The organism is Paenirhodobacter sp. (assembly GCF_047600745.1).
Classification (GTDB): domain Bacteria; phylum Pseudomonadota; class Alphaproteobacteria; order Rhodobacterales; family Rhodobacteraceae; genus Rhodobacter.
The window spans coordinates 1,234,046-1,289,384 of record NZ_JASGKI010000004.1 but is presented as its reverse complement, the minus strand read 5'-3'; the positions used below and the strand labels follow the sequence as shown (position 1 = coordinate 1,289,384).

Sequence of the window (55,339 nt, the reverse complement as noted above, 5' to 3'; positions counted from 1 at the left end):
CGCCGTGCCGGTTGCCGCGAAGGCGAGGGCACCGGCCATGACGATCAGCCCGACACGGGCGGTTACGGAAGGGCCGAACCGGCGGGTGATCGGGGCTGCCGCGAGCGTCAGGAGCAGCGGCGGCAGGCCAACCAGCCGCAAAGTTTGAAGGTCGAGGTCCAATCCACCGTTCAATGCCTGCGCGCCACTGTGGAAGGCCACGAAGCCGAACAGCACCGTGATGGCCGCCAGCCAGCCGGACAGGATCGCCGGATTGCCCAGAAGTGCCCGAAGGCCTGCCTTCGGGGCCGGGTTGCTGCCGGGCATTGCGGCGCTTCGCCGGTCGGCCTGCGCGGTGAACAGCAATCCGGCGGCGCCGACCAGATAGAGGGGCGTCACGGCGAACATGATCGCGGGCAGGGCACTCACCTCTCCGGCAAAGAACTGCGCGACGGGCGCTGCCCCGAGGAAGGCGAAGCTCATCAGCGAAATCCCGAGCGGCCGGTGCGCGGGTGGTAAATCCTCGGCAACGAGCGAGAGCGCAGCGGGCGGAAAGGTGGAGGCGGCCAGCCCCTGCGCGGCGCGGGCCACCAGCAGCAGGCCAAAGCTCTGCGCCATTCCGACAAGCACCGTGATGAGGGTCGTTGCGACCAACCCGATCACGATCACGCGCTTTCGGCCGTAGCGGTCGGAAAGCGGCCCGAAAATCAGAAACCCTGCTGCATAGGCCAAGCCGAAGGCCGATCCGGCGAGGGCAGCACTGCCTGGGGCGACATTGAACCGCGCGGCGATGTCGGCCACCAGCGGGATGGTAGCATAGAGCTGCCCCACGACAGCAAAGCCGCAAAGCATGAGAAAACCCAGAAGAAGGGTGCTGCGTCGTGCCATGGTTGGCGTTCCTTCCTATACCTGACGGCAAGTGTAGATTGTGGACAAGTGAAGACTACATTCCTCCCTCGTCATGCTTCGCGTGCGGATTGGATCAGGCCCTTCATCCGCGCGATATTCGCTTCAAGATCGGTCTTGAAGGCGGTGAGTTCGCCGAGCTGCGTGTTGGTCTTGGCCAGTTGCGCCTCAAAGATCTGGAGAACCTTCTCCTTGCCCTTGATGCCGCTCGCATCGGAAAAATACAGGTCGATGACGCTGGCGATCTCGTCGAGGCTGAGGCCGAGCTGCTTCAGCACAGCGATCTTTTCCAGTCGCCTCACCGACTGCTCGTCATAGTAGCGGTAGCCCGCGCCTTCCCGTTCTGCGGGCGCCATCAGCCCGATACGCTCGTAATAATGGATGGTCCGGTGACTGACGCCCGTGCGCTCTGCCAACTCGCCGATCTGCATTCTGTTTGCGTGGCTGCTCATGCTGCACTTCAATCTCTATCTGACGTTCGGTTACATCTAGGCGCGATCACGCAGTTCGTCAATCGGCAAGGCGTTTGCCGGGTCCTGTGGGCTCGCCTTCAAGCTGACGATTGCCGACAAAGCTGATCGACAACGCGCCCACGATCAGCAGCGTCATATGCACCTGCTGGATGGCGCCCTGCTTGATCCAGTAGCCAAACCAGAAGCCGCCGATCATGAAGCAGAGCCAGAGCGCCATGAAACAGGTGAGCGCCCGAATGGCGGTCGCGCGTGTGGCTTCGGGGAGCACGGGGCCGCCACGCAAGGCCGTGGCCGCGCAGCCCCAGGCCGCTTTCCAGAGGTAGGCGGTGATCCCGGTCTGGACTGCGACCACCAGCCACAGGATGACTGGCGTGACGGCACCCGGCAGCGCACGCCAGCGCAGGTTCTGGCCGAGCCCGTTCGGCTCTTCGGCCAGCAAAGCCATCTCGAACATCGCCCCGAGATGGAAGTGATTGGTTCCGGGGTCGGTGACATTGTTCAGCACGGCAACGGTCATCCATCCCGCGAGGCCAAGCATCAGCACTGATTTGGCTGCGACGACCGCATTCATGCGGCAGTTCCTTCCATCCTGAGCGTTTCAATACCGGGAAGCACCGGCCAGCCGCGCTTGCGCGCGGTTTCGGCCAACTCGCCTTCGGCGCCGATCACGGCCGGATGGCCGACAATTTCCAGCAGCGGTAGATCGCTCGGATGATCGCCATATCCATGGCAATCTGCGAGGCCGATCTCGAGCGACTGCGCAAGTTGCCGGGCTGCGGTCTGTTTTCCTTCGCCGATCATCACCGGCGGAAGGATCGCCCCAGTATAGCGTCCGTTTTGCTCAACCAACCGCGTCGCAAGAACATGGTCGGCGCCCAGATGCCGGGCCACCGGATCAAGGATATCGCGGGCCGAGCCGGACACGAAGGCGATGGTGTCTCCTCTGGCGCGATGGAAGTTCAGTCTCTCCACCCCGGACGGGATGAAGAGGCTGCTGTTCGTCTCGCGGCGCATCGTGAACCAGTCGGCAGCACGGGCGCGCGTGGCCTCGGCATCGAGACCAGCGAAATGCTCCCAGAAGCGCAGATTGATCGACGCCCGGTCCTCTCCATCCGCGCTGCGCCGCCGCATCTCGTCGGTGATCGCCCGGGCATCAATCGAGGCTTCCCGCTCGCCGAGGAAACCGAGGAAGTCGAACATGCTTTTGGTGGCGATGAGGGTTTCATCGACATCGAAAAAGGCAATGCGCCGGGTGCTGGAAGACATGATCGTCACTCCGCTGCCGAACGAAAATGCTCCTCGGCCGCCGCGCCGAAGAACCCTGCATAGGCATTGACCGCCTCGATCCCCATCGCGACCTCCTTCTGCCGGAGACGTTCGGCATGGAAGAGCGTATAGTCCACGGTCAGCGTCGTCGTAGTCTTGTCGTTCTGGACCACATTCAGCTCGGCCGTGATGCTGAGCCGATCCGGGCGGGGAGAGGTGCGGGAAAGCGCCCGATACTCGACCACCGCCGGCAGCGGGAAGGTGAATGCCTTGAAGGCGGCCTCCATCCTGTTGAACACCACATAGCTGCGGCGGCCGTCCTCGTGGTCCATGTGGCAAAGCTCGCTGACCGCGATGAACATCTGGCGGCAGGCTTCGATCAGGACCATGCCCTGCACATGCTGGCCGGTCACATGATCCGAGATCAGCTCGTTACCGGAGCAGATCAGCAGCTCGGCGCGATAGACGCCATCGGCCTGCGCCTGCGGCACCGAAATCATGCTGTTATGCGCCTGGTGCTTATGGGTCAGCGAGCGAGGTGCCCGCGGTGCGGCGAGGAAAGTCCGCCAGAAGCGGAAGGCATCGCTATAGCCATTGTGCCTGGCCAGCGCCTCGATCTCGGCATGGTCCGCTTCGCTCAATCCTTGTCCGGGCAGAAAAGTATCGTCCGGGGCGATGGTTTCAGCTTGCAGCCGCTTGCGAACCTCGGAGGCATCCAGCGCACCGCATTCGCGCGAGAAATCCGAGAAGACGTCCGCGCTCACGATCCAGTTAGGCATCTCTATCTCCAGTTGGCTTACGTGATGGGCTGGGGACCTGATTCCATTCTAAATCTGCACCGTGCTGGAGGTTACATTTGAGCCTGTGAAACATTACGTCAAGTGTAGTTTCGCTTCGTAGCACATTTTTCGTGCAATGAAGAAACTTGGATCTCCGAGCGTACCACCACCGCCATTGTCGGCTCGTCCGATGCGGGCATCCGGCAGATGCGGATGTTGTCGCGACCGATGGGTCGGGAACCCGGAGGTGCCCCCGGGTTCCGGTCATCCTCAGAACCGGGATCGTCCAGAAATTCGGGGTCGCGGAAGCCCTGTGTGACGAGGGACAAGCCCTGCGACCGGAAGCGCTTTGCCACGCCCATCCGCCATCATCTGGCGCAGGTCGCCGCAGAGAAGACAGAGGGATAGATCGGCCGTTTGCTTCTGCTTGGAAAAGCAAAACCCCGGCGGTATGCAGAGCAGGGACCAGCCGGGGGATACGCTGTCTATATGGAGTCTCTCGCGGCAAAACCAAGAGAGCGCCCTCGCAACGTGCCGACCTTCAGCGATGCCCTGTCCGCCGACCGCTTCAGCACCTACCTCGCCTGGGCCGGGGGAGATGCCGCGCTGGCCGAACGGCTCTATACCTACAATGTCCGGCTCTCGGCCGCTTCTCTACGGGCCGCTTCACATGCTGGAAGTGGCCATGCGCAACAAGATCAATGCGCGCCTTGAGCAGGTCCATGGCGCAGGCTGGCGACCCGGCCGTATTGGCGACAGCCTATCAGGCCGGGTGTGTCCGGCAGGCTGAACAGACGTTGCGGCAGAGCAACAAGCCGGTCACGGTCTCCAGACTGGTGGCAGAGCTGAACTTCGGGTTCTGGTCATCCTTGTTCGGACGTCAGTCGCATGACCTGTGGCAGGTGCTGCGTCCGATGTTCCTGGCGAAGGGGATGCAGCGATCGGCCATCGCCCATGAACTGCGCGAAACCCGTGTCATGCGCAATCGGGTCGCGCATTACGAGCCGATCCTCGGGATGGCGCCGGCGCAGCGCTACGCGGCTGTCACCACGCTGACGGGTTGGATCTCGCCGGGTGCGGCCGCATGGATCGTCAAATACTCCGCCTAGATCGTTTTTCCGCCAATCGCGCCCCTCTCCCTCCGGGCTAAAGCAGTTTGCGCATTCCTTTTCGGAGAAGAGATCACATACCTTGCCGCCAGCGCGTCACAACTCGTCATAGGTTTGGGCTGCGGCTTTGCGGATCAAGGCGTTGAGCTTTGCAAATGCCATCTCGATCGGGTTCAGGTCGGGGTTGGAGAGAAAAGCGCCCGCTGGGCGGTTTTTCCCGAACAACGGAACAGGAACCATGGCCCTGCGGCTCGTATGGTTCCTGCTGCTTTCGGGCTTTTGGGATTGGACAGATTGTCGAGGATGATCACATCACCGCGCCGCAGGGTCGGGGCCAACCGGGTCTCGACATGAAGATCATCTCCCCGTTCATCGCGCCAGCGATGACGCAGGGCGCGTCGCGCCGGTCATGACGCAGGGCTGCGATGAAGGTCTGGGCTCCAGAGCGGGGCATGGCTGGTCAGGCGCGCGCCTGTGAGAGCCCGGCCGGTGGTCTTGACCATGTTGGTCTTCAGGGAGGGTTCATCCATGAAGCCGATGCGCGGCAACAGGTTGCGCATGAAGGGTTGGCGGCGTGGTGGCGGGCCTGCCGGACCTCAGTTGTTTCCGTTCCGTCGCTTGCAGGTCAGCCCGAGGTTGCGCAGGGCGCGCCAGGCTGAGACGCGGTGGACGGTGATGCCGTGCTGCCCGGACAACTCTCCTGGATCATCCGGCGCCAGATCCGGGTTCTCCCTCATCCGCGAAGCATGCCAGCCCCGCACGGCTGCAAGCTTGCCGCCGCCATTGCCTTGACGGAGCCGCTCCAACCCGCCCGTCCATTTGACAAACCTGACCGAAACCCGGAACCGGCCAGCCGCCGCGCAGCGGGAGCCCCCCTCCTCTACGAAAGCGCCCACCCGCTCCCGCATGCCATGGGATGCGCCGTGCCCATCCGCCCCCCCCCAAATCTGCTTCACAGACAGGGAAGCACGGAGCAGGCGGAGCAGGAAACATGTAGCGGGATGAGAGAAATACGATCTAGGGGCAGGCCCCATAAATCCCCTCGAAAGCAGGCAGTTGTCATGTTCCACGCTCCCGACCTGGAGAGGGATCATGGGCGAGGTTTTCTGGCTGACCGATGCACAGATGGAGCGGCTGCGGCCGTTCTTTCCGAAGTCTCGCGGCAGGTCGCGGATTGACGACCGGCGTGTGCTGAGCGGCATAATCTTCATTCAACGCAATGGGTTGATGTGGAGTGAGGCCGCGAACGCCATTGGTTCGAGCGCGCGGGCCGAACGCGCCCTTGGCTTGTGGTCCGCCGACATGAGGGAAACCGTGGCCCCAATGGGGCCGCGTAAGTTCCCGAAAGGCTTTGCAAACGCTTGAGGCGATGGAGGTGAGCGGTCAGCGCGCCATTGGTTCGAGCGCGACCGCGAACAGGGCGTCTCCGCCTGGATAATAGATGGCCTGGCTGCCGAAGCTGTGGTTCCGAAGACCGTGATGATCGACGCGACACATCTGAAAGCGCATCGGACGGCGCGGACGCGCTGATCGGGCGCACGAAAGGCGGGCTGAACTCAAAGCTGCACGTCCTAGGCGATCCGGATGTTCCTGTCGGCGGGCCGGACCTCGGATCACATCGGGGCGCGGGCGCTCCTGGCCTCCATCCCTCCGGCTGTGGTGCTGCTTGCCGACCTGGGTTATGATGCCGGCTGGTTCCGCAACGTACTGATCGAGATGGGCATTTCGCCCTGCATACCCTCACGCATCGGACGGAAGGTCCCGATCCCGTACGACGCGCACCTCTACCGCCAGCGCCACAGGATCGAGAACATGTTCGCCCGCCTCAAGGATTGGCGGCAGATCGCAACCCGCTACGACCGCTGCCCCATCCTGTTTCTCTCAGCCTGCGCCTTGGCGGCTACTGTCACCTATTGGTTAGGAGGCCTGACCTAGACTGAGTTTCGCTCAATCGCGCCCCTCTCCCTCCGGGCTGAAGCAGTTTGCGCATTCCTTTTCGGAGAAGAGATCACATGCCCTGCCGCCAGCGCGCCACAATTCGTCATAGGTTTGGGCTGCGGTTCTGCGGATCAGGGCGCTGAGCTTTGCAAATGCCATCTCGATCGGGTTCAGGTCGGGGCTGTAGGGAAAAGAAAAGCGCCCGGTGGGCGGTTTCCCCGAACAACAGGAACCATGCCCCTGCGGCTCGCATGGTTCCTGCTGCTTTCGGGCTTTTGGGACTGGACAGTTGTCGAGGATGATCACATCGCCGGGACGCCGTATCGGCGCCAACCGGGTTACGATATAACGGGCAACATCTCGGCGTGCAGCGCTCCGTAGATGACCCAAGGGGCATCGGTCATGGCGCAGGCCGCGACAAAGGTGTGGGGCCAGTGGCCGGACGGAGCGCGATCGACAAGGCGTTGGCCGCAGGGCGCCCAACGGACGGGCTTGGCTAGGTGGGTCTTGACGGAGATCTCGTCTGTAAATGGCAATCTTTCCAATGGTATGGATATGCATGGCTGACGTTCCGCGATCCCGATGCGCCGTGGATCGGCCACATCCTTGCGCTTCTGCTCAAGCGCTTGCAGGTCGTTTGTGCATCAGCCCGAGGCCGCGCAGGACCGGCCAGACGGGGCTGCCATAGGTCTCGGAGAACTCTGCTGCCAACTTATCAAGCGTGATCCCGCTCGTCACATCGCCAGCCCGCAGCCGTTGCCTGGCCCCCCGCGGCGCCAGCGATCCGGTTTCACGCCGCAACTTGAACAGATCGTTGACGAATTTCGGTGAAACACAGAAGTGCGATGCCCGGGCCCCTCGTCAAAAGATGCAACGACCCGCGTCCGAAATTCCATCGGATGCGGCCAGCCCATCTCGAACCCCCATAGTTGCCTCAACAGCCCGGAAGCACAGCATGACAAATCCCGGAACCCTCAAGCCGATTGACGGAAAGGGATCTAGCGGGCGTCTTCATTTCTGTGATCCATACCATTACGCATGCGATATTGGGTAAACGTTGCATCTGGCCCCCGCCGTCATGGCTAAAAACTGCGCTGAAGGCATGATATATTCCTCTCAACCCGCGAGGATTATATGTCAGAAACGAAAAATCCGCCTCTTCACGCCTTCGGTTTCGCCATCCCAGTCACTCCGGCTGGACGACGTATCTGGCCACCGCAGTTCAAGCGCTTCGTTCTGGAAAAGATAGATGCCGGATAGCTTACCTCAGGCCAGATCATAAAAACATGTGGTGTATTGAGGTCCTATATATACCAGTGGCGCATGCAGGCCAAAGGCAAGCCCGCAACTGCGGCGGAATGGCGCGCAAAGGCTCAGTTTGCAGAAATTGCCATCCATGAAGATGAGGAACCTTCTTTTCCTGAGATCGCCCTGCCCGCGCATATCACCATTTCCGGACTGATTGCCGAAATTACGCTTCCTCGTGATTACTCTGTCGCCGATCTCGTTTAGATCCTTCGGGCGATGAAAGCCATGAACACAACTGGGGATGTCTCGTGATTTCGCCTTCAGGGAACCTTAGGATCTATCTGGCCACCCGGCCCGTGGACTTTCGTAAGGGAATGGATGGTTTGGCCGCCATCGTGCAAGCGGAATGCGATCTCGATCCGTTTTCTGGAGCCATTTTTGTTTTTCGGGCCAAGCGCACAGATCGTTTGAAGATTGTCGTCTGGGATGGAACTGGGCTGGTACTGGTTTGCAAACGCATCGAGGGAACGAGTTTTTCTTGGCCGAGGGCCCGTGATGGAGTGATTTCCCTCACCCGATCGCAATTCGAAGCGCTCTTCGAGGGATTGGACTGGACCCGGATAAGAGCCCGCGTGCAACCGGGACCTGTGCAGGCCTAGATGTTCAATCTCGGATTCTGGTGGATCGGATTTAGGATGGATCTGCCCAGATCTTGCAGACGTATTCGTATGACGCGAGATTCCGCCGGTCTTGATCCCTCGTTCGGAGTTTTGGCCGCCATGTGCGCCGAGCTGGTCGTGGCTGTCATAATGGAAGCGCTTGACAGTCGCGTTCTCGAGTCAGGTCTGAACAACGCGTTTATGCCGCGCAGGGTTTGCAAAGAGAGCTGTCAGCAACCACGATGATGGAGAGTATGAGTCGGATGACGAGGGACGCAATGGCCCTGAGATGGGTCAGGATTTTGCGGATGTTGTGGCCGCAGGCACAGAGAACGGCGAAGACCGCATCGCCGATACGGCCTTTCAGGGGGCATCTGGCAAGGCGTCCGTCCATCTTCATGTGACCGATCTCGGGCTCGATGGCGCTGCGCCGTTTCAGGAGTTTGGCCAGTAATGGCGTTAGGCCGCGCCGCTGGCCGCTGATCAGGACCTTGGTGCTGTTCACGCCGTGGCCGCGATAGCCGCGGTCGACGACGACGAGATCGGGCACCTGGTCGGTCAGGATGGCGACCTGTTCCAGCGCCGGCGCCAGGGTGTGACCATCATAGGGATTGCCCGCGAAGCTGCGGGCGCCGACGGCGAACCCACTGTCGAGGGTGGTGGCGAGGCTGACCTTGGTGCCGAATTCGTAGCGCACACGGGCCTTGCCCTTTGAGATGCAGTCGACCTCGGGCTCATGCAGGGAATAGAGCTTGTCGCGGCTCTTCGGCCCCTGTTCCAGCAGGCGCCCGACCAGCCAGAGCGCGTCCAGAACCTTCTCGTGCAGGGGGCCTTGCGGGATGTCCTGCAGGTGACGGCGCAGATCGCGGCGCACCCGGCCGACATACCCCCTGAGCCGGCGCAGCGCCTTGCGCATGCGTTTGAACTGGCGGGCATGGGCGTAGCGCCCGACCTGGATGGCCAGCCGCGGTGCAAGACGGGCATAGCTCTGGCGCAGATCGATCCCGGCCTTCTTCGCCAAGCCGACCAGCAGGGCCCGGGCCCGCTCGTAAAGCCGGGCATCCGTAGGATGGGCGATGTTCTTTTCCATCACGGTGGTATCGACCGCCACCCGCTTCAGCGCCTTGTCCGTGATCGTCCCAGAATTGCGGCCTGCTTCGATCGTCTTGGTCAGCAGCCATTCGACGCCTTCTTCACCGATCCTCTTGCGCCAGCGCACCAGTGATGAGGGATCGATCGGCGGGCGGTGCTGAAAGAAGGTCTCACCGGTGAAATGCTGATAGTAGGGGTTCTCCACCCAACGGGCGACCACCGCCTCGTCCGACAGCTTGAAGGCGTGCTGCAGATACATCAGCCCGGCGATCAGGCGTGGCGAGGTCGCCGGACGGCCTGTCTTCGAGGGGAAGAACCCGGCCCATTCCCGCTCGAAGAACTCCCAGTCGATCAGGGCGGCGAGCTTCACCAATTCGTGGCGGGCATCGATTATGTCCACCAGCCTGGGGCGCAGGAGATCATTCTGTTCGGGGGCGCGGGAATGGGGCTTCATGGGCGATCGGAATTTGCAGGGTTTCTGGGGCCAGATTACGAAACCTTGCAATCTGATGCCAACAAAACAGCAATATAACAACGCAAAATCAATGTGTTCCGCGTTGTTCAGAGCCGACTCTTGAGCGTGCGGTTCATCCGCTCAACTCGACCATTGGTTCGGGGATGGTCGGCCTGTGCCAGATCTCATTTGCCTCTCAGATCATGCCGAAGCAAATTGTTCGGGTGTAAATGGTGTTCCGCTTTTGTGGCATGAAACAAGCGGGTAGCCGCGCAGCTGCCCGCTTGTTCTGTTCAGGTGAATATGAAATCCGAAGCCGTCAGATCCGCCACCTTGAGGGCCGTACTTTCCAGAAGGATGGTATCCGTCGCCGATCCATAGTCCACGAGGACCCCAGTTTTGCCTCCACTGTTGTATTGCGAGATGTGGAGATCAGAAAATTTCACTCCAGCCGTCGAGAACTTGATCTTGTCATATCCATCGGTGTAATCACCGATGGTGTCCTTCCCGCTGCCGGTTTGGAAGACGAAGGTGTCAACGCCTTTCCCTCCGAGATAATAGTCACTTCCCTTCCCACCGTCGAAAATGTCGTTTCCATCGCCTCCCTTCAATTGATCGTCACCATCTCCGCCATAAAGGCTGTCGTTCCCTGCGAGCCCATCGAGAAGATCATTTCCGGATTTTCCGAACAGGATATTGCCTGCCGCATCGCCTCGTAGAACATCATGGTAATTCGATCCCGAAACACCCTCAATGCTGACATAAGTGTCGCCCGCGGAATCTCCCCGGTTGTTGGTGGCGTTACCCAGGTCAACGGTGAGCACCTTCGCGGCATTGCCGTAGTACACCAAATCTATTCTGGCGCCACCGTCCAGCTTATCAGCCCCGGTCCCTCCTTGAAGGCTGTCATTTCCATCTCCACCATACAGCGTATCGTTGCCAGCCTCACCGTAAAGCTGATCATTACCGCCGCGACCATTCAGTATTTTATTACCGGAATCGCCCCGCAGAATGTCATTGTAATTCGATCCCAGAATATTTTCGATGTTTGCGAAGGTGTCTCCGGTCGCATCGCCCGTATTGTTCGCAGCCTTGGTCAGGTCAACCAGAACCCTGGCCGCCGCATTGCCATAATCGACCTGATCTGTTCCGGCGCCACCGTCGAGATAGTCGGCTCCGGCTCCGCCCTGGAGCGTATCATTGCCATCTCCTCCATAGAGCTTATCGTTTCCAAACTCGCCAAAAAGCTGGTCATTTCCGCCATAGCCGTCCAGACGATCATCTCCAGAACCACCAAACAAGCTGTTACTCCGGGCGTCACCCCGCAGAGTATCATTGTACTTCGATCCGGAAATGACTTCGATACTGACGAATATATCGCCCACAGCATCTCCGGAGTTATTCGAAGCCTTGGTCAAGTCAATCAGAACACCGGAAGCTGCATTGCCGTAGTCAGCCCGATCGGTTCCTCCGCCACCCTCCAGCCTGTCAGCTCCACCCCGAAGAATATCGTCTCCATCACCGCCATAAAGTGTGTCGTTCCCCGAGTAGCCATCCAAAAAGTCATTTCCAGCGCTGCCAAGAAGCGTGTTGGCGGATGCATTCCCGCGAAGGGTATCATTATGATTCGAGCCAGAGATCTTTTCTATGCTTGTATAGGTATCTCCTGCGGCATCACCGGTATTGTTCGCGACTTTGGTCAGATCGACCAATACCCCAGATGCAGCGTTGCCATAATCCGCCTGATCGACACCCTTGCCGCCATCCAATTGATCAGCGCCGCTGCCGCCCTGGAGGAGGTCATCTCCGTCACCACCGTAAAGCTGATCGTTTCCTGCGCCACCTTCCAGTCGATCGGTCCCCGCACTTCCTAGAAGCCTGTCATTCCCCTTTCCTCCATCGAGAGTGTCGTTGCCATTCTGGCCATCAAGCGTATCGTTACCGTCATCTCCGCTCAATAGGTCGGAACCATCTCCTCCCGCCATACTATCGTGTCCTGCGCGGCCAATGAGGATATCATCAAGCGCAGAACCGAGCATGGTGTCGTTATAGTTCGTTGCCTCATAGGCCTCGATATCCATTGATCTCGGCTGAGTGTGGTTGTAACGCACATCATCCGCAACGACTGCGCTACTGGCTGCCCAGTTTGCGAGGTTGATCACGATACCCGAGCTGAGGTTTCGGTAGCTCATAGTGTCGAAACCAAATCCACCCCTGATGCTATCTGCACCCAGCCCAGCCACCAAAATATCATCTCCGGCATTTCCGGAGAGATAGTTGCTTCCATTGTCACCGATCAGGATATCGTCGAAGTTGCTCCCTTCGAATGCCTCGATACTGATATAGGTATCGCCCGCGGCATCGCCGGTATTTATCGACGGCTTGGCAAGAGAAGCGGTGACCCCCGCCGTGGCATAAAAGTAAGATGCGTAATCCGGAGAGCCTGACGGATTCTTGCCTCCATCGAGAGTGTCAGCCCCTGCACCGCCCTCCAGCCAGTTGGGAAGATCGTCTCCCACGAGAGTGTCGTTATAGTCAGAGCCGACCAACTTGATGATGAAGCTGAGCTTGTCGCCTGTAGCATGTCCGCCGGTTGCCTTCCCGGTTTTCAGATTGATGTTAACCGCTGCATTGGAAGTCTTATATCCTGCGATTGCGTAATCCGTAGCATTCGTTTCTGGAGGCAGATTCTGATTTGGCGAAATTCCGCAGATTGTATCCGCTCCTGCGCCACCTTCCAGATAGTCCATCTGATTTCCGCCGTAAATCAGATCGTTACCGGATCCTCCGAAAATCGTATCATCCTGATCACCTCCGAAGAGCGTATCGTTACCGGCGCCGCCTGAAATCCAGTCCCAGCCCGTTCCCCCCTGAATACTATCGGCTCCGCCGCCCGCGAAAATGATATCATCGCTGCTCTCTATTTCCGCATCGCCAACATGGATCGTATGGCTGCCTGTATCCTTGAAGTCATAGTTCTTGTTATCCGGCGCAATCCATATATCACGCCCATCGCTTTCCCCATTAACGGCATATCGCGTGGAAGTGCCGACTTGTGTCGAAGTCGTCAGGTTCTTGTAACCCACCCCGGCCATGTTAGAATCAAAAGAGAAGCGTATGCTGGCACCGTCCTTAAGGGATGTAATTTTTGCTCCGTTCGCAAACAAGTTAAGATAATTCGGAATACTGGCAGAATCTTCAACAATGACATCGACAAAAATTTTGCCACCCGTGCCCCGCGATACTGTCACCTGCGAAAAATCAACCGCGACACCCGCATCAATCAGAGAGGCGACGAACCCGCCGAGACCACCGTTAAAGTCGCTCTGATTGGTTTGCGCGAGCTTCAATCCCTCAGCTCCCGCCAGAACATAAGCCCAGCTTCCCGCAAAAGCGGTGTCCGCCGCGCTTGCGATGAGGGCATTGATAACTTCCCGATTTTCGTGATAGCGCAGGTATTCCGCCGCGGTCGCCATTGCACTCGCGATGGTGAATGATGAGTTCCCGGTAGAGTTCGCAACAGCACGCTTCAGGAAAATATCACCACCGATAGGCTGGGCGTCACGCAGGAAGTCGATCACGGCGCCGTCAACCATCGCTTCGGCAGAGGCAGCCTTGCGGCCGTTGACGAAAAACTTAAGAGATCCATTTCCAGCAGAATCAATGTTCATTCGCTGAAGAACCCGGATCAGCGGATTACTTCCAAGATTATACGGGTCGTTACTCTGAAAGATCGCGGGCAACTTGAAATTGTCGATATGCGCATTCGCCATGTCGAAGGCGCCGATATTGCTCATATAGTCCTTCGACAGGTCGAGAACGGCCTGCCCAAGGTCACGCGTCGTTCCGGTCGGGAAACCGTCACGCGCGCTGGCGTATAGGTAATAGTTGAACACGCCCGGAACGATGACTTCGCCTTGTTTCTCCGCGAACATCCAGAAATCTGCCCCCGGGTCAGGGTCATCCCCAAACAGATTCCCCAGGTAAGTTCCAAGGAGAGATCCGACAAAGGCGCCGACCCCGGGAACAAGAAGATTGCCCAACAGCCCCATGGATTGCATCCCTGCGGCACCGCCGCCGATCTGTCCTATTGCCCATGAGGTTCCAATGATCGAGCCGAACGAACCGCCGATAGAGCCTTCGAGAGCATCCGCCGGCAGGATCTTCCTCGCCAATGCTGAACCGAAAAAGCTTCCAAGCAACAGCCCTGAAGACGCCTCCTGCCAAGCCTCACCCCATTTGAGTGCGTTCAGATTATAGCTGCTGTTCGCGAGTTGTTTGTAGAGAGAGCCAGCATAGGCCGTACCGACGGTGCCGAACATGTCCGCACCAAAACCTTCCAGGCCAAGCTTCTCACCGAGCTCGGCAACCATCAGCGAAGCCATGGACGCTTGAAGGCTTCTCGACGAATTCAGGCTTGATGTTATTCACCTGCGCCTTCAACGCATCGGCAAAAGACTCCTTAAAGCTGAAGTTGTGCGCGTTAAAGCTGAAGTTGTGCGCGTCAAACATGTGATAGCTGGTGCTCGTGATCACTTCTGCCAGATTCTCGGTGACCGCTCCCAGAACGGTTCCGCCAAGCAGCTTGGTGAACTGGCTCTCGCCGTTCAGAATGACGTTCGCCATCTGGGCGCCAAAAACGCGACCGAGGTTCTCGGCAAGGTCTATAGTCTTCTGACTGTCGTTGTGCACCCGCACGCCGCCTGCAACGTAAGTATGCAGATCCTCGACCTCGAAGTTGTAGCTGCGCCAGGCACCGCCCGTGCGATGCGCCAGTCCGTCGCCCGCAGCCATCGCTACGGTTTCGACCTCCTCGAACAGATGTCGGGTTGCTTCGGACCAGACGATCCGCTCAGCCCGGACCTGCGCGAGCGCGCCATCGGCCAGCACCACGGTCGGCGCGGCGTCCTCGATGATCTCGTCAATCCGCCGGAAACGCCCCTCCGTGTCGAGGAACCGATGCCCCGGCGTCACCGTCAGCTCCCGATCCTCGCCGCCCTCGCGCCAGCTCAGCCGCAGCCATTCCTCCGTTTCGTTCTGAAACAGACGCACCACCCGCTTTGGCACCAAGGCCCCCCGACCGAGATCGGCCGAAGGGTCGAAGGCGAGCACAAGGTCGCCGGGAAGGAGGGAATTAATCTCGGCTGTGCCAGTTGGCGTAGAAATCAACGTTCCGGGAATAAAACAGAAATCTTTACCGAGCACTTCAGCTATCGAGTCGGGATTGCGCTCGATATGCCCAGAATCGTTCACATAAAAGCGCTCCGTTGGGCTAATCGTTGCACTTTCAGTCGCGGTAGTTACACGAACAGATCCGTTTGCAAGTAGTTCAATTTCAAATGAAATTGATCCATTTCGGCTTGTCACCAAAACTGGTTGTCCAGTCGCGAAATCGGTGAGCCACGCATATTGTTCGGTCACTTGGGAAATTTGCGCGAGGGAGCTTCCTTCTGGCAGGCCAGAAGCTTCGATTAACGCGCGACCAAAATCAAAAACCGAGAGACCTCCGGAGAAAAACATATCTTGCAAAAAGAAAACGGTCAGCGATGCAGTGGTAGGGGCATTTCCAAAATCGCCAAGCAGTAACGGGTCGTTGATTACCCGAGCATCATCGGTCACGACGACAAAGTTTATGTTCGGGTGGCTCGTCACATAGTCTCGAATTGAAATTTCGCCCAAATCGCTATTTGGTGGCACTTGGCTCGGCGCTGCCCCAACCACATGGATGTTGCCGCTATCGTAATTTTCCAATATCCAGCGCACGGCGCGAGCACTGCCGGTGGCACTCGGTGGGGCAGCAAGAAGCTCCCTCAGAATTGTTCCAGTTACGTAAATCTCGCGATTTGACGCGAAGATAGAGTTGAGGAATCCAAATTCATCGGTACCCATGCGCCCAAGTTTTGCGAGGGTACTGGCATCGATAATCACAGCAAAGTTGTCAGGAGCCAAGTCGAGCGCAGTTGTCATTCATTTTCTCCAGCGCATGAAGCCGTTTCGAATGCCAGGTACAAAAAATCTCTTAGAAGTGAAAAGTCTGTTGCCAGCTTCGGCTCTTGCTTTATGCCGGCCTCTTGCATTCGCGCGTTAAGCATGTGGAGTTTGCCGACAGGGCCGTCGAAATCCTTCTCCGGGAAGTCGGCATCAAGTCCTTCCGCTGCCTTGACCGCATGCACATAGGTCCTCCAAAAATCGTGATCAGCCTTGACTGCCTTCAGGACGCGCTGGACCAATTCAGGATCTTGCTTTGTCATTGTTTTTCTCGCGTTGCAGTGCGAAGGTGGTTATTGGCCTCAAAGCTTGATCCGAACTTCCGCCATATTCCTGAGCCGAAAAAATGCTGACTTCTACCGGCTGCAGCGTCGTCGCTCCCGGTCGACGCATATCCGCCACCTGCGCGTATTTGATGTGGAACCGCCGCGCCAGGATCGCGGGTATGACCAGCGCCTCGATCTCAGCCACCTTCATTTCGCAGCCCACGGGGTCTTGCGTCATCAGCCAGGTGATCTCGCCCAGGATCTCCGCAACTGTTTTTCCGCCCACAGGATTGTTGGGGGGATTTGGTGCCGCATCGGGTGATTCGTGGGTCATGCAGGGCGTTCGAAAAGGGGCGTGTTGCGTTTTGTAGGCCATCCGCAATCGAAACTGTAAAGCGGGGAAATGGCGTCTGAAGTTCGCGTCTGCCATCGAGCGGCGTCGGCCGCCCCGGTGCGCAACGCGGCACTACGGTCGAACGTTCTGGAAGCGATGGACGGGATACCGCACCCGAAGCAGAGCCGAGGCCAGGATGCGCTGCCTCAGGCCCTTCGGCGAGCGCATCATCGCAAGAGACCCGGACCGCCAGATCGCCGCAATCCACATCCGCTTCGCCCTCATGAACCGCTTCAATGCCCTCGGCACCGCCGGGATCGTCCGCGTGGACTGAAACCGAAGGGGAAAGGGACAGTCACGCCTCAGGCCGCCTTTCTGCAACACCGCCGCGTGCAAGCGTGCTCAGGCATGGCTGGCGATGGCCTTGGCCACGACACGCGTCCCTTCGGGATCTCGAGAGCCTGCGGCCAGGCAAGCGAAGCGGTTTGAATCATGCGGTCGGCGAGGCTTCCATCCCGAAGGTCGCTCCAAGATAAGCAGGGAGCCTGGCCCGTTCAGGCTTTGTAATTCCATGGCATAAGGGCGTCGATATTGGCGCTCTGCCATTGGTTTGCGATGCGGGTGAGGGTCTGGCTGAGCCAGGCGGTCGGATCGGCGCTGTTCATCCGGCAGGTCTGCAAGAGAGTTGCGATGGTAGCCAGAACATTGCCAACGTAACGGGCCGGCCGCGATCACGGGCCCCGGAAAATCAGGTAAAGCGCCGGGTGCGTGTCGGAGGGAGGGCGTAGCCCGGCCGGAGGCATGCCTTCGGCGTTCCGTCTCATCCTGTTTGTCACGCGGCACCTTTGTGGTTGGATGAGGCGGTTGTGCGTTTTGGGGGCGTCTTTTGCGGTATTTTTGTCTTCGCGACCCGAGATTGCCGTGGACAGGGGCGCAGTGAATGTGCAGATCTTGCGCGTGGCTGGCCGGTTCGCAGACAGGGTTCGTTTTCCCATCTCCCGATACGGCGGGTCCAAGGCAACTTGATCTTCCTTTGCATCCCCGCCCTGGCGGTTTTCTTGTGGTGTGATTTGGCAAAACGAATTTCTCCGGGAACGGGTGAATTGACCGCAGCGTGCCGGGAGAGCGGATGGCTGTTTCTGTCGGTCGCGATCTTCTGTGTCTTCGTCAATCTCCTGATGCTGACCGGGCCGCTGTTCATGTTGCAGGTCTATGACCGGGTTCTGGGGTCGGGGTCCGAAGCGACGCTGGTGGCGCTGTTCGGCATCGTGGTGTTCCTGTTCGTCATGCTGGGTCTTCTGGACCTGGCGCGGTCGCGGGTCATGGCCCGGATCGGCGCGCGGCTTCAGGCGCGGCTGGAAGCGCGGGTCTTCGGCGCGATGCTGCGGCGGCAGGCGCAGCTGCCCGGCGATCCCGCGGCCGCGGCCGGGTTGCGCGATCTGGAGGCGATCCGGAAGCTGGCGGCCTCGCCGGTACTTCTGGCGGTGTTCGATGCGCCGCTGGCGCCGATTTTCCTGGTGGCGATCTTCGTGCTGCATCCGTGGCTGGGCTGGCTGGCCGTTGCCGGGGGCGGTGTGCTGATGGTGGTGACGCTGATGAACCAGTCCCTGACGCGGGGGCCGCTGACGTCCGCCTCGGCCTCCGGCATGGCCGCGGAGCGGCTGTCGGATCAGATGCGCGACGAGGCCGAGCTGATCCAGGCGCTCGGCATGCGGGCGCGGGCGTTTCGCCGCTGGCAGGCGGCCCGGGTCAGGGCGCTGCGCGACGGGCTGACGGCGACGGACCGGGGCGGCGCGTTCTCGGTCCTCACCAAGACGTTCCGGCTGTTCCTGCAATCGGCGATGCTGGCGCTCGGGGCCTGGCTGGTGCTGCGCGGCGAGATGACGGCGGGCGGGATCATCGCCTCCTCGATCCTGATGGGGCGGGCGCTGGCGCCGGTGGAACAGGCGATCGCGGGCTGGCCGATGGTGCAGCGGGCGCGGGAGGGCTGGACCCGTCTCGGGCAACTGCTGTCCGGGGTGCCGCGCGAACCGGCCCGGACCGCCCTGCCCAGACCGCGGGCGCTGCTGGAGGTGCATCAGCTGACGGTGGCCCCGCCGGGGGAGAAGCTGGCCACCGTGCGGATGGTGTCCTTCCGGGTGGAGCCCGGACAGGCGGTCGGCGTGATCGGGCCCTCGGGGTCGGGCAAATCCACCCTGGCCCGGGCGATCTGCGGGCTCTGGCCGGTGGGCGGCGGGCAGGTCCGGCTGGATGGGGCGACGCTGGATCACTACGATCCGGACGTTCTGGGCAGCTATATCGGCTATCTGCCGCAGCGGGTGGCGCTGTTCGATGGCACCGTGGCGGAGAACATCTCGCGGCTGTCGGGGGCTGTGGAGGACCGGGCGATCGTCGAGGCGGCGGAGCGCGCGGCGGCGCACCGGATGATCCTGGAGCTTCCGGACGGCTACGACACCCGCGTCACCCAGGCGGGGGGCCGGCTTTCCGGCGGGCAGATCCAGCGTATCGGCCTGGCGCGGGCGCTGTTCGGCGATCCGCTGCTGCTGGTGCTGGATGAACCCAACGCCAATCTGGACAATGACGGCGCCGTGGCGCTGAACCAGGCGATCCGGGCGATGAAGGCCCGGGGCGGGGCGGTGATCGTCATGGCGCACCGGCCATCGGGGATCGCGGAATGCGAGAGGTTGCTGGTGCTGGAGGACGGGATCCGCCGGGCCTTCGGTCCACGCGACGAGGTGCTGCGGGCGGTGGCGCAGAACGCGGGGCAGCTCGTGCGGGCGCCGGGCCCGGGAGGCGTGGCATGACGGGGGCGCAGCACCGGGCCGACGCCGGGCCGGAGACGCCCCCCTGTCCGGCGGGCGGGTCGCTCGCGCTCGGCTATGCCGCGGTGGCGGTGCTGGTGGCGGGCTTCGGCGGCTGGTCGGTGCTTTCCTCGATCTCGGGGGCGGTTGTCGCGGGCGGGCAGGTCGAAGTGGAGCAAAGCCGCCAGGTGGTGGAGCATCCCGATGGCGGTGTCGTCGCGGAAATCCTCGTCCATGACGGCGATCTGGTTACGGCGGGTCAGCCGCTGATCCGGCTGGATGGGGTGATGCCCGGGGCGGAGCTGTCGGTCACGGAGGGGCAGCTGTTCGAGCACCTCGCGCGGACCGGGCGGCTGGAGGCGGAACGCTCCGGGGCGGAGCGGGTGGTGTTTCCGGCGGACCTTCTGGCGGAGCCATCCGATGGCCGGGTGAGCGCGCTGATGGCGGGGCAGGACCGGCTGTTCACGGCGCGGCTGGACACCCTGGCGCGGACGCTCGAACAGCTGGACGAGCGCAGCGCCCAGACCGTGAGCCAGATCGCCGGGGTCGATGCCCAGCTGGCCGCGCTGGTCGAGCAGCACCGGCTGATCGGGCTGGAACTGACGGACCAGCGTTCGCTTCTGGCGAAGGGGTTAGCGCAGGCCAGCCGCGTGCTGGCGCTGGAGCGCGAGGCGGCGTCGCTGTCGGGCCGGGTGGGGGAATTGCAGGCCCTGCGGGCGCAGCACGCAGGCCGGATCACCGAGATCGCGCTGGAGCGGCTGCGGCTGGAAAGCGTCCGCCGGGAGGAAGCCGAGACCGCCTTGCGCGACATCGGCCCGAAGGTGCTGGAACTGACGGAGCGGCGGCGCGCCCTGCGGGAGCAGATCGCGCGGCTCGACCTGCGGGCGCCGGTTTCGGGGATCGTGCATGCGATGGAGGTCAAGGCGCCGCGCTCCGTGCTGCAACCGGCGGAGCCGGTGCTGTATCTGGTCCCGCAGGACCGCGCGCTGGTCGTGAGCGCGCGGATCGCGCCGGGCGACATCGACGAGGTGACGATCGGCCAGGACGTGACGCTGCGCCTTCCGGCCTTTTCCAGCCGGCTGATCCCGGACCTGTCGGCGCGGGTGACGAAGGTGTCGCCCGATGTGCTGACGGAGCAGGCGACCGGCGCGACCTATTACGCCGCGGAGGTGACCCTGCTGGCGGGCGAAAAAGAGAAGCTGGCCGACAAGACCCTGATCCCCGGAATGCCCGTGGAGGTCTATATCCAGACCGGCGCCCGAAGCCCCATCGCCTATCTCCTCAAGCCGATCACGGATTACTTCAATAAAGCCATGAGAGAAGGGTAAAGAGGTAAGCGAGATTTTCAGATGGCACGGGCTCTGGCGCGACCTCGCGGGCGCGGGCAGAAGGGGCGTTTGGCGGCGGCGAGCCTGCTGATTGTTCCATCCATGGTTACCAATTTTTGGCAGCTGCTGGCGGGGCTGATCGCCGGGGTGATTGCAGGGGCGACCGACGTTTTCGTCATCCCCGCCGTTCCTTACATGCAGGCGCCCAAGCTGGAGAAGGACGATCTGGCCTAGGCGTCGACCATTGCCCTGATAGTTGCCTTGGCATCGCACCAAGCCTGGCTGGTCGACCAGATTTGGCCAAGGCTCCGGCGCTGATCGGCATGTGGGCGGGGCAGATCCTGCGCTGCACCGTCAGTCCGCGCCGTTCTGGTGCAGGTTCCTCATCATGCTCGCCCTGCTCCGAGGGAAGATCCTGGTGCGTGGGATGGCGTGTGTCTGCAAAAAGATCGGTCACCGCGACCTGTTCAGCGCGGGGGATGCTGCGGCGGGCACGAATGACCGGTTTCGGGTGCTGCGCCGCAATAACCAACCGGTAGCTTTGGGCTGAGACTGACGCCCATAGTATTTCCGGCACGGCTAAACGCGTTATGTGTTGAAGCATCGCGCCTCGTATGTGGCAAATTGTCGCATTGTGGCGCATGGTATTGAATATCTTGCCTCTACGTTTGAAAAATACGTTTTTTCAATACGTTATATCTAATCTGTCGCCAATCCATCATTTTGATTTTCCTGCCTTTCTCTGCGAATAGCAAAAAGCAATAATTCCAAAAAGCGTTCCATAAATCCTTAGCAGAATCAAAGGCTTTGACAGCTCCCTCCTATCCGCCACATGATTCCCACAAGGTTTCAAAGGTGGACCACTGATGTTCATAAACATCGAGCAGCATGAATATCGGAAAGCACGACTGAGGGTCGCGGGCAGCTCACTGTCGGCGATCGCGCGTGAGCTGGGGCTATCCCATACATCGGTGACTATCGTTTCTCAGGGTTACCGGCGTTCGGCGCGGATAGAAGCTGCCATAGCTAAAGCGCTTGGCGAAAAGCCTTCGGTTACTTTTCCTGATCGCCACCAGTCGGCACAGGGAGGCGGCGATGCCCTGATCTAGAAACCGGGCCCTGAAAAGGTTGAGCCCGGGAGGCTGGCGCCTACCCGAGCCCATAAAATCGCTGCCTGCGATATCCTGATCATCCCCCCGCATAGGAATGAAGTCAACACCCATGTGCCTTGGAGGTGCGTGGCGGGTTTCGGCTTTTCGTTTGGCAACGCCGCAAGTCGGCGGGTGACGGGCTATGTCTAATAGCATCGAAAGTATTTGCAACGACGTTGAGGTTCTGCTGGACGGGCAGACGGGGGCGGAATTATCGCGTCGCCTCAAGGACTTGTGGCGACAGGTTGAAGGGGATCTACTCAAGGCATCCGCCCGTGTTACCCATCTTACTGCCGAAGTGAAATCGCTCCGAAAAGCGCTGAAGAAGGCAAATCACAGGCTTTACAGCCCTACGGCGGACCGTCCTCCCCAGAAAACCGACATTGCTGAAGTGCCCCAGGATACCCCCGTCGCAGATGAGGCGCCTCACGCGGAACCCACGCAGACCACCGCCATCGCGAAAGCGGCCAGAAGGGCTAATGCCTATCGCGGCGGCCGAGCGCCCAAAACCTTCGGCCCCGGTGTGGAAGAGCGCGAAATCCTGATCGAAACGCCAGACCGAACCTGCCCCTGTGGCTGCGGTGGAGGTATTCGCGGCTATGACATTGACCGCACTGTTGAGTGCATTCCCGCTCAATACTACGTCGCCGTACGAAAATACGCCCGGTATCGCTGCCGCAAGGAGGATCGGCTCATCGGCACCCGCTTTGAAGCGAGGGTTCTTGCGCAAACGGGCATGAGCACCAGTTTTCTCGCCCAAATCATCTGCCTGCGTTATGCGTGGTATCTGCCATGGTTCCGCCAGGAACAGATCATGGCAGCGCAGGGTTTCCGTTTCCAGCGCTCGACCATGGTGCGTTGGGCCGGCCGAGTGGCGCTTGAGGCCTTCAAGCCGATCTATGATCTCATGCTGGAAAATCTTCTGGCGCAATCGGCGCGTCTTTTTATGGATGAAACAACCGTCAAACAGCTGTCGCCCGGAGACGGCAAAACGCGAACCAGCTACATGTATGCTCTCCACCGCGATGATCGTTCCTTTGGCGGAAATCTCCCGCCAGGAACTGTCTATTTGTCGCGCAGGACGCGAGCGATGTACAATATCAATCAGTTGCTCGCCGACAGGAGCCTGATCGTTCATCATGATGGTTATCGGGGATATGGCCATCTGGGCCGTCTGGATACACCCTATGTCAATATCATGTCTGTTGATTGTTGGGCGCACGTCCGGCGATTATTCATGGACGAACTCAAGGCGGAGAAATCTCCGCACGCGGTGGAAATCGTTGATTTGATCGCGGAACTTTATTCAATCGAGAAACCGATCAACGGTAAAGCGCCTGATGTTCGCGCCGAGATCAGGCGACGACAATCAGTGCCAATCCTGAATCGTATCGACTCCCGGCTCAAAGAGCTCGAAAGCAACTATCTGGGGAAAACCGACATGGGTAAAGCCATTCGCTATGTCCAGGACCGTTGGACCGGCCTTACCCGTTTCGTCGAGAACGGCTATGTCGACCTCGACAACAACCCCGTCGAGCGGCAGTTCAAGCAAACGATCCTGCTGCGCAACAATGCCTTGTTCATCGGGAGTGACGAAGGTGGCGAAGCATGGGCAATTACCTCGTCCCTGCTTCAGACCTGCAAACTGAACCGGGTCGATCCACACCGCTATCTCGTCTGGGTGCTGGAACAGGTGCGTGCCAGGAAGCCGCGCGCTGAATATGCCGAGCTTCTGCCGTGGAAAGCGCCGCTGAGCTGCCGGATTGACGTACCGAGAACCCGATAAGAGCTGGGCCAGGCGACACTTGGTCCCTGCCTCCGGAAATTCTCGACACGTCGCCAGTGTGGTTCGGGCGCGAAGCGCCTGTTGCTGTGGGTGCCGCCAGCGCCCATGTCAACGTGGCGCCCAGCACCCATAATTCGCTTCAAAGCTCTCGGTCTGCACTGGCGTGATGGTCGCCGAAGTGCTGGACGATGCGTGCCGTGTGAAAGGTGTTCGCCCCTTGGCGGCTCCGTTGCGTTCGACGAAACCGCTGAAGCGGCGGTCATTCGCGCGTTTCACGAAAAGCTCGGGATCGCGGTGACGATCCTCGGACCTCCTGTTTTCATGGAGAATATCTAAACCCATGAAGGCTCCCGGGGCATGAAATTCTGGCGATCTTCGACGTGGCATTTCCCAACGAAGCCCTTTCAGGCGCAACCCACGCCGAGTTTCACGAGAGCGATGGCACCAGATGCTTTGCGAAGTGGTGCGATCTCGACGCGTTGGATCTGCCTGACGGCCCGCAACTCTACCCGGAAGGGCTGAAGGCGCCCCGGCTAAGGTTTCGATGAGCGTTGCTATCCGGTCTGCGGTATCAGATACCGACGCGACCCAAATGGCATGGCGAGGGTGTGCATGAAGCCCTCCGCCGAAAAAGTCAGTAAAAACAGCGCCTCGTATTGGCGCGTAGCGCCAATATACACCCTAGAGGCAATCCCAAAAAGAAGTGAAAGCGGGGGCCAGATGCAACGCTTACGATATTGGTGAATGCCTTGGACGAGATGGCGGTTTGCTCACTTTTCAGGGTGAAACGGTGGAAACGTTTGATTTTGTTTAGGAAAAATTAGACCAAATGGCGTTCGCCGTAAACTTCCCGATGCAGTGGCTGGCTTCCGGCTCGGCTGCGATTGCGTTTGATCCGGGCGGTACGCAGGTCATGGGCGATGAAACGGCGCAACGCCTCGGTGTCTTATCTGGCGTGGGCCACGACATGACCGGCGCCAACAAGACCCGCGATCAGCCCCTCTGCGGGCGGTCGGCCCAGTGTGATCACGAACCGGATCGGCAGGCCGAGCGCGTCCATGACCGCGTGGATCCTGGTCGTCGGCCCACTGCGGGAGAGGCCGATGGCGCGCGCTTCGATCCCCCCATTGCTCGTCTGTCAGGGGCGTCTGTTCAAGATCGCCGCCGTTGCGATCTTGAACAGAACTCCAAAGGTCTGGGAACCCTCACATGAAGACACACTCTAGGGCCACGCGTGCTCGTAGCGGGATTGAGGGGGCTGTGTCCGGGCGTCTTGTCGCAATCCGCTCAGCCCCGACGGATCGTTTCGACCATCAGTGCGACGTTTTCGGGATCCGCGTCCGGGGTGATGCCGTGGCCGAGGTTGAAGATATGCGGCCCGCCGGAAAAGGCCCGCACCACATCGCGCGTGGCCTTCACCAAGGCTTCGCCGCCGGTGACCATGTGGCGCGGGTCGAGGTTGCCCTGTACGCAGCCATCCACCTGCACATGCCGCGCCGCCCAATCCGCCGAAACCGAATTGTCGATCGCCACGCAATCGGCGCCGGTCTTGCGGGCGAAACCGATGTAGCCCTCGCCCGCCTCGCGCGGGAAGGCGATGATGGGAAGGCCGGGATGGCGGGCCCTCAGCGCGGCGATGATCCGGGCGGCGGGGGCCACGGCGAAATCCTCGAAATCCTGGCCTTTCAGGCTACCGGCCCAACTGTCGAACAGCTTGATCACCTCGGCCCCGGCATCGACCTGTGCCGACAGATATTCGATCGTGGCCTCGGTCAGCAGGTCGATGATCCCGGCGAAGGTCGCGCGGTCGGTGGATTTCAAGGCATGGGCCGGGCCCTGATCGCGGGTGCCGCGTCCGGCGATCATATAGGTCGCCACGGTCCAAGGCGCCCCGGCAAAGCCGATCAGCGTGGTTTCGCGCGGCAATTCGCGCGACAGGATCCGCACGGTTTCATAGATCGGCGCCAGCCGGTCATGCACGTCCCCCGCCGCCTTCAGCGCGGCGAGCCCGGCGGGTGTGGTGACGGTGGAGAGCCGCGGCCCTTCGCCGGTTTCAAACCACAGATCCATCCCCAATGCCTGCGGCAGCAGCAGGATGTCCGCGAACAGGATCGCCGCATCGAAACCGTAACGCCGGATCGGTTGCAGCGTCACTTCGGCGGCCAGATCCGGGTTGTAGCACAGCGACAGGAAATCCCCCGCCTGTGCCCGCGTCGCGCGATATTCCGGCAGGTAGCGCCCGGCCTGGCGCATCATCCAGACGGGCGGCGTGGGCAGGGCCTCGCCGCGAAGGGCGCGCAGGATCGTCTTGTCGGTCATCGGGGGCCTCCTTTGCTCCTTCATCGCGGGGTGCGGCGGAATGTCAAGGCGCCTTGCACGGGCCATTTGACGCGGCTATGCCAAGGCCATGGAACAGATGCCCCCCCTGAAGATCGGCACGCGCGGCAGCCCTTTGGCGCTGGCGCAGGCTTATGAGACGCGCGACCGGCTGATGGCGGCGCATGACCTGCCCGAGACGGCGTTCGAGATCGTGGTGATCAAGACCACGGGTGACGATGCGGCGCTGATCGCGGCGGACAGGGCGCTGAAGGAGTTGGGCGGCAAGGGGCTGTTCACCAAGGAGATCGAAGAGGCGCTGAGCGCCGGGCGGATCGACATCGCGGTCCATTCGATGAAGGATATGCCGACGGCGCAGCCCGCGGGGTTGGTGCTGGACTGCTACCTGCCGCGCGAGGATGTGCGCGATGCGTTTGTTTCGCTGCATCATGCGGGGATCGCGGATCTGCCGGCGGGCGCGGTGGTGGGATCGTCGAGCCTGCGGCGGCGGGCGCAACTGGCGAACCGGCGGCCGGATCTGAAGCTGGTCGAGTTCCGGGGCAATGTGCAGACCCGGTTGCAGAAGCTGCAAGACGGCGTGGCGGAGGCGACCTTTCTGGCGATGGCGGGGCTGAACCGGCTGGGCCGGGCTGGGGTGGCGCGTGGCGCGATCGAGCCCGAGGAGATGCTGCCCGCCGTGGCGCAAGGCGCAATCGGCATCGAGCGGCGCATGGCCGATCGTCGCGTGGCTGCGCTGCTGGAGCCGATCCACCATGCAGATACCGCGCAGCGGCTGGCGGCGGAGCGGGCGTTTCTGGCGACGCTGGACGGGTCCTGCGAGACGCCGATCGCGGGGCTGGCGCTGCTGGAGGGGGGCGAGGTCTGGCTGCGCGGCGAGATCCTGCGCCCCGACGGGTCCGAGGCGATCCGGGGCGCGCTGCGTGGCCCGGTGGCCGACGCCGTCGAAATCGGCGCCGCTCTGGCGCGGGAATTGTTGGCCGAGGCGCCGGGAGATTTCTTCGCATGGAAGCGCTGATCGACAGGCTGCGGGGGATCGTTGGCGCCTCCCATGTGCTGACCGGGGCGGAGACGGAGGGGTTCGGTCGCGAATGGACCGGGCATTACCACTGGACGCCGCTCGCCGTTGTGCGGCCCGGCAACGTGGATGAGGTCGCGGCGGTGCTGCGGCTGGCGAACGAGACCGAAACGCCCGTGGTGCCGCTGGGCGGCAATACCGGGCTGAACGGCGGGACGATGGCGGAGGGCGCGCTGATGCTGTCGCTCGCGCGGCTCAACCGGGTGCGGGAATTCAACACGGCTGCGCGCACCGTCACCGCCGAGGCGGGCGTGGTGCTGCAATCGCTGCGCGAGATGGCGGCGGATCACGGGCTGATGTTCCCGCTCACCTTCGGGGCGCAGGGGTCGGCGATGGTGGGGGGCTTCCTGTCCACCAATGCGGGCGGGTCGAACGTGGTGCGCTATGGCGTGACGCGGGCGCTGTGCCTGGGGATCGAGGCGGTGCTGGCCGATGGCCGGGTGCTGAACCTGCTGACCGGGCTGCACAAGGACAACACCGGCTACGACCTGCGCGACCTGCTGATCGGGGCGGAGGGGACGCTTGGTGTGATCACGGCGGCGGTGTTCCGGCTGGCGCCCGCGCCGGTGGCCCATGCGACGGCGCTTTTGGGGATGGACAGCCTGCCCGAGGCGCTGGCGCTCCTGCACGAAATTCAGGCGGGCACCGGCGGCGCGGTCGAGGCGTTCGAGCTGATGCCGCTGGCCTTCATGGAGCGGCTGGGGCGGCTGAAGCCCGATCTGGCCTGTCCCTTCCCGCCGCGGCCCGTCAACATCATGGTCGAGATCGCGACGACGATCCCGGGAGACAACCCGGTCGCGCGGCTCGAAGACCTGCTGGGCGCGGCGATGGAGCGTGGCGCGGTGCATGAGGCGATCATCGCCGCGAACGAAGGGCAGCGCCGCAAGATCTGGGAAATGCGCGAATCCGCCGCCGAGATCACCTTCACCGAACCCTTCCTGATCGACACCGATGTGGCGCTGCCGCTTGATCGGCTCGAAGAGTTCCTGACCCGGATGACGGCGCGGCTGGCCACGATCGACCCGGGCGCGACGGAGCTGATCGTCGCGCATCTGGGCGATGGCAACATCCATTACACCGCCTATCCGGCGCTGACGGATGACGCGACCATGGCCGACATCCGCGCCGCGATCAGCGCGGAGGCGGTGGCCCTGGGCGGCACCTTCTCCGCCGAACATGGCGTGGGCATATCGAAACGCAAAACCATGGCCGCGCACAAGGATCCGGTCGCGCTGGCGGTGATGCACGCGATCAAGGCCGCGCTCGATCCGAAGGGGATCCTGAACCCGGGCAAGGTTCTGCCCCCCGGGGCGGCCTAGGCGGGGGATGGGCCTGTTCGCCCCGTTCCGCCCGATCGTGCAAGACCCGACGCTGGCGCTTTCGGCGGTGCTTCTGGTGCTGTTCAGCACGCATCTGGCCTCGGTGCTGCCCTATGCCTCGTCGCTGGCGGTGACGGTATTCGGGCTGGGCGACGGCAGTTTCTCTGCCGTTCTGGTGGTGGCCTCGCTGATCGCGGTGACGAGTTCGGTGGGCTTCGGCATTCTGGCGGATCAGCGCGCGAACCGGCGTGGCATCGCGCTGCTTTCGGCAACCAGCCTGACCCTTGGCACCGCGCTGATGGTGGTGGCGCCGGGGCCGGTCACCTTCGTTCTGGTCCATGTGCTGCTCTTGCCGCTGGCGAGTTCGATCTTCGGGCAGATCTTCGCGCTGGCCCGGCTGGCGGCGACGCTGCATCCGGCGGCGGACCGCCCGGCGATCCAGTCCACGCTGCGGGCGCTGTTCGCGCTGCCCTGGGTGATGGTGCTGCCGGTCTGGGCGCTGGTGTTCCGGAGCGGGGCGGCGTTGACGGTGATCTATCCGGTGTGCCTGGTCTGCGCGGCGGCGCTGCTCGGGCTGACGTGGTGGCTCTGGCCGCGCGATGGGGCGACGCGCTGGCCCGATCCGAGATCGGGGCTGAGCTTCCGACAGTCGCTGCGCGAGATCTGGGATCCGGGCGTGCTGCTGCGGGTGGTGTCGCTGGGCGCGATCAACGGGGGGGTGACGCTCTATCTGGTGGTGATCGGGCTGGTCTTCGCGGCGACACCGGGGCGCGGCGCCGCCGATACCGCGCTTTATGCCGGGATCACGGCGGGGCTTGAGGTGCCCTTCATGCTGGCGCTGCCGCTGGTGCTGAACCGGGTGCCGCAGGCGCGGCTGATCCTGATCGGGGCGGTGCTTTATGCGGTGCATCTGGCGGGGATCCCGCTCTTGGCAGGGTCGTGGACGATCTGGGTACTGCCGTGGTTCGCGGCGATTGGCGGGGCGGTGGTGCTGACCCAGCCGATGGCCTATCTGCAAGAGCTTCTGGCCGCGCGTCCGGGGGCAGGGGCCTCGCTAATGGCGCTGCAAAAGCTGGTGGGCGATGCCTTCTGCGCGGCGACATTTGCCGTGGGGGTGGCGCTTTCGGGCTATGGGCTGGCGGCGGTGATGGGGGCGGTGTTCGCCGTCACCGGGGCAACGGCGCTGGTTCTGCTCGATTGGCGTCAGTCGCGCTGAACCTGCTGCAACAGCTCCAGAACCTTCGGGCCGAGCGCCTCGACCACCATCTCCACCCCCTTTGCCGAAGGGTGGATGTTGTCCCCCTGCATCAGCCCCTCGGCTGCGCGTTCCTCGGGCGTGCGCGCGGCGATCGGGGCGAGCAGATCGGGCAGCAGCAGCACCTGATGTTTCGCTGCCAGATCGGGCCAGATCGCGTTGAACGCCTGTTGATAGGCGGGGCCGTAATTGCCGGGCGCGGCAAGGCCCACCAGCAGCGTGGGCAGCCCCCGCCCCGTCACCTCGGTCAGCATCGCATCCAGATTGGCCTTGGCCTGTTCGGGCGGCATACCGCGCAAAAGGTCGTTACCGCCAAGCTCGATCATCACCGCATCCACCTCGGGCGTCAGCGACCAGCCCAGCCGCGCCTTCCCCCCCGCCGTGGTATCGCCCGAAACCCCGGCGTTGATCACCGTGACCTCGGCGCCCTGCGCCCGCAGCCACGCCTGCAACCGCGGCACCAGCCCGTCGCCCTGCGGCAGGCCATAGCCCTGCGTCAGGCTGTCGCCAAGCGCGAGCAGCGTGACCGGATCGGCCTGCGCGCCCGTTGCGAATGCAACTGCGGAAATAATCGCTGCGATGCGGTTGCGCCGCCGGGCACGCGGCCCATATCCATTGGAAAGACCAAGCGAAAAGCGGAAATTCATGGCGGATACGGTCCTTTCTCTCGACGACGTGCGGCTGACCCTGACGGGAAGTGCCGGTCCGGTGGAGATCTTGCGCGGCATCTCGGCGAACATCAACCGGGGCGAGAGCGTTGGCCTGACGGGGCCGTCCGGTTCGGGCAAGTCCTCGGCGCTGATGCTGATGGGCGGGCTGGAGCGCGCGACCTCGGGGCGGGTGATGGCACTCGGGCAGGATCTGACGGCGATGGATGAGGATGCGCTGGCGCGGTTCCGGCGCGGGCGGATGGGGATCGTGTTTCAATCCTTCCATCTGGTGCCGACGATGACGGCGCTCGAAAACGTCGCGCTGCCGCTTGAGATCGCCGGGGAAGCCGACGCCTGGCCCCGGGCGGAGGCGGAACTGCGCGCCGTGGGCCTTGGCCACCGTCTGACCCATTATCCGACCGAAATGTCGGGTGGCGAGCAACAGCGCGTGGCGCTGGCCCGCGCGATGGCGCCGCGCCCGGCGATCCTGCTCGCGGATGAGCCGACCGGGAACCTCGATGCCGCGAATGGCGTGGCGATCATGGACCTGCTGTTCGGGCTTCAGGCGGAACATGGCGCGACGCTGGTTCTGGTGACGCATGCGCCGGATCTGGCCGCACGCTGCGACCGGGTGCTGCATCTGGCCGATGGGCGGCTGGCATGAGGCTGGCGTTTCGGATTGCCGCCCGGGAGTTGCGCGGCGGGCTGGCGGGGTTCCGCGTCTTCGTGCTGTGCCTGATGCTGGGCGTGGCGGCGATTGCGGGCGTTGGGCTCGTGCGCGATGCGGTGCGCGCGGGTCTGGCCGGGCAGGGGGTGGTCCTGCTGGGCGGCGATGCGCAATATGATTTCACCTATCGCCGCGCCACGCCCGAGGAGCGCGGCTGGATTGACGCTCATGCCGGGCGGGTGTCCGAAGTGGTCGAGTTCCGGTCGATGGCGGGCACCGGCACGGATTTCGCGCTGACGCAGGTCAAGGCGGTGGATGCGGCCTATCCGCTTACCGGGGCGCTGGAACTCGATCCGCCCGGCGCCACGCTGGCCCCGCGGGAGGGCGTTCCGGCGGTGTTCCTCGATCCCGCGCTGGCCGACCGGCTGGGGGTTGCGGTGGGGGACCAGGTGCTGCTGGCGGGGCAGCCCTTCGTTCTGGCGGCGCGGTTGCTGCGCGAGCCGGATTCGACCGGAACCGGCATCGCCTTCGGCCCGCGCAGCATCGTGGATCTGTCGGCGCTCGACGGCACGTCGCTTCTGGCGCCCGGAACGCTGTATGAGAGCAAATATCGCGTCACCCTGCGCCCCGGCGACAGCCTTCCCGCGCTGCAACGCGCGGCGGCGGCGCGGTTCGAGGGCGCCGGGATGCGCTGGAGTGACAGCCGCCGCGCCGCCCCCGGGGTGGAGCGGTTCACCGCGCAATTGGCCGATTTCCTCGTGCTGGTCGGGCTTGCGGGGCTGGCGGTGGGCGGCATCGGGATTTCCGCCGCCACCAATGCCTGGATCGCGCGCAAGGCCGCGACGATTGCCACCCTGCGCGCGCTTGGCGCGACCGGTGGGATGATCCGCGCGGTTTTCCTGCTGCAACTGGCGGTGGTCGCGGCGGTGGGGATCACGGGCGGGCTGGTGCTGGCGGGGCTGGGCGTGTGGCTCGCCGCCGGGCCGATCGCGGCGGCGATGCCGATCCCGGTCGAGGTGCGGCTGACGCTGCGCCCGATGCTGGAGGCGGGGCTTTATGGGGCGCTGACGGCGGCGCTGTTCACCGCCGGGCCGCTCGCGCGGATGATGCAGCTGCGCGCCGCCTGGCTCTATCGCGGCGGGCGTGGGGGCGGCTGGGGCGTGACGGCGGCGCTGGCCGTGGTTCTGGTCGCGGTGGCGGCGGGGCTGTCCGGGCGGCCCGCGATTACGGTTTCGGTTCTGGCGGCGGTGGGTGCGGCGCTCGGGCTGTTCGCGCTGGTGGCGGCGGGGCTGCGTCGGCTGGCGCGTTGGCTGCGGCCCCGGGCGCGGGGGCATGTGGCGCTTCATGCCGCGCTGGCGGCGATTTCCGCCCCGCGCTCCGAGGTGGGGGCGGTGGTGTTGTCGCTCGGCCTCGGGCTGTCGGTCCTGTCGGCGGTGGGGCAGATCGACAGCGCCCTGCGCATGGCGATCGCGCGCGACCTGCCCGATCAGGCGCCCGCCTGGTTCCTGATCGACATTCAGCCCGATCAGGTCGCGCCGCTGACCGCGCGGCTGCGGGCGGAGCCGCAGGTGGCCCGTGTCGAAACCGCGCCGATGCTGCGCGGCGTCATCACCCAGATCAACGGTCGTCCCGCGCGCGAAGGCCGCCCCGATCATTGGGTTCTGCGCGGCGACCGGGGCGTGACCTTCGCCGACACCCCGCGCGAGCCGCTGACGGCGGGCGAATGGTGGCCGCCGGGCTATACCGGCCCGCCGCAGGCCAGTTTCGGCGCAAAGGAGGCCCAGGAACTGGGGCTGAAGCTCGGCGACAGCATCACGGTCAACATTCTGGGCCGGGACATCACGGCGATGATCACCTCGTTCCGGGATGTGAATTTCTCGACGGCGGGGATCGGTTTCGTGCTGACGCTCGATCCGGCGGCACTGGCGGGGGCGCCGTTCAGCAGCATCGCCACCGTCTACCTGCCGCCCGAGGCCGAAGCGCCGCTTCTGCGCGAGATCGCGCAGAGCTACCCGAATGTCACCGCCGTCCGGGTGCGCGACGCCATTGCCCGGGTGACCGAGGCGCTGGAGGCGATCGCCCGGGCGGTGGCGCTGGCGGCTTCGGTAACACTGGCGACGGGGCTGGTGGTGCTGATCGGCGCGGCGGCGGCGGGCGAACCCGCGCGGGTGCGGGAGGCGGCGCTGTTGCGCACGCTGGGCGCGACGCGGGGGCTGGTGCTGCGGTCGTTTGCGCTGCGCTCGGGGCTGATGGGTGCGGCGGCGGGGGTGATCGCTGTCGCGGTGGGCACGCTGGCCAGCTGGGCGGTGCTGCGCTTCGTGATGGAGATGCCCTGGCGCTTCGCCTTGGGGCCGGCGTTGGCGATCGTTATCGGCGGTGTGCTGGCCGTGCTGCTGGCCGGGTTGGCCTTCGCGCTCAGGCCGTTGTCGCGGCGGCCCGCGCAGGTGCTGCGGGCGCCCGAATAAGGCTCAGTGCGGGATGCCGCGGCGCTTCGCTTCGTAGTAATAGCCGCGCGCATACCAACCGACGGCGGCATCCTCGCTGCCGTCCGCCACCTGCCACGCGCCGCTCAGATACTTCACGGCATATTTCAGGTTGGTCTCGGCATCGAGCAGATCCTGCGCGCCGCCGCCATGGCCCATGGCCTTCGCGGTGCGCGGGTCGATCTGCATCAGGCCCATGTAACGGCCATTGCGGGCCTGCGGGTTGTAACCGCTTTCGCGCTTTACCACGCGATGCACCAGCGTGCGCGGAACCTTGTAGTGGTCGGCGTATTTATTGATGAGATTGCGCAGTTCCGGCGTTTCCCCGCGATAGAGCGGCAGGGCATCCGGGGCCATGTTCTTCGACGAAGCATGCGGGGTCGTGCCACAGGCGGTCAGGGCGACCACGGCGGTCAACGACAGCAGAACCTTGCGAAAATACATCAGGGCGCTTTCTCCGCTCTCTCTCATCGCGCATTGAAATACAGGCGCGAAGGCGAGGCTCAAAGCACGCTGGACGGGCGTCGGCGAAGCTCCGCCGGGCAGTTTCGCGCGCAGCGCCGGGGTGTGGGGGACGCCGCCGTTCGGAGCGGGGCAGGAGGGCAGGGATTCAGCCTCCTTTAGGAAATTTGTGTCGGCCATCGAATCGGTTGAAGGCGGTCTTCTAAATTTACTCATTAAAAACAGTTGATTGCATGGCGATTTCTTGGCTGTTGCAGGCTCCCTGCGGAAGGGGATCGGTGCAGGATTCTCGATCGCATCACCGGGCGAAATCATCGCGAATATTCGGATCGGCGGATTTTCGCCAAAACTGCCTGCGGGGATCCGCCGATGGTGCCGATCCCGCCGAAAGGCTGGGCGAATCGGCTGTCCCATGGGGAATCAGGCCCGCATAGCCGGATTACAGGGCCCGGGCGCCCGTGGCGGTTTTCAGGGCCGGATCGGGTGCGGCGACCGCCGCGATGCCTGGATGAAAGGCCCCTTGCCTTCAGCCCCCGCCCGCTGAAGATCACCCGCCGCATTGACACCCGGCTTCATACGCGCTCCCCTTGACTGGGAACTGGGAACTGGGAACTGGGAACTGGGAACTGGGAACTGGGAACTGGGAACTGGGAACTGGGAACTGGGAACTGGGAACTGGGAACTGGGAACTGGGGGCTGGGAACTGGGGGCTGGGGCTGACCTCTATTTCGACCGGACAGTTGGGCATAGTCATGGAGGCTCACACCGCGAGCACGGGGTTTAATCCTGTTGCTCGGGAGAATTCGCGCAGGGATGCGATCCCCCCCTGTCCTGTCCGACGTTTTCGTGTTGCTGATTGGTTCGGAGTCCGGATCTGATGGGGAGACTTGCGGCGGGCAGGGTCGGTTTGACATCCGGGGCCTGCTCATGAACTATCCCGCTCCCCGCTCCCCGCTCCCCGCTCCCCGCTCCCCGCTCCCCCGCTCCCCGCTCCCCGCTCCCCGCTCCCCGCTCCCCGCTCCCCGCTCCCCCGCTCCCGCTCTCCGCTCATCGGTCCGCACCATGCCCACGCTCGTTCTCTATTCCGCGGCCGCCCTTGCAGAAATCGGCGGGTGTTTCGCCTTCTGGGCCTGGTGGAGGATGGGGCGTTCGGTGGTCTGGCTCGCGCCGGGGATGGTGTCGCTGGCGCTGTTCGCCTGGCTTCTCGCGCAGAGCCCGGCGGATCAGGCCGGGCGGGCCTATGCCATTTATGGCGGTATCTATATCGTCGCCTCGCTTGCATGGCTCTGGCTGGTCGAGGGACAGGCGCCCGACCGATGGGATCTGATGGGGGCGGCGCTGTGCCTGTGCGGGGCGGCGGTGATCCTCTGGGGGCCGCGAACGATCTGATCAGACACCCAGCTTGCCGCGTACGAAGGCCGCCAGATCCGCCGCCGGTCGCACCCCCGCCGCGCGGGCGATTTCCCGGCCCGCGGCGAACAGGATGAAGGCCGGAATGCCTTGAATCCCATATCGTTGCGCTGCCTCCGGATGGGCCTGCGTGTCGATCTTTGCCAGCCGGACCCGCGGCGCGAGCATCCTGGCGGCGGCCTCGAATTGCGGCGCCATCTGCCGGCAGGGGCCACACCAGGGCGCCCAGAAATCGACCAGCAGGGGCAGATCGTCGCGCGCCGCCTTGCGCAGGGTCGCGCCGTCGATCGCCATGGGCCGCGCAGAACAGAGCGCCGCCCCGCAGATGCCGCATTTCGGCCCGCCTGCCATCCGGTCGGCGGGAACCCGGTTCGCCTGCCCGCAGGCCAGGCATGTCACACGCAATGCGCTGGTCATTGCCATCCTCATACATGCCGCTGGCGGAATATATTGGCGGCCCGGGGCGGCGGGCAAGGCTCAGCCCTTTTTCTTTTTCTTCTTCCGCGGCGGTTCGGAGGACAGGATCTGTGCCAGTTGCCGGGGCTCCAGTTGGGCCAGCCGGGCCAGCCCTTCGGAGGCACTGGTCGCCACGGCCGCGAGTGCGGCGACATGCGGATCCGTGGCCTCGGCCCGCAGGCGATCGGCGAGGGGGGCGAGGTCGCGTCGCTGCCGCGCCGCGAGGATCTGCCGCAGCAGCGCCCAGGGGTCCGGATCGGTGGTGAAATAATCCTTGCGCGACCCCGGGCTGCGGGCGGTTTGCACCAGTCCGAGCGCGCGCAATTCCTTCAGCGCGACCGAGATGTTGGAGCGCGACAGGCCGAGCCGCGCCACAAGGTCATCCGCCGAGGGCGCCTGTGCGGCGCGCCAGATCGCGCCCAGGCATTGCGCGGCGGGGCGGCTGAGGCCGAGAACGGGCGCCATCTGAGCGAACAGGGCGGGGAGGTCGCGCGACAATGGGGTTCCTTCCGGCTGAACGTTTGCACAATGCGCAGCCGGAAGGCCGGGCGCAAGCCTCACTCTTGGGTCAGGCAGTCCCGGATCGTTTCCGACAGGCTCCGGAGGATGCGGTCATACAGATCCGGCCCGGCGTCCAGCTTCGATCCTTCGGGATCGAGCGCGCCGCCGATCCGCACGCCCGTCCCCTCGGCCAGCCGGTCGAGCGGGCGGGGGTCGTGATTCGCCTCCGGAAAGGCGCAGGCGACCGCATCGTGCGCCAGCCCGGCCCGCAACTCCGCCAGATGGGCCGCACCCGGCTCCGCCGCATCGCCGAGCGACAGCGCGCCCGCGACATCGAGCCCGTAATGCGCGGCGAAATAGCCATAGGCCGCGTGAAACACCACGAAGGGGCGCCGCGCGACCGGGGCCAGTTCGTCCTTCAGTGCCCCGTCCAGCGCAGCGATCCGGGTCCGGGCGGCTTCGGCATTGGCGGCATAGGTCTCGGCGTGTTCGGGATCCAGCGCGGCGAGGTGCTGCGCGATCGTGCTCAGCCAGGTCCGCGCATTGTCCGGGTCGAGCCAGGCATGCGGGTCGGTCCCCTCGTGATGGTGGCCGTCCTCTTCGTGATCATGGTCGTGATCGTGGTCCGCCTCCGGTGCGTAATCCCGCAGCTGGGTGCCCTTCGTATGCAGCAGGGGCAGGCTGTTCTTCGCCCCCGAAGCGGCCGCGGCACGGTTAAGCCAGGGCGTCATCTCCGGCCCGATCCAGATCAGCAGGTCCGCATCCTGCAACGCCCGCGCCTGCGACGGCTTCATCTGATAGCTGTGCGCATTCGTGCCCGGAGTGAGCAGCAGCGCGGGGGCGCCAAGATCCCCCATCACCTGCGCCACGAGCGACTGCACCGGCGGGATGTCCGTCACCACCTTCGGCACCTCGGCGCGCGCCAGCGCGGGCATCGCGGCCAGGGCCAGGACGAGACAGGACATGCGCATGGGATACCTCTTCGGTCTTGTGGTTGGGGAGGGGTGTATTTACGTTACACGATAACGCGTCAAGAGAAATGTGATAAGGTGACATTGCCATGTCGGACGACAGCCCCTTCGCCTGCCACGACCACAGCCATTGCGCCGCCGACACGCTGGCCCGGGCCGAGGCAGAGGCCGCGCGGCTTGGCCTGCGGCTGACGCCGGTGCGGCGCCGGGTGCTGGAAATCCTGCTGGAGTCGCACCGGGCGATGGGCGCCTATGAGGTGCTGGACCGGCTGGCTTCCGAAGGTTACGGCAATCAGCCGCCGGTGGCCTATCGCGCGCTGGAATTTCTGGTCGAGAACGGGCTGGCGCATCGGGTGCGGCGGCTAAACGCCTTTGCCGCCTGCATGCATCCGGGCGAGGCCCATGCCCCGGTGTTCCTGATCTGCCGCGTCTGCGATGCGGTGGCCGAGGCGCCGGGTGCCCCGGTCCGCGATGCGCTGGATACGGCGGCGGCTGCGCTTGGCTTTACCGTCGAGCGCGCGAATATCGAGGCTCTGGGCCTGTGCCCGGCGTGCAAGGCGGCTTCATGACGCCTTTGATCTCCGCGCGCGGACTGAGCGTGCGCCACGGCGAGGCGGTGGTGCTGAGCCATGTCGATTTCGACATTGCCGCGCGCGAGATCGTCACCGTGATCGGGCCGAACGGATCGGGCAAGTCCACGCTGATCCGGGCGCTGATCGGGCTGGAACCGGCGGCGGAGGGGCGGGTGGTGCGGCAACCCGGCCTGTCGATCGGCTATGTGCCGCAGAAGCTCCATATCGACGCCAGCCTGCCGATGACGGTGCGCCGCTTCCTGTCGCTGCCCAAACGGGTGACGGATGCCGAGGCCGGGGCGGCGCTGGCGCGCACCGGGGTGCCGGGGCTGGGCGGGCGGCAGATCACCGGCCTGTCGGGCGGGCAGTTTCAGCGCGTGCTGCTGGCGCGGGCGCTCTTGGTGCGGCCGCAGATCCTGATCCTTGATGAGCCGACGCAGGGGTTGGACCAGCCCGGCACGGCGGCCTTCTATCGGCTGATCGAGCAGGTCCGGGCAGAGACGGGGGCCGCGGTGCTGATGGTCAGCCATGACCTGCATGTGGTGATGGCCTCGTCGGATCGGGTGATCTGCCTGAACGGCCATGTCTGCTGCGCGGGCACGCCCCGCGTGGTGTCCGAGGCGCCGGAATATCGCGCGCTGTTCGGGCTTGGTACCGGCGGGGCCTTCGCGCTGTATCAGCACATCCACGACCATGATCACGAAGGCGACGCGGGGCATGGGCACGACCATACCCATCCGCATGTCGCCCATCCGGGGCATCCTCATGCTTGACGATTTCCTGATCCGTGCGGCGCTGGCCGGGGTGGGGGTGACCTTCGCCACCGGGCCGCTGGGGTCTTTCGTCGTGTGGCGGCGGATGGCCTATTTCGGCGATGCGACGGCACATGCCGCGATCCTGGGCGTGGCGCTGGCCTTCGGGCTGGGGCTGCCGCTTTACGCGGGGACGCTGGCGGTGGCGCTGGCGATGGCGGTGCTGGTGGCCTGGCTCGCGGGGCGGGGGCAGTCGGTGGATACGGTGCTGGGGGTGCTCGCGCATGCGGCGCTGGCCCTCGGGCTGGTGGTGGCATCCTTCGTGTCCGGGCTGCGGGTGGATCTGTCGGCCTTCCTGTTCGGCGATATTCTGGCGGTGAGCCGGGGCGATATCGCGGTGATCTGGGGCGGGGCGGCGCTGGTTCTGGGGCTGCTGCTGTGGCGCTGGCAGGCGCTGCTGACGGCGACGGTGAACGAGGAACTGGCGCGGGCCTCGGGCCTGAATCCACGGTTCGAGCGGCTCGTGCTGACGCTGGCGCTCGCGCTGACGGTGGCGGTGGCGATCAAGATCGTGGGGGCGCTGCTGATCGCGGCGCTGCTGATCATCCCGGCGGCGGCGGCGCGGCGCTTTGCCCGGGTGCCGGAGACGATGGCCCTCGGTGCGGTGATCGTGGGGGCGGCGGCGGTGCTGCTGGGGCTTTGGGCTTCGCTGACCTGGGACACCCCGGCGGGGCCGTCGATCGTTTCCGCCGCCGCAGGGATCTTTGCGCTGTCGCTGCTGATCCGGCGGGGCTGAGGGGTGAGAGGCTGGACATCGACCCAAGCGGGGCTCGTTGCGGCTGCTTCCTTCCGGACCTGACCGGGTTGGCGAGGCGCTCGCCCGCGCCAACCTCTCAAGGCTGCATATAGGCAAAGGCGGCGGGATTCGCAACCCCGCCGCGTGGCTCATCCGGGGGTGCGTTCGGCCCAGCCCGCAAAGGTGCGCTCCAGCGCGACCACGGCGTAGTAAAGCACGATGCCCAGGAAGGCCAAGGCGATCAGCACCGCGAACATCAGCGGATAGTCCGAATTCGTCTGCCCCGACAGGAACAGCGCGCCCAGACCCTTGCCATGGGGGGAAACGATCTCCACCAGATTGGTGCCGATGAAAGCCAGCGTGACCGAAACCTTAAGCGCGCCGAAGAATTCGGGCAGGGTCTTCGGCAGGGCAATCTTGCGGAAGATCGTGAATTTCGACGCGCCGAGCGCCGCGAGAATGTCGCGATATTCGGGTTCCAGCGTCGACAGCCCGATCCCCACCGACACCGCGATCGGGAAGAAGGAGATCAGGAAGGCCATCAGCACCGTGTTGAAATCATGCTGCCCGATGAAGATCAGCGCGATCACCGGCACCAGCGTCGCCTTCGGGATCGCATTGAAGCCGACGAGCAGCGGATACAGCCCCTCGCGCGTGACCTTGGAAAACCCCATGACCATGCCGAGGAAAATCCCGAACACCACCGCCAGAGCCAGGCCCAGAACGGTGCGCCACAGCGTCTGCCAGCCCATTTCAAAGAACAGCACCCGGAATTTCCAGAAGGCGGGCGGCAGGTCGGAGGGCGAGGCCATCTTGTAATTCGGCCACTGGTTCACCCAGACCAGCGCCTCCCACAGGCCGAGGAACAGCGCGATCGCCAGAAGCGGCACGCCGATTTTCTGCATGCTGTCCATCAATGCGCCCCCCCGTCGCGGCCCTGAGCGATGCGGATCTGTTCGCGCAGGAGATGCAGCATGTCGACCGCCTTCGGTTCATAGAGAATGTCGATCGTGCGGTCGGCGGGCAGGTCCACGTCCAGCACATATTGCGTCTTTGCCGGCCGGCCCGAAAGCACGATGACCTGATCGCCCAGAAACACGCTTTCGCGCAGGTCGTGGGTGATCAGCACGCAGGTGAAGGGCTCCTTCGCGCGCAGGTCGCGCATCGTCTGCCACAGATCCTCGCGGGTGAAATTGTCGAGCGCGCCGAAGGGTTCGTCCATGATCAGCACGTCGGGTTTATGCACGATCGCGCGGCACAGGCTTGCGCGCTGACGCATCCCGCCCGACAGTTCGGAGGGGCGTTTCGCCTCGAACCCTTTCAGGCCGACCATCTCCAGCAGGCGCATCGCGCGGGCCTGGGCTTCGGCCTTTTTCATGCCGGGGGCGACGATCTCCAGCGGCAGCATGACGTTTTCAAGGATCGTGCGCCATTCCAGCATGACCGGATTCTGGAACGCCATCCCCACCGTCTTGCGCGGGCTGGTGACCTCCTGCCCGGCGAGGATCACGGTCCCCGCATCGGGCCGCATCAGGCCCGAGATCAGCCGCGTCAGGGTGGATTTTCCGCAGCCGGACGGGCCGACCACCGCGCAAAATTCGCCCTGCGGCACGGTGATGTCCAGCCCGTCCAGAACCGGCAGCGGGCCGTTGCGGGTTTTGTAGGCGTGGCGCACGCCCTGAATGTCGATGAATTTCTTCGCAGCCGTCTGCATCGAAGGCACTCAGTCGATCTTCAGGCTGCCGTCCGTCGGCAGATAGGAGGCGTCGAAATAGAGCGTCGCATCCGGCGCGGTGTTGAATTCATAAACCGTCTTCATCTGTTCGATCGCCTTGGCGAAACGCGCGTCGTCGATACCGCCGATGCCGTGGTCCCGGACGTAATCGGTCAGGACATTGCCCGTGATCGACAGGCCAAGTCGCTTCGTTTCGAGTGCCTCGTCCGCGGCCGGGTTGCGCTTCATCAGCGTGTCGATCGCGGTCTTCGGATCGGCGATGGTTTCCTTCCAGCCCTTCGCGGTGGCGCGGATGAAGCCGGTGACCGCCTCCGGGTTCTTCTTCGCGAAATCGGTGTTCACGATCACAGCATTGCCGTAAAGCGCCACGCCGTAATCCGACATCAGCAGCACGGTGATGTCCTCGGGCGGCACGCCCAGCCGTTCGGTCGAGAGCGAGGAGGTGAAGGAGAAGCCCGTCACCGCCTGCACCTTGCCCTCGGCCAGCATCGGTTCGCGCACCGGGAAGCCGACCGGCTCGACCGTGATCTTCGCCATGTCGAGCCCCTGTTCCGCCGCGAAGATCGGGAACTGCGCCCAGGCGCCATCCGGCGGCGGCGCCCCGAGGCTCTTGCCCTCAAGATCCTTCGGCGTCTCGATGCCCAGCGACTTGCGCCCGACCACGGCGAAGGGGGGCTTGTCGTAGATCATCATCACCGCCGTCACCGGCGCGCCGGGGTTCTGGTCGAGGAATTTCATCAGCGAATTGATGTCGGTGAAGCCGACCGGAAAGGCCCCCGTCGCCACCTTCGGAATCGCATCGAGCGACCCCGCCCCCTCGGTCACCGTGACCTTCAGCCCCTCGGCCTCGTAAAACCCCTTGTCCACCGCGAGCGTATAGGGCGCCGCCGGTCCCTCGAATTTCCAGTCGAGGGCAAAGGGCATGGCGATCTCGGCCTGAGCCGCGGAAACGGACATGCCCGTAAGCAGGGTGGCGGCAAGGGCGCGGTGGAACATGGTGGACTCCTTATGCGATTGTCCCGCCGATCCTGCCCGCCATGGCGGGGCGGGGAAATCCGCCCGGCGCGGGGGCAGGGGAGAACGTCGCAGGTTTGCCCTGAAACTGTGCGTTCAGCGGATGAATGCACAAAAAATGCCCGAATGCACAAAGGCGCGGCAGGAATGTCAGAAATCAATCCGAATCCGAAGGAAGCCGTCGCGGGTCACGTCCTGCTCCGACAGGCGCACGCCCTCGGCCTCCTCCAACCGGCCACGGGCGCGGGGCGAGGTCTCGAACCAGGCGGATGTGCCGGGCAGCGATGCGAATCGCCAGACTTGCCGCGCCCGCAGCTGCACCAGCGGCTGGCGGGCGGCCTCCTCCAGCAGCACGTCCCAGGCGGTCCGGCGCCGGTCCAGCGGGACTTCGGGGGCCTGACCCGTCGGAAAACAGCCGGTTCCGGAAATGCGGAAATCGTTGGTGGCGACGATGAATTCATCGCCGGGGCGGACCGCCCGGCCCGCGTGGCGCAGATCGCGGATCCGCTGTGCCTGCGGCGCGACGAGAAGCCCCATGCGCATTGTAGCGCGCGGGCTGGCTCGGGTCGATCTCATAGGTCAGGCCGTGGAAGATGTCGAAGTTGTAGCTCGGGAAGGCGGGGTTCAGCAGCGGCTGGCCGGTCCCCCCGGGCGCGACTTGCAGGAAGGCCGCCGCGGCCCGTTCCAGCCATTCGGTGATCTGCGCGCCGGTCAGCCGCACAGCGGTCACCGTGTTCGGGAAGGCGTAGAGGTCGAGCACATGGCGCACCCGCAACGGGCCGGGCGGGATGTCGATGAAATGATCCGGGCCGCCCCGCGCGCCGCATTTCATCGGCGTGACTGCGCAAAGCAACGGCAGATCCGCCTCCGGCTGCCCCGCAAGCGCGCGCCGCACATGCGCGGCCTTCGCCTCCGCGATCAGGTGCAGGGCCGCGTCCGGCGCCACCATCGAGAAGAAACTTTGCAGCGGCGTGGCGCAGCGGCTCAGCACGCGCGACAATTCGGCCATGATCTCGGCATGCGGCTCGGCCCCCAGAGCGACGATCCGGGGATCCTCCTCGGTCTGGCAGGTGAAGCGCCCCGGCCCGGCCCGCTGCGCGACAGGCCGCAGCGTGCTGTTCGCGCCCTCGACCCGCCAGCCGCCATTGTCACGCCGCCGCAGGGTCAGGTCCATCACCCCCAGATGCGACCCCCACCGCCCCGGCAGGATCACGGGTTTACCATTGATATTGCCCCGCTCCGGATCGTCGCCCGGGGGCGGGAAGGCGATGTGGCTATGGCCGCAGACCAGCGCGTCGATGCCCTCGACCGCCGCGAGTTTGCGGCCCACATGCTCCGGATCGTCCCCGGCATCGCCAAGGCCGGTATGGGCCAGCGCGATGACGACATCCGCCCCGGCGGCGCGCAGGCGCGGAACCTCCAGCCGGGCGGCCTCGACGATGCCGAGGGTGGTGACGCTTCCGGCCAGATGCACCCGGTCCCAGTTCACCGTCTGCGGCGGCAGGAAGCCGATCACCCCGATCCGCAACCGCTGCGGCAGGCCGGCTTCGTCGGTAACCTCGCGCTCCAGGATGATCCAAGGCGGCAGCATGTGCCCCGCGCCCTCCCACAGGGCATTGGCGCAGACGAAGGGGAACTGCGCGTCGCGCAGCACCCGGTGCAGATAGTCCAGGCCGAAGTTGAATTCGTGGTTGCCCGGCGTACCCGCATCGTAGCCGAGCGCATTCATCGCCGCGATCATCGGATGGGTCTCGCCGCAATGGATGCCGCGCCGCTGACCCCAGAAATCGGCGAGCAGCGAGCCTTGCAGGAAATCGCCGTTGTCGAACAGCAGGCAGTTGGGCGCTTCGGCCCGGGCGCGCGCGATCAGGCTGGCGACACGGCTCAGCCCGGTATCGGGCGACGGGCGGTTGCGGGTGTAGTCGTACCCCAGCAGGAAGCCGTGAAGGTCCGTCGTCGCCATCACGCGCAGGGCCACGGTGCCTTCGCCGTCGTGGCGCGTGGCCGGGGGTTGTCCGGGCAGGAAAGCGGTGTGGGGGCTGTGGCTGTCGAACTGGGCAGCGAAGGACTGACAGATCGAGCCGCTGCCCTCGTCCCGGCCGTTCCAAAACATCATCCGCTGTCCCTCTCGGGCCGTTTCCGGCCCCTGAATGCTTCTGTTGCCGGGTTCCGCGATCTTCCGGCGACTCAACCATGAAGGTTAACGGGATGTCGACGAGAAACAACCCGTGGTTGTTTCCGGCGTGGGAAAGCTGCGCGGATTGCGCAGAATTGCAACACACTGGCGTCAAACTTGACCATATGGCAGAGAGAGACGCAGGTTCCGCTACCGTCGGAGGCAGCATGACAGACAGGCCGACCGTTTCCGATCCCGCATCCGGGATCCTGTTCGATCCGCGGGAGGGGCTGGCCTTCGCCGGATCGGGCCTTGACCGGGCGGTGGGGGTGCGGGCCGATCCCGGGGCGCTCGTGCGGCTGGCCGGGATGGCGGGGACACGGATCCTGCCGTTGTGGCGGGGCCGGGCGCTGCTGTCTCCGGGCGGAACCGATCCCGTCATCGGCGCGGGGCTCGCGGCGCTGCGGCCCGGAGCTCCGCTTCTGGATTTTGCGCAGGGGCCGCCGCTGTTTCTGGGGCTTTCCGGGGGGCAGGCGGTTTTCATGCAGGACGTTTCGCCGTGGGAACCCGAAGGCGAGGGCGATCCGGTCCCGCCGGGAGCGCCGCCCGGGGTGGCGTTCGGAGAGTTGCGCGGCGCGCTGCTCCAGATGGATGCGCGGGCGGGCGAGTTGATGGCCATCGGCCGCGCGCTGCTGCAATGGCACGAGGGCCATGGCTTTTGCGGCAAATGCGGGGCGCCGACCCGGGCGACGCTGGGCGGCTGGCAGCGCCACTGCCCGGCCTGCGACACGCATCATTTTCCGCGCACCGATCCGGTTGTGATCATGCGGGTGACGCGGGGCAATGCGGTGCTGATGGGGCGGTCTCCGGGCTGGCCCGAGGGCATGTATTCCTGCCTTGCGGGTTTTGTTGAGCCGGGCGAAACAGTCGAAGCCGCGGTCCGGCGCGAGGTGGCCGAGGAAACCGCCATCCGGGTCGGCGCGGTGCGGATGCTGGCATCGCAGCCCTGGCCCTTCCCGATGCAGCTCATGCTGGCCTGCGAGGGGGAGGCGCTGAGCGCGGAGATCACGCTGGATCCGGTGGAACTCGAAGATGCGCTCTGGGTCGGGCGCGAGCGTCTGGCCGGGATTTTCGCGGGGACAGATCCGGTGATCCGGGCCCCGCGCGCCGGGGCCATCGCGGGGTGGATGCTGCGCGGCTGGCTCGCGGATCGGGATGGTTAGCGGTGATTCACTCTTTGTTCGCGATTGTGCCGGTATGGTGGCCCGGTCGCATAGGGGGGAGCCCGGAATGAAATTCACCAGCCGCACCGACATCTCCGCACCGGCGGAGGCCGTATTCGATCGCATGGCCGACTTTTCTCCCTTCGCGGCGGAGGCGGGGCGCCGGGGCCTGCGCCTGCGCCGCACGGACGGCCTGACCCAGCCGGGGCCGGGCATGACGTGGGAGGTCGATTTCCGTTTTCGCGGCAGGATGCGGCATCTGGACCTGCGCGCCAGCCGGTTCGTGCGGCCGGAACAGATCGAATACCATGGCGAATCGACTGGCTTCGAGATGGTCGGGACCGTGCAGGTCGTCGCCTTGTCCCCCGCGCGGACGCGGCTGCATGTCGGGGTGGAACTGCGGCCGCGCTCGCTCGGTGCGCGGATCCTGCTGCAATCGGCCCGCCTGGGGCGGGTCCGGATACAGCATCGGTTCGACGAGCGGATCGCGCTGTTCGCGACGATGGTCGAGGAACAATTGCTCGGGGTCTGAGGTCAGCCGAACCGGCGCGGATCCGCCGGGTAGACGCCCAGCAGGCTCATATGGGTGGTGAAATAGCCCAGTTCATCGAGCGCCAGGCGGACATTGGCATCGTCGGGATGGCCCTCGATATCGGCATAGAACTGCGTCGCGGTGAAATTGCCATCGACCATGTAGCTTTCCAGCTTCGTCATGTTCACGCCATTGGTCGCGAAACCGCCCATCGCCTTGTAGAGCGCGGCGGGGATGTTGCGCACGCGGAAGACGAAGGTGGTCATCATCCGTTCCGCCCGGCGCGACGGGTCGGGTTCGCGCGACATGATCAGGAAGCGGGTGGTGTTGTGGGCATTGTCCTCGATGTCGCGGGCCAGAACCTCCAGCCCGTGGATGTCCGCCGCGATTTCCGAGGCGAGAACCCCTTCGCCCGGCGCATGGCTGCGGGCGAGGTCGGCGGCGGCGCCCGCGCTGTCGGCGGCGGCATGGCCGCTGATTCCGTGGCTGCGCAGGAAGCCCGCCGATTGCGGCAGCAACACCAGATGGGCGCGCACGAGGCGGATCTCCTCCAGCTTGCGCCCCGGCACGCTCATCAGCGCGATCCGCACCCGCACGAAGGCTTCGTCGATGATATGCAGGCCGGATTGCGGCAGCAGCCGGTGGCTGTCGGCCACGCGGCCATAGGTCGAATTCTCGACCGGCAGCATCGCCAGATCGGCCTTGCCGGAGCGCACCGCCTCGATCACGTCCTCGAAGGTCGGGCAGGGCAGGACATCCATGCGCGGGCGGGCGTTGCGGCAGGCCTCATGCGAATAGGCGCCAAGGTCGCCCTGAAAGGCGATCACTCCGGTCCGCTGGGTGGTCATGGCGTCCTCCTTCTGACTGCCGTTTCCCTATAGCGGGCGGGCCGGGAAATGGAAGCGGAACCCGTCATGCGTCACGGAGCCGCACCCACAAGGTCGGTGTCAGGCTTGCGGGACGCGAACTTCCTTGAAAAAAGCGCGGTGAAACGGGATACATACATGTAACCGGATTGTGATCCGATCCAGCCAATCTCAGGGAGGAGTCATGTTGAATACGACGACTGTTACCAAGGCTGCTGGCGCCGTTCTGGGTGCCTTTCTGTTCTTCCTGCTCGGGAGCTGGGCCTCGGCGGCGCTGTTCACCATCGGCTCTCCCGCGCATGGGGCGGCCGAGGAGGGCGAGGAAATCGCGCTGATGACCGCCGCGCCGGGTGGCGTGGGCGGCGGCGACGGCGGCGGCGCGGCGGCCGAGGAGGCGCCCAAGGTCGTGCTGGGCGAGGGCGACCCGGACAAGGGCGCCAAGGTCTTCGGCAAGTGCAAGGCCTGCCACAAGGTCGATGGCAAGAACGCCACCGGCCCGCATCTGGATGGCGTTGTGGGCCGGCCGATCGGCTCGGTCGAGGGCTTCGCCTATTCGGATCCGGTCAAGACGCATGGCGACACCTGGACGCTGGAACATCTGGACAACTATCTGGCGGACCCGAAGGGCTATATCCCGGGCAACAAGATGTCCTTCGCGGGCCTGCCGAAGCCCGAAGATCGCGCAAACGTCATCGCCTATCTGCAAAGCCTCGCGCATTGAGGCGGCACAGGCGAATCGAAGGGCCGTCCCACGGGGCGGCCCTTGGCATTTCATAAACTCTCACGCAGATGCAACTTGCACCCCGGCGCGATGCGTCCTTAGCTTGGGGCGGAACGAAGGGAGAGCTGGATGCAGGTTCGGAAACGCGGCGCGCTGCGCAATGTCGGGGCGCTGGTGCTGGGGGCGGCCCTCTGGGCGGCGGTCGCGGGGCCGGGAACGGCGGCGGATACGGTGACCGCGGCGGCGATCTCGACGCTGGGCGATCTGAAATATCCGGCGGATTTCACGCATCTGGACTATGTAAATCCGGACGCGCCGAAGGGCGGCGAGATTTCGGAATGGTTCACCGGCGGGTTCGACAATTTCAACCCCTTCACGCTGGAGGGACGGGCATCGCGGCTGTCGTCGCTGCCGCTCGAAGCGATGCTGGAGGGGACCGCCGACACGGTGGGCGAGGCTTACTGCCTGCTGTGCGAAAGCCTGGAATATCCGGCGTCGAAGGACTGGGTGATCTTCACCCTGCGCGACGGGATCCGGTTCTCCGACGGCACGCCGATGACGGCGGAGGATGTGCTGTTTTCCTATGAGCAGCTGCGCGACAGGGGGCTGAGTTCGTTCCGCGCGGTGGTGGCGCAGCAGGTCGCCTCCGCGGAGATGCTCGACCCGAAGCGGATCAAATTCACCTTCACCCCGGATTACCCGCGCCGCGATGTGATCCAGTCCGTCGGCAGCCTGCCGGTGTTCTCGAAGGCGCAGTTCGAGCGCGCGGGGCTCGACCTCGGCAAGGCGTCGGCGGTGCCGTTCATCGGCTCCGGCCCCTATGTCTTCGGCAGCTCCAAGGATGGCCGCACCGAAATCTGGGCGCGCAACCCCGACTATTGGGGCAAGGATCTGCCGATCAACCGCGGTCGCGCCAATTTCGACCGGATCCGGATCGAATATTACGGCGACTATCAGGCCGCGTTCGAGGGGTTCAAGGCGGGATCCTATACCTTCCGGAATGAGGCGTCGTCGCTCCTGTGGGCCTCGGCCTATGATTTCCCGGCGCTGACCAAGGGGTGGGTGACGAAGGCCGAACTGCCGAATGGCGACGTCGCCTCCGGTCAGTCCTTCGTGATGAACCTGCGCCGCGACCGGTTTCAGGACATCCGCGTGCGCGAGGCGCTCGGCCTGATGTTCAACTTTGAATGGTCGAACGAGACGCTGTTCTACGGCCTTTACAGCCGGGTGAATTCGGTCTGGGAGAATTCGCCGCTGGCCGCGCAGGGCACGCCCACGCCCGAGGAGATCGCGATCCTGAAACCGCTGGCCGCGGATCTGCCGGAGGGTATTCTCGACGAGCCGGCTGTGCTGGCGCCGGTTTCGGGCAAGCGTCAGCTCGACCGGGGCAATCAGCGCAAGGCGGCGGCGCTTCTGGATGCGGCGGGCTGGGCCCCGGGCGCGGACGGCATGCGCCGCAATGCGAAGGGCGAGACGCTGAGGGTCGAGATCCTGAACGACAGCCAGACCTTCGACCGGGTGATCCTGCCCTATGTCGAGAATCTGCGCGCGCTCGGTGTCGATGCCTCGATGGCGCGGGTGGACGATGCGCAATATGAAAACCGCCGCCGCAAGCATGATTTCGACATGATCACCGCGCAGCTTGGGCAGGATGAAATCCCCGGCGCCGGGTTGCAGCAGTATTTCGGCTCGCAAAGCGCGGGCGATGTGTTCAACGGCATGGGGCTTGCCAATCCGGCGGTGGACAAGCTGATCCGGCTGGTCGAGGAAGCGCAGACCCGGGACGAGATGACGCCCCGCGTCCATGCGCTTGACCGGGCGCTGCGGGCGCTGCGCTTCTGGGTGCCGCAATGGTACAAGGCCAGCCACACCGTCGCCTATTACGACATGTATGAGCATCCCGAGACCCTGCCGCCCCATGCTTTGGGGGAACTGGACTTCTGGTGGTATAACGCGGACAAAGCCGCGAAACTGAAGGCGGGCGGCGCATTCTAGGCGATCCGCAGCAAGAGTGAGGGCAGGGGCAGATGGGCGCCTATATCCTGAGGCGGTTGATGCTGGTCATCCCGACGCTGTTGGGGATCATGCTGGTGAATTTCACGCTGACCCAGTTCGTTCCCGGCGGGCCGATCGAACAGATCGTCGCCCGTGTGCAGGGGGAGGCGGATTCGCTGCGCAACATTTCGGGCGGCGGCGATGCCGGGCAGTCGCAGGGCGACGATACCGGCTATCGCGGCGCGCGCGGGATTTCGCCCGAGCTTCTGGCGCAGCTGGAGGTGCAGATGGGCTTTGCCCGCATCACCTGCCCCGAAGGCGTGGTGCCCGACCTGAACAACCCGGCCTGCACGAAGGAGCCGATCCCCGCCTGGCAGCGGTTCTTCAAGATGATCGGCGACTACCTGACCTTCGATTTCGGCAAGAGCTTCTTCCACAACAAGACGGTGATCGACCTGGTGCTGGAAAAGATGCCGGTGTCGATTTCGCTCGGGCTGTGGTCGACGGTGCTGGCCTATCTGATCTCGATCCCGCTCGGCATCCGCAAGGCGGTGAAGGACGGATCGCCCTTCGACACCTGGACCTCGGGCGTGATCGTGGTGGCCTATGCGATCCCGGGCTTCCTGTTTGCGGTGATGCTGATGGTGCTGTTCGCGGGCGGGTCGTATTGGAAGATCTTCCCGCTGCGCGGCCTGACCTCGGACAATTTCGAGAAGCCTCAGCATGATGGGAAAGGCGCTCGACTACCTGTGGCACATCACCCTGCCGACCGTGGCGATGACGATTTCCGGCTTTGCCACGATGACGCTGCTGACGAAGAACTCGTTCCTTGAGGAAATCAACAAGCAATATGTGATGACCGCCCGGGCCAAGGGGCTGTCCGAACGGCGGGTGCTTTACGGCCATGTGTTCCGCAACGCGATGCTGATCGTGATCGCGGGCTTCCCGGCCACGTTCCTGGGCGTGTTCTTCGGCTCCTCGATCATCGTCGAGACGATCTTCTCGCTCGACGGGCTGGGGCTTTTGGGCTTTCAGGCGGCGGTGGAGCGGAATTACCCGGTGATCTTCGGCACGCTTTACGTTTTCGGGCTGATTTCGCTGGTGGTGGGGATCCTGTCGGACATGACCTATGTGCTGGTCGATCCACGCATCGACTTTGAAAAGAGGGCCGGATGATGACGCCCCTTGCCGCGCGCCGCCTGCGGAACTTTCGCCAGAACCGCCGGGCCTTCTGGTCGCTGATCCTGTTTTCGGTGCTGTTCGTGCTGTCGCTCTTCGCCGAACTGATCGCGAATGACCGGCCGATCGTCGTCAGCTATCGTGGCGAGCTATATTTCCCGGTTTACAAGTTCTACCCGGAAACCACCTTCGGCGGCGATTTCCGCACCGAGGCGCTGTACAAGGATCCCGCGCTGCAATGTCTGATCAAGACCGGGGGGCGGGAGGAGTGCTGGGACGATCCCGAGGCGGTGGAGGCCGAAGGCGCCACGACGGAGAAGGCGGGTTGGCTGCTCTGGCCGCCGATCCCCTACAGCTACCGCACGATCAACAATGTCGGTTCGGCGCCCTCGGCCCCCGATGCGAATCATTGGCTCGGCACCGATGACACGGCGCGCGACGTGCTGGCGCGGGTGATCTACGGGTTCCGGATCTCGGTGCTGTTCGCGCTGGTGGTGACGGTGATCGGCTCGGCCATCGGCATCGCGGCGGGCGCGGTGCAGGGCTATTTCGGCGGCCGCACCGACCTGATCGTGCAGCGGCTGATGGAGATCTGGTCCTCGACGCCCTCGCTTTACGTCATCATCATCCTGTTCGCGATCCTGGGGCGGAGCTTCTGGCTTCTGGTCTTCATCGTGATCCTGTTCGGCTGGCCCGCGCTGACGGGCGTGGTGCGGGCCGAATTCCTGCGCGCGCGAAATTTCGAATATGTCCGGGCGGCCCGGGCGCTCGGGGTGAGCGACCGGGTGATCATGTTCCGCCACATCCTGCCCAATGCGATGGTGGCGACGCTGACCATGCTGCCCTTCGTCATCACCGGGGCGATCTCGACGCTCGCCTCGCTGGATTATCTGGGCTATGGGCTGCCGTCTTCGGCGCCGTCGCTGGGTGAGCTGGCGTTGCAGGGCAAGCAGAACCTTCAGGCGCCCTGGCTCGCCTTCACCGCTTTCTTCACCTTTTCCATCATGCTGTCGCTGCTCGTCTTCATCTTCGAGGGCGTGCGCGATGCCTTCGACCCGAGGAAGACCTTCCGATGAGCCCGGTCCTTCAGGTCGAGAACCTGCGCATTTCCTTCCGCGCCGATGGCCGGGTGGTGCCCGCGGTGAAGGGCGTGAGCTTTGCCGTGGGCAAGGGGGAGACGGTCGCGCTGGTCGGGGAATCCGGGTCGGGAAAATCGGTCACGGCGCTGTCCACGGTGGCGCTGCTGGGGCCGAATGCGGTGCTGGAGGGCTCCGTGCGTTATGCCGGACGCGAGATGATCGGCGCATCCGAGCCGGAGTTGCGCCGGGTGCGGGGCAATGACATCAGCTTCATCTTTCAGGAGCCGATGACCTCGCTCAACCCGCTGCACACGATCCAGAAGCAGATCGGCGAGAGCCTCGCCCTGCATCAGGGGCTGGAGGGTGCGGCGGCGCGGGCGCGGATCATCGAATTGCTGGAGCAGGTCGGCATCCGCGACGCCGAAAGCCGGCTGGACGATTACCCGCATCAGTTGTCGGGCGGGCAGCGTCAGCGGGTGATGATCGCGATGGCGCTGGCGAATGGGCCGGAACTGCTGATCGCGGACGAGCCGACGACCGCGCTTGACGTGACGATTCAGGCGCAGATCCTTGAACTGCTGGCCGATCTGAAGCGTGAGACAGGGATGAGCCTGCTGTTCATCAGCCACGATCTGGGCGTGGTGCGGCGCATCGCCGACCGGGTTTGCGTGATGCAGAACGGCGAGATCGTGGAACAGGGCCCGGCGGCGCAGATCTTTGCCGATCCGCAGCATCCTTATACCCGCAAGCTGCTGGCGGCAGAGCCGAAGGGCCGGGCGGAGCCGATCGCGGAGGCGGCGCCGGAACTGCTGCGGGCCGATCATCTGAAGGTCTGGTTCCCGATCAAGCGCGGCCTGCTGCGCCGCGTGGTGGGCCATGTGAAGGCGGTGAACGACGCGACCCTTTCGGTGCGGGCGGGCGAAACGCTGGGGATCGTTGGCGAATCCGGCTCGGGCAAGACGACGCTGGCGCTGGCGCTGATGCGGCTGATCGAAAGCGAAGGGCCGATTGTCTTCATGGGGCAGGAGATTTCCGGCTGGCAGAGCCGCCAGCTGCGCCACCTGCGCCGCGACATGCAGATCGTGTTCCAGGATCCGTTCGGCGCGCTCAGCCCCCGAATGACGGTGGAGCAGATCATCGCCGAGGGGCTGACCGTCCACGGGGTCGAGCCGGGGCGCGACCGGCGCGAAATGGTGGCGGAGATCATGCGGGAGGTGGGCCTCGACCCCGCCGTGATGACGCGCTATCCGCATGAGTTTTCCGGTGGGCAGCGGCAGCGGATCGCGATTGCCCGGGCGATGATCCTGCGCCCGAAGGTGGTGGTGCTGGACGAACCCACTTCGGCGCTCGACATGACGGTGCAGGTGCAGATCGTGGACCTGCTGCGCGATCTGCAACGCCGCCACGGGCTGGCCTATCTGTTCATCAGCCATGATCTGCGGGTGGTGAGGGCGCTGTCGCATCGGGTGATGGTGCTGCGGCAGGGCGATGTGATCGAACAGGGCTCGGCGGCGGAAATCTTTTCTTCACCGAAAACCGACTATACCCGGGCGCTGATCAGGGCAGCGCTTGGGGAGATGGCTTGAGGATTCTGTTCGTCCATCAGAACTTTCCGGGGCAGTTCCTGCATCTGGCCCCGGCGCTGGCGGCGCGGGGGCATGAGGTTCTGGCGCTGACGGCGGAGGGGAACGACCGCCCCTCGCCGGTGCGGGTGGTGAAATACCGCAGGCCGGATCCGGTGGGTGGCGATCGCCGCGCGGGCCGGATGTATGCCGAGGCCTGCGCGCGCGGCTATCGGGCGGCACGGGCGGCGCGTCAGCTGCGGGCCGAGGGATATGTGCCCGATGTGATCTTCGGCCATTCCGGCTGGGGCGAGACGCTGTTTCTCAAGGAGGTCTGGCCCGAGGCGCGGCTGATCGTCTATGCCGAACTGATGTATCGCACGGAGGGGCTCGACACCGGGTTCGACCCGGAATTCGGCGGCGATAGCCTTGAGGCGCGGGTTTCCACCGTGGCGCGTTCGGCGCATCTGGTTCAGGCGATGGTGCAGGCCGATGCCGCGCTCAGCCCGACGGAGTTTCAGGCCGCGACCTTCCCGCCGGAACTGCGCGCGAAGATCACTGTCTGCCACGACGGCGTGGATGTGCGTCGCCTCGTGCCGGATCCGGGGGCCAGGGTCACGGTGGATGGCCGGACCTTCCGCGCGGGCGATGAGGTGATCACCTTCGTCAACCGCTCGCTGGAGCCGTATCGGGGCTATCACATCTTCATGCGGGCGCTGCCCGAGGTGCTGGCGGCGCGACCCGAGGCCCATGTGCTGATCATCGGCGCCGAAGGACAGAGCTATGGCGCCCCACCTCCGGAGGGCAGTTGGAAACAACGGTTCTGGGACGAGGTGAAGGACCGGCTCGACCCTGCCCGCGTGCATTTCCTCGGCCGTGTGCCCTATGCCGATTATATCCGCGTGTTGCAGGTGGGGCGGGTGCATGCCTATCTGACCTATCCCTTCGTGCTCAGCTGGTCGCTGATCGAGGCGATGAGCCTGGGCGCGCTGGTGGTGGGATCGGATACCGGCCCGGTGCGCGAGGTGATCACCGAGGGCGAGACCGGGCGGCTGGTCGATTTCTTCGACGTGTCCGGCTGGTCGCGGGCGCTGATCGCGGCACTGGCGGACCCGGCGGGGCAGGCGCCCCTGCGCGCGGCGGCGCGGGCAAGGGCGGCGGATTATGCGTTGGACCGTTGCCTGCCGCGGCTGGTCGCCCTCGCCGAGGGGGGTCAGATCGCCGAACTGTGACCCGCTTTCGACAGGTCGTAGGCGTCGAAGGCACGCGCGATCATCCGGGTGAGCGGCCGCCCCGCCACGGGGATCGACAGGCCCTCGGGCGTGACCCGGACCATATCGCCGAAATGCCCGACACAGGCGGCGAACATCGCCCGCAGCGCCGCCGGATTGGCGCCGTAATCGCGGATCAACTCCTCCGCATCGACGTGGAAATCGCACATCAGCGCCTCGATCAGCCGGGCGCGCATCCGGTCCTCGCCGCTGAAGGCATGGCCCCGCGCAGTCGAGAAATGCCCTTCGCGGATCGCGCCGACATAGGCCGATGTCGCCGAAGCGTTCTGCGCATAGCCCTGCGGGAAGCGCGAAATCGAACTGGCGCCAAGCCCGACCAGCACATCGGCCAGATCGTCGGTATAGCCCTGAAAATTCCGCCGCAGCAGCCCGGCCTTCTGCGCCTGTGCCAGCCCGTCCGAGGGCAGGGCGAAATGGTCGATGCCCACTTCGGCATAGCCATCGGCCACGAACAATTCCCGCGCGGTTTCGAACAGGGCCAGCCGTTCGGGCGGCGTCGGCAGGTGGTCGGACGGGATCATCGTCTGCCGCCGCGCCATCCACGGCACATGCGCATAGCCGTAAAGCGCCACCCGGTCCGGGTTCAGCGACAGCAGCTTCTGCACCGACTGCGCGATCTTTTCATTGGTCTGGAACGGCAGGCCGTAAAGAATATCGGCGTTCAGGCTCTCGACCCCACGGTCGCGGATCATCTCGGCGGCGGCGCGGGTGACCTCATAGCTCTGGTCGCGGCCGATCACGCCCTGAATCTGCGCGTCGAAA

The 55,339-nt window shown here is 64.4% G+C and carries 51 protein-coding genes, 1 other RNA gene and 4 pseudogenes (2 of these 56 cut by a window edge); 29 read left to right on the top strand and 27 right to left on the bottom strand.

Annotated features, from left to right (window positions below; genetic code table 11):
• From QM789_RS15100 to QM789_RS15080, 5 genes are all read right to left on the bottom strand, one after another.
• Positions 1–867, bottom strand: the 5' portion of a protein-coding gene (locus QM789_RS15100) for an MFS transporter (protein WP_420352676.1). The gene continues 294 nt to the left of window position 1, outside the view; 867 of the gene's 1,161 nt are visible here — the first part of the coding sequence; its start codon is at positions 865–867; its stop codon lies off the left edge, out of view.
• A gap of 71 nt (positions 868–938) precedes the next feature.
• Positions 939–1,316 carry a MerR family transcriptional regulator gene (locus QM789_RS15095; protein ID WP_420352675.1) on the bottom strand — a complete coding sequence of 126 codons (378 nt, stop codon included), beginning with the start codon at positions 1,314–1,316 and terminating at the stop codon, positions 939–941.
• Positions 1,317–1,395: 79 nt separating this feature from the next.
• Positions 1,396–1,929, bottom strand: coding sequence for a DUF2165 family protein (locus tag QM789_RS15090; RefSeq protein WP_420352674.1), 534 nt, complete (start codon positions 1,927–1,929; stop codon positions 1,396–1,398).
• Entirely contained in the window at positions 1,926–2,624 is a 699-nt protein-coding gene (locus tag QM789_RS15085) for an HAD family hydrolase (protein ID WP_420352673.1), read from the bottom strand. Before QM789_RS15085 ends, QM789_RS15090 begins: the two co-directional genes overlap by 4 nt.
• A gap of 5 nt (positions 2,625–2,629) precedes the next feature.
• On the bottom strand, positions 2,630–3,403 hold the full coding sequence (locus QM789_RS15080; protein ID WP_420352672.1) for an AfsA-related hotdog domain-containing protein: 774 nt from the start codon (positions 3,401–3,403) through the stop codon (positions 2,630–2,632).
• Positions 3,404–4,125: 722 nt separating this feature from the next.
• On the opposite strand from QM789_RS15080, the gene QM789_RS15075 reads away from it, so the two are divergent.
• The gene (locus QM789_RS15075) at positions 4,126–4,512 is read left to right on the top strand and encodes a hypothetical protein (protein ID WP_420352671.1); all 387 of its coding nucleotides are present in this window, start codon (positions 4,126–4,128) and stop codon (positions 4,510–4,512) included.
• A 96-nt stretch (positions 4,513–4,608) separates the two neighbouring features.
• On the opposite strand, the gene QM789_RS15070 is transcribed toward QM789_RS15075, so the two are convergent.
• Positions 4,609–4,752, bottom strand: coding sequence for a hypothetical protein (locus tag QM789_RS15070; RefSeq protein WP_420350410.1), 144 nt, complete (start codon positions 4,750–4,752; stop codon positions 4,609–4,611).
• Between the two features lie 356 nt (positions 4,753–5,108).
• Positions 5,109–5,249 carry a hypothetical protein gene (locus tag QM789_RS15065; protein ID WP_420350409.1) on the bottom strand — a complete coding sequence of 47 codons (141 nt, stop codon included), beginning with the start codon at positions 5,247–5,249 and terminating at the stop codon, positions 5,109–5,111.
• A gap of 355 nt (positions 5,250–5,604) precedes the next feature.
• Here QM789_RS15065 and QM789_RS15060 point away from each other — a divergent pair.
• The 3 genes and pseudogenes from QM789_RS15060 (at position 5,605) to tnpB (ending at position 8,357) form a co-directional block, all read left to right on the top strand.
• A pseudogene (locus tag QM789_RS15060) lies at positions 5,605–6,447 on the top strand (IS5 family transposase).
• A 1,326-nt stretch (positions 6,448–7,773) separates the two neighbouring features.
• Positions 7,774–7,962, top strand: a complete 189-nt coding sequence (locus QM789_RS15055; RefSeq protein WP_420352670.1) for a hypothetical protein — start codon at positions 7,774–7,776, stop codon at positions 7,960–7,962.
• A 44-nt stretch (positions 7,963–8,006) separates the two neighbouring features.
• The gene (tnpB, locus tag QM789_RS15050; RefSeq protein WP_420352669.1) at positions 8,007–8,357 is read left to right on the top strand and encodes an IS66 family insertion sequence element accessory protein TnpB; all 351 of its coding nucleotides are present in this window, start codon (positions 8,007–8,009) and stop codon (positions 8,355–8,357) included.
• A gap of 199 nt (positions 8,358–8,556) precedes the next feature.
• Here tnpB and QM789_RS15045 read toward each other — a convergent pair whose 3' ends face one another.
• From QM789_RS15045 to QM789_RS15025, 5 genes are all read right to left on the bottom strand, one after another.
• Complete coding sequence (locus QM789_RS15045; protein ID WP_420351339.1) at positions 8,557–9,903, bottom strand: IS5 family transposase; 1,347 nt, start codon at positions 9,901–9,903, stop codon at positions 8,557–8,559.
• 293 nt (positions 9,904–10,196) lie between these two features.
• Positions 10,197–14,288 carry a hypothetical protein gene (locus QM789_RS15040; RefSeq protein ID WP_420352668.1) on the bottom strand — a complete coding sequence of 1,364 codons (4,092 nt, stop codon included), beginning with the start codon at positions 14,286–14,288 and terminating at the stop codon, positions 10,197–10,199.
• Positions 14,257–15,870 (bottom strand): Hint domain-containing protein, encoded by a 1,614-nt coding sequence (locus QM789_RS15035; protein ID WP_420352667.1) that lies wholly within the window; start codon positions 15,868–15,870, stop codon positions 14,257–14,259. Before QM789_RS15035 ends, QM789_RS15040 begins: the two co-directional genes overlap by 32 nt.
• Positions 15,867–16,154 (bottom strand): hypothetical protein, encoded by a 288-nt coding sequence (locus QM789_RS15030; RefSeq protein WP_420352666.1) that lies wholly within the window; start codon positions 16,152–16,154, stop codon positions 15,867–15,869. The genes QM789_RS15035 and QM789_RS15030 overlap by 4 nt, the downstream gene beginning before the upstream one ends.
• Complete coding sequence (locus QM789_RS15025; RefSeq protein ID WP_420352665.1) at positions 16,135–16,491, bottom strand: hypothetical protein; 357 nt, start codon at positions 16,489–16,491, stop codon at positions 16,135–16,137. The genes QM789_RS15030 and QM789_RS15025 overlap by 20 nt, the downstream gene beginning before the upstream one ends.
• Positions 16,492–16,612: 121 nt before the next feature.
• Here QM789_RS15025 and QM789_RS15020 point away from each other — a divergent pair.
• Positions 16,613–16,825 (top strand): annotated as a pseudogene (locus QM789_RS15020) (IS5/IS1182 family transposase); the annotation flags it as partial.
• Positions 16,826–17,045: 220 nt separating this feature from the next.
• Here QM789_RS15020 and QM789_RS15015 read toward each other — a convergent pair.
• Positions 17,046–17,201 (bottom strand): annotated as a pseudogene (locus tag QM789_RS15015) (transposase domain-containing protein); the annotation flags it as partial.
• A 393-nt stretch (positions 17,202–17,594) separates the two neighbouring features.
• On the opposite strand from QM789_RS15015, the gene QM789_RS15010 reads away from it, so the two are divergent.
• From QM789_RS15010 to QM789_RS14980, 7 genes are all read left to right on the top strand, one after another.
• Positions 17,595–19,295 (top strand): type I secretion system permease/ATPase, encoded by a 1,701-nt coding sequence (locus QM789_RS15010; protein ID WP_420351320.1) that lies wholly within the window; start codon positions 17,595–17,597, stop codon positions 19,293–19,295.
• Positions 19,292–20,620 carry an HlyD family type I secretion periplasmic adaptor subunit gene (locus tag QM789_RS15005; protein ID WP_420351321.1) on the top strand — a complete coding sequence of 443 codons (1,329 nt, stop codon included), beginning with the start codon at positions 19,292–19,294 and terminating at the stop codon, positions 20,618–20,620. Before QM789_RS15010 ends, QM789_RS15005 begins: the two co-directional genes overlap by 4 nt.
• Positions 20,621–20,689: 69 nt before the next feature.
• Positions 20,690–20,854, top strand: a complete 165-nt coding sequence (locus QM789_RS15000; RefSeq protein WP_420351322.1) for a hypothetical protein — start codon at positions 20,690–20,692, stop codon at positions 20,852–20,854.
• A 154-nt stretch (positions 20,855–21,008) separates the two neighbouring features.
• Entirely contained in the window at positions 21,009–21,170 is a 162-nt protein-coding gene (locus tag QM789_RS14995; protein WP_420351323.1) for a hypothetical protein, read from the top strand.
• 316 nt (positions 21,171–21,486) lie between these two features.
• Positions 21,487–21,729: a helix-turn-helix domain-containing protein gene (locus tag QM789_RS14990; RefSeq protein WP_420351324.1), complete on the top strand. Its 243-nt coding sequence runs from the start codon at positions 21,487–21,489 to the stop codon at positions 21,727–21,729.
• Positions 21,730–21,913: 184 nt separating this feature from the next.
• Complete coding sequence (tnpC, locus tag QM789_RS14985) at positions 21,914–23,557, top strand: IS66 family transposase (RefSeq protein WP_420352664.1); 1,644 nt, start codon at positions 21,914–21,916, stop codon at positions 23,555–23,557.
• A gap of 829 nt (positions 23,558–24,386) precedes the next feature.
• Positions 24,387–24,770 carry a hypothetical protein gene (locus tag QM789_RS14980; protein WP_420352663.1) on the top strand — a complete coding sequence of 128 codons (384 nt, stop codon included), beginning with the start codon at positions 24,387–24,389 and terminating at the stop codon, positions 24,768–24,770.
• A 74-nt stretch (positions 24,771–24,844) separates the two neighbouring features.
• Here the strand turns inward: QM789_RS14980 and hemE are convergent, their stop codons facing one another.
• A complete protein-coding gene (gene hemE, locus QM789_RS14975; RefSeq protein WP_420352662.1) occupies positions 24,845–25,876 on the bottom strand; it encodes a uroporphyrinogen decarboxylase in 1,032 nt (343 codons plus the stop codon).
• Positions 25,877–25,964: 88 nt separating this feature from the next.
• Here hemE and hemC point away from each other — a divergent pair, with 88 nt between their 5' ends.
• The 3 genes from hemC to QM789_RS14960 are packed head-to-tail and all read left to right on the top strand — an operon-like array spanning position 25,965 to position 29,504.
• On the top strand, positions 25,965–26,909 hold the full coding sequence (hemC, locus tag QM789_RS14970) for a hydroxymethylbilane synthase (protein WP_420352661.1): 945 nt from the start codon (positions 25,965–25,967) through the stop codon (positions 26,907–26,909).
• Entirely contained in the window at positions 26,897–28,288 is a 1,392-nt protein-coding gene (locus QM789_RS14965) for an FAD-binding oxidoreductase (protein ID WP_420352660.1), read from the top strand. The genes hemC and QM789_RS14965 overlap by 13 nt, the downstream gene beginning before the upstream one ends.
• A 7-nt stretch (positions 28,289–28,295) precedes the next feature.
• Positions 28,296–29,504: a hypothetical protein gene (locus tag QM789_RS14960; RefSeq protein WP_420352659.1), complete on the top strand. Its 1,209-nt coding sequence runs from the start codon at positions 28,296–28,298 to the stop codon at positions 29,502–29,504.
• On the opposite strand, the gene QM789_RS14955 is transcribed toward QM789_RS14960, so the two are convergent.
• Positions 29,492–30,190, bottom strand: a complete 699-nt coding sequence (locus tag QM789_RS14955; RefSeq protein ID WP_420352658.1) for an arylesterase — start codon at positions 30,188–30,190, stop codon at positions 29,492–29,494. The genes QM789_RS14960 and QM789_RS14955 overlap by 13 nt on opposite strands.
• Here QM789_RS14955 and QM789_RS14950 point away from each other — a divergent pair.
• Together QM789_RS14950 and QM789_RS14945 are read left to right on the top strand one after the other, a co-directional pair.
• Entirely contained in the window at positions 30,189–30,857 is a 669-nt protein-coding gene (locus QM789_RS14950; RefSeq protein WP_420352657.1) for an ABC transporter ATP-binding protein, read from the top strand. The two genes, QM789_RS14955 and QM789_RS14950, sit on opposite strands and share 2 nt — an antisense overlap.
• Positions 30,854–33,325, top strand: a complete 2,472-nt coding sequence (locus tag QM789_RS14945; RefSeq protein WP_420352656.1) for an ABC transporter permease — start codon at positions 30,854–30,856, stop codon at positions 33,323–33,325. The genes QM789_RS14950 and QM789_RS14945 overlap by 4 nt, the downstream gene beginning before the upstream one ends.
• A gap of 3 nt (positions 33,326–33,328) precedes the next feature.
• On the opposite strand, the gene QM789_RS14940 is transcribed toward QM789_RS14945, so the two are convergent.
• Positions 33,329–34,219 carry a transglycosylase SLT domain-containing protein gene (locus QM789_RS14940; RefSeq protein WP_420352655.1) on the bottom strand — a complete coding sequence of 297 codons (891 nt, stop codon included), beginning with the start codon at positions 34,217–34,219 and terminating at the stop codon, positions 33,329–33,331.
• Between the two features lie 648 nt (positions 34,220–34,867).
• Here QM789_RS14940 and QM789_RS14935 point away from each other — a divergent pair.
• A complete protein-coding gene (locus QM789_RS14935) occupies positions 34,868–35,194 on the top strand; it encodes a YnfA family protein (RefSeq protein ID WP_420352654.1) in 327 nt (108 codons plus the stop codon).
• Here the strand turns inward: QM789_RS14935 and QM789_RS14930 are convergent, their stop codons facing one another.
• Genes QM789_RS14930 through QM789_RS14920 form a run of 3 tightly spaced genes read right to left on the bottom strand, consistent with a single transcriptional unit; the run spans position 35,195 to position 37,137 of the window.
• Entirely contained in the window at positions 35,195–35,632 is a 438-nt protein-coding gene (locus tag QM789_RS14930; RefSeq protein ID WP_420352653.1) for a thioredoxin family protein, read from the bottom strand.
• Between the two features lie 60 nt (positions 35,633–35,692).
• Positions 35,693–36,169: a GbsR/MarR family transcriptional regulator gene (locus tag QM789_RS14925; protein WP_420352652.1), complete on the bottom strand. Its 477-nt coding sequence runs from the start codon at positions 36,167–36,169 to the stop codon at positions 35,693–35,695.
• 59 nt (positions 36,170–36,228) lie between these two features.
• Positions 36,229–37,137 carry a zinc ABC transporter substrate-binding protein gene (locus QM789_RS14920; RefSeq protein WP_420352651.1) on the bottom strand — a complete coding sequence of 303 codons (909 nt, stop codon included), beginning with the start codon at positions 37,135–37,137 and terminating at the stop codon, positions 36,229–36,231.
• A gap of 95 nt (positions 37,138–37,232) precedes the next feature.
• Between QM789_RS14920 and QM789_RS14915 the strand changes: the two genes are divergently transcribed.
• Genes QM789_RS14915 through QM789_RS14905 form a run of 3 tightly spaced genes read left to right on the top strand, consistent with a single transcriptional unit; the run spans position 37,233 to position 39,263 of the window.
• A complete protein-coding gene (locus QM789_RS14915) occupies positions 37,233–37,712 on the top strand; it encodes a Fur family transcriptional regulator (RefSeq protein ID WP_420352650.1) in 480 nt (159 codons plus the stop codon).
• Positions 37,709–38,488, top strand: coding sequence for an ATP-binding cassette domain-containing protein (locus QM789_RS14910; RefSeq protein WP_420352649.1), 780 nt, complete (start codon positions 37,709–37,711; stop codon positions 38,486–38,488). Before QM789_RS14915 ends, QM789_RS14910 begins: the two co-directional genes overlap by 4 nt.
• Positions 38,481–39,263 (top strand): metal ABC transporter permease, encoded by a 783-nt coding sequence (locus QM789_RS14905; RefSeq protein WP_420352648.1) that lies wholly within the window; start codon positions 38,481–38,483, stop codon positions 39,261–39,263. The genes QM789_RS14910 and QM789_RS14905 overlap by 8 nt, the downstream gene beginning before the upstream one ends.
• A gap of 1 nt (position 39,264) precedes the next feature.
• Here the strand turns inward: QM789_RS14905 and ffs are convergent.
• The 6 genes from ffs to QM789_RS14875 form a co-directional block, all read right to left on the bottom strand.
• Positions 39,265–39,363: signal recognition particle sRNA small type (gene ffs, locus QM789_RS14900), an RNA gene on the bottom strand.
• A 49-nt stretch (positions 39,364–39,412) separates the two neighbouring features.
• Entirely contained in the window at positions 39,413–40,177 is a 765-nt protein-coding gene (locus QM789_RS14895; protein WP_420352647.1) for an ABC transporter permease, read from the bottom strand.
• Entirely contained in the window at positions 40,177–40,977 is an 801-nt protein-coding gene (locus QM789_RS14890) for an ABC transporter ATP-binding protein (protein WP_420352646.1), read from the bottom strand. The genes QM789_RS14895 and QM789_RS14890 overlap by 1 nt, the downstream gene beginning before the upstream one ends.
• A gap of 9 nt (positions 40,978–40,986) precedes the next feature.
• A complete protein-coding gene (locus QM789_RS14885) occupies positions 40,987–41,994 on the bottom strand; it encodes an ABC transporter substrate-binding protein (protein WP_420352645.1) in 1,008 nt (335 codons plus the stop codon).
• Positions 41,995–42,162: 168 nt separating this feature from the next.
• Complete coding sequence (locus QM789_RS14880; protein ID WP_420352644.1) at positions 42,163–42,549, bottom strand: hypothetical protein; 387 nt, start codon at positions 42,547–42,549, stop codon at positions 42,163–42,165.
• Entirely contained in the window at positions 42,470–44,128 is a 1,659-nt protein-coding gene (locus tag QM789_RS14875) for a bifunctional 2',3'-cyclic-nucleotide 2'-phosphodiesterase/3'-nucleotidase (RefSeq protein WP_420352643.1), read from the bottom strand. The genes QM789_RS14880 and QM789_RS14875 overlap by 80 nt, the downstream gene beginning before the upstream one ends.
• Before the next feature lie 227 nt (positions 44,129–44,355).
• Between QM789_RS14875 and nudC the strand changes: the two genes are divergently transcribed.
• Together nudC and QM789_RS14865 are read left to right on the top strand one after the other, a co-directional pair.
• Entirely contained in the window at positions 44,356–45,351 is a 996-nt protein-coding gene (gene nudC / locus QM789_RS14870) for an NAD(+) diphosphatase (protein WP_420352642.1), read from the top strand.
• 67 nt (positions 45,352–45,418) lie between these two features.
• A complete protein-coding gene (locus QM789_RS14865) occupies positions 45,419–45,883 on the top strand; it encodes an SRPBCC family protein (RefSeq protein WP_420352641.1) in 465 nt (154 codons plus the stop codon).
• A 2-nt stretch (positions 45,884–45,885) separates the two neighbouring features.
• On the opposite strand, the gene QM789_RS14860 is transcribed toward QM789_RS14865, so the two are convergent.
• Positions 45,886–46,731, bottom strand: coding sequence for a prephenate dehydratase (locus QM789_RS14860; RefSeq protein WP_420352640.1), 846 nt, complete (start codon positions 46,729–46,731; stop codon positions 45,886–45,888).
• A gap of 202 nt (positions 46,732–46,933) precedes the next feature.
• Between QM789_RS14860 and QM789_RS14855 the strand changes: the two genes are divergently transcribed.
• The 6 genes and pseudogenes from QM789_RS14855 to QM789_RS14830 all read left to right on the top strand — a co-directional run bounded on the left by QM789_RS14855 (position 46,934) and on the right by QM789_RS14830 (position 54,517).
• A complete protein-coding gene (locus QM789_RS14855; protein ID WP_420352639.1) occupies positions 46,934–47,470 on the top strand; it encodes a c-type cytochrome in 537 nt (178 codons plus the stop codon).
• 129 nt (positions 47,471–47,599) lie between these two features.
• Positions 47,600–49,465, top strand: a complete 1,866-nt coding sequence (locus QM789_RS14850) for an extracellular solute-binding protein (protein ID WP_420352638.1) — start codon at positions 47,600–47,602, stop codon at positions 49,463–49,465.
• 32 nt (positions 49,466–49,497) lie between these two features.
• Positions 49,498–50,641, top strand: a pseudogene (locus tag QM789_RS14845) (microcin C ABC transporter permease YejB).
• Entirely contained in the window at positions 50,638–51,720 is a 1,083-nt protein-coding gene (locus QM789_RS14840) for an ABC transporter permease (RefSeq protein WP_420352637.1), read from the top strand. The pseudogene QM789_RS14845 and the gene QM789_RS14840 overlap by 4 nt, the downstream one beginning before the upstream one ends.
• The gene (locus tag QM789_RS14835) at positions 51,717–53,309 is read left to right on the top strand and encodes an ABC transporter ATP-binding protein (protein ID WP_420352636.1); all 1,593 of its coding nucleotides are present in this window, start codon (positions 51,717–51,719) and stop codon (positions 53,307–53,309) included. Before QM789_RS14840 ends, QM789_RS14835 begins: the two co-directional genes overlap by 4 nt.
• Positions 53,306–54,517: a glycosyltransferase gene (locus QM789_RS14830; RefSeq protein WP_420352635.1), complete on the top strand. Its 1,212-nt coding sequence runs from the start codon at positions 53,306–53,308 to the stop codon at positions 54,515–54,517. The genes QM789_RS14835 and QM789_RS14830 overlap by 4 nt, the downstream gene beginning before the upstream one ends.
• Here the strand turns inward: QM789_RS14830 and hemN are convergent.
• Positions 54,499–55,339 carry the 3' portion of an oxygen-independent coproporphyrinogen III oxidase gene (hemN, locus tag QM789_RS14825; RefSeq protein WP_420352634.1) on the bottom strand. 515 nt of this gene lie beyond the right edge of the window, so the window shows 841 of its 1,356 coding nt (coding positions 516–1,356); the start codon falls outside the window, past its right edge; its stop codon occupies positions 54,499–54,501. The genes QM789_RS14830 and hemN overlap by 19 nt on opposite strands.

Excerpts from the sequence above, each read along its gene's own strand:
- QM789_RS14915 (WP_420352650.1), top strand. The coding sequence starts at position 37,233 with ATGTCGGACGACAGCCCCTTCGCCTGCCACGACCACAGCCATTGCGCC.
- QM789_RS15095 (WP_420352675.1), bottom strand. The coding sequence starts at position 1,316 with ATGCAGATCGGCGAGTTGGCAGAGCGCACGGGCGTCAGTCACCGGACC.
- hemC (WP_420352661.1), top strand. The coding sequence starts at position 25,965 with ATGGAACAGATGCCCCCCCTGAAGATCGGCACGCGCGGCAGCCCTTTG.
- QM789_RS15085 (WP_420352673.1), bottom strand. The coding sequence starts at position 2,624 with ATGTCTTCCAGCACCCGGCGCATTGCCTTTTTCGATGTCGATGAAACC.
- QM789_RS15035 (WP_420352667.1), bottom strand. The coding sequence starts at position 15,870 with ATGACAACTGCGCTCGACTTGGCTCCTGACAACTTTGCTGTGATTATC.
- QM789_RS14850 (WP_420352638.1), top strand. The coding sequence starts at position 47,600 with ATGCAGGTTCGGAAACGCGGCGCGCTGCGCAATGTCGGGGCGCTGGTG.
- QM789_RS14880 (WP_420352644.1), bottom strand. The coding sequence starts at position 42,549 with ATGGGGCTTCTCGTCGCGCCGCAGGCACAGCGGATCCGCGATCTGCGC.
- QM789_RS14950 (WP_420352657.1), top strand. The coding sequence starts at position 30,189 with ATGGCGGATACGGTCCTTTCTCTCGACGACGTGCGGCTGACCCTGACG.
- QM789_RS14965 (WP_420352660.1), top strand. The coding sequence starts at position 26,897 with ATGGAAGCGCTGATCGACAGGCTGCGGGGGATCGTTGGCGCCTCCCAT.
- QM789_RS14855 (WP_420352639.1), top strand. The coding sequence starts at position 46,934 with ATGTTGAATACGACGACTGTTACCAAGGCTGCTGGCGCCGTTCTGGGT.
- QM789_RS14840 (WP_420352637.1), top strand. The coding sequence starts at position 50,638 with ATGATGACGCCCCTTGCCGCGCGCCGCCTGCGGAACTTTCGCCAGAAC.
- QM789_RS14910 (WP_420352649.1), top strand. The coding sequence starts at position 37,709 with ATGACGCCTTTGATCTCCGCGCGCGGACTGAGCGTGCGCCACGGCGAG.
- QM789_RS14920 (WP_420352651.1), bottom strand. The coding sequence starts at position 37,137 with ATGTCCTGTCTCGTCCTGGCCCTGGCCGCGATGCCCGCGCTGGCGCGC.
- QM789_RS15005 (WP_420351321.1), top strand. The coding sequence starts at position 19,292 with ATGACGGGGGCGCAGCACCGGGCCGACGCCGGGCCGGAGACGCCCCCC.
- QM789_RS15040 (WP_420352668.1), bottom strand. The coding sequence starts at position 14,288 with ATGGCTTCGCTGATGGTTGCCGAGCTCGGTGAGAAGCTTGGCCTGGAA.
- QM789_RS15080 (WP_420352672.1), bottom strand. The coding sequence starts at position 3,403 with ATGCCTAACTGGATCGTGAGCGCGGACGTCTTCTCGGATTTCTCGCGC.
- QM789_RS15070 (WP_420350410.1), bottom strand. The coding sequence starts at position 4,752 with ATGGTTCCTGTTCCGTTGTTCGGGAAAAACCGCCCAGCGGGCGCTTTT.
- QM789_RS14935 (WP_420352654.1), top strand. The coding sequence starts at position 34,868 with ATGCCCACGCTCGTTCTCTATTCCGCGGCCGCCCTTGCAGAAATCGGC.
- QM789_RS14980 (WP_420352663.1), top strand. The coding sequence starts at position 24,387 with ATGGCGTTCGCCGTAAACTTCCCGATGCAGTGGCTGGCTTCCGGCTCG.
- tnpC (WP_420352664.1), top strand. The coding sequence starts at position 21,914 with ATGTCTAATAGCATCGAAAGTATTTGCAACGACGTTGAGGTTCTGCTG.
- QM789_RS15025 (WP_420352665.1), bottom strand. The coding sequence starts at position 16,491 with ATGACCCACGAATCACCCGATGCGGCACCAAATCCCCCCAACAATCCT.
- QM789_RS14890 (WP_420352646.1), bottom strand. The coding sequence starts at position 40,977 with ATGCAGACGGCTGCGAAGAAATTCATCGACATTCAGGGCGTGCGCCAC.
- QM789_RS14995 (WP_420351323.1), top strand. The coding sequence starts at position 21,009 with ATGCTCGCCCTGCTCCGAGGGAAGATCCTGGTGCGTGGGATGGCGTGT.
- QM789_RS15055 (WP_420352670.1), top strand. The coding sequence starts at position 7,774 with ATGCAGGCCAAAGGCAAGCCCGCAACTGCGGCGGAATGGCGCGCAAAG.
- QM789_RS14940 (WP_420352655.1), bottom strand. The coding sequence starts at position 34,219 with ATGGGACAGCCGATTCGCCCAGCCTTTCGGCGGGATCGGCACCATCGG.
- QM789_RS14905 (WP_420352648.1), top strand. The coding sequence starts at position 38,481 with ATGCTTGACGATTTCCTGATCCGTGCGGCGCTGGCCGGGGTGGGGGTG.
- QM789_RS15030 (WP_420352666.1), bottom strand. The coding sequence starts at position 16,154 with ATGACAAAGCAAGATCCTGAATTGGTCCAGCGCGTCCTGAAGGCAGTC.
- QM789_RS14885 (WP_420352645.1), bottom strand. The coding sequence starts at position 41,994 with ATGTTCCACCGCGCCCTTGCCGCCACCCTGCTTACGGGCATGTCCGTT.
- QM789_RS14865 (WP_420352641.1), top strand. The coding sequence starts at position 45,419 with ATGAAATTCACCAGCCGCACCGACATCTCCGCACCGGCGGAGGCCGTA.
- QM789_RS14895 (WP_420352647.1), bottom strand. The coding sequence starts at position 40,177 with ATGGACAGCATGCAGAAAATCGGCGTGCCGCTTCTGGCGATCGCGCTG.
- QM789_RS15065 (WP_420350409.1), bottom strand. The coding sequence starts at position 5,249 with ATGAGGGAGAACCCGGATCTGGCGCCGGATGATCCAGGAGAGTTGTCC.
- QM789_RS14990 (WP_420351324.1), top strand. The coding sequence starts at position 21,487 with ATGTTCATAAACATCGAGCAGCATGAATATCGGAAAGCACGACTGAGG.
- QM789_RS14860 (WP_420352640.1), bottom strand. The coding sequence starts at position 46,731 with ATGACCACCCAGCGGACCGGAGTGATCGCCTTTCAGGGCGACCTTGGC.
- QM789_RS14955 (WP_420352658.1), bottom strand. The coding sequence starts at position 30,190 with ATGAATTTCCGCTTTTCGCTTGGTCTTTCCAATGGATATGGGCCGCGT.
- QM789_RS15075 (WP_420352671.1), top strand. The coding sequence starts at position 4,126 with ATGGCGCAGGCTGGCGACCCGGCCGTATTGGCGACAGCCTATCAGGCC.
- QM789_RS14945 (WP_420352656.1), top strand. The coding sequence starts at position 30,854 with ATGAGGCTGGCGTTTCGGATTGCCGCCCGGGAGTTGCGCGGCGGGCTG.
- QM789_RS14930 (WP_420352653.1), bottom strand. The coding sequence starts at position 35,632 with ATGACCAGCGCATTGCGTGTGACATGCCTGGCCTGCGGGCAGGCGAAC.
- QM789_RS14960 (WP_420352659.1), top strand. The coding sequence starts at position 28,296 with ATGGGCCTGTTCGCCCCGTTCCGCCCGATCGTGCAAGACCCGACGCTG.
- QM789_RS14875 (WP_420352643.1), bottom strand. The coding sequence starts at position 44,128 with ATGATGTTTTGGAACGGCCGGGACGAGGGCAGCGGCTCGATCTGTCAG.
- QM789_RS15090 (WP_420352674.1), bottom strand. The coding sequence starts at position 1,929 with ATGAATGCGGTCGTCGCAGCCAAATCAGTGCTGATGCTTGGCCTCGCG.
- nudC (WP_420352642.1), top strand. The coding sequence starts at position 44,356 with ATGACAGACAGGCCGACCGTTTCCGATCCCGCATCCGGGATCCTGTTC.
- hemE (WP_420352662.1), bottom strand. The coding sequence starts at position 25,876 with ATGACCGACAAGACGATCCTGCGCGCCCTTCGCGGCGAGGCCCTGCCC.
- QM789_RS14835 (WP_420352636.1), top strand. The coding sequence starts at position 51,717 with ATGAGCCCGGTCCTTCAGGTCGAGAACCTGCGCATTTCCTTCCGCGCC.
- QM789_RS15045 (WP_420351339.1), bottom strand. The coding sequence starts at position 9,903 with ATGAAGCCCCATTCCCGCGCCCCCGAACAGAATGATCTCCTGCGCCCC.